Origin of the sequence: Mycobacterium sp. (assembly GCF_035633495.1) — a bacterium.
GTDB lineage: Bacteria > Actinomycetota > Actinomycetes > Mycobacteriales > Mycobacteriaceae > Mycobacterium.
In genome coordinates this window covers 1-40,963 of record NZ_DASQEU010000052.1, presented here as the reverse complement: position 1 = coordinate 40,963, position 40,963 = coordinate 1, and the positions used below count along the sequence as shown (strand labels likewise).

The 40,963-nt window shown below is 66.4% G+C and carries 41 protein-coding genes and 1 pseudogene; 19 read left to right on the top strand and 23 right to left on the bottom strand.

From position 1 onward, the window contains the following. From VET27_RS07940 to VET27_RS07915, 6 genes are all read right to left on the bottom strand, one after another. Positions 1–577 (bottom strand): anti-sigma factor (locus VET27_RS07940; RefSeq protein ID WP_526516799.1); only part of this gene is annotated, 577 nt, incomplete at its 3' end. Continuing rightward, positions 574–1,155: an RNA polymerase sigma factor gene (locus VET27_RS07935; protein ID WP_526516797.1), complete on the bottom strand. Its 582-nt coding sequence runs from the start codon at positions 1,153–1,155 to the stop codon at positions 574–576. The genes VET27_RS07940 and VET27_RS07935, both read right to left, overlap by 4 nt. After that, positions 1,152–1,937 carry a DUF1295 domain-containing protein gene (locus VET27_RS07930; protein ID WP_526516795.1) on the bottom strand — a complete coding sequence of 262 codons (786 nt, stop codon included), beginning with the start codon at positions 1,935–1,937 and terminating at the stop codon, positions 1,152–1,154. The genes VET27_RS07935 and VET27_RS07930 overlap by 4 nt, the downstream gene beginning before the upstream one ends. Beyond that, positions 1,934–3,217 carry an SAM-dependent methyltransferase gene (locus VET27_RS07925; protein WP_526516793.1) on the bottom strand — a complete coding sequence of 428 codons (1,284 nt, stop codon included), beginning with the start codon at positions 3,215–3,217 and terminating at the stop codon, positions 1,934–1,936. Before VET27_RS07925 ends, VET27_RS07930 begins: the two co-directional genes overlap by 4 nt. After that, positions 3,214–3,957 (bottom strand): DUF1365 domain-containing protein, encoded by a 744-nt coding sequence (locus VET27_RS07920; RefSeq protein ID WP_526516791.1) that lies wholly within the window; start codon positions 3,955–3,957, stop codon positions 3,214–3,216. The genes VET27_RS07925 and VET27_RS07920 overlap by 4 nt, the downstream gene beginning before the upstream one ends. After that, on the bottom strand, positions 3,951–5,270 hold the full coding sequence (locus VET27_RS07915; RefSeq protein WP_526516789.1) for an NAD(P)/FAD-dependent oxidoreductase: 1,320 nt from the start codon (positions 5,268–5,270) through the stop codon (positions 3,951–3,953). Before VET27_RS07915 ends, VET27_RS07920 begins: the two co-directional genes overlap by 7 nt. Positions 5,271–5,340: 70 nt before the next feature. On the opposite strand from VET27_RS07915, the gene VET27_RS07910 reads away from it, so the two are divergent. The 3 genes from VET27_RS07910 (at position 5,341) to VET27_RS07900 (ending at position 9,086) form a co-directional block, all read left to right on the top strand. Beyond that, positions 5,341–7,020 carry an amidohydrolase gene (locus tag VET27_RS07910; RefSeq protein ID WP_526516787.1) on the top strand — a complete coding sequence of 560 codons (1,680 nt, stop codon included), beginning with the start codon at positions 5,341–5,343 and terminating at the stop codon, positions 7,018–7,020. 19 nt (positions 7,021–7,039) lie between these two features. Next, positions 7,040–8,377: an amino acid permease gene (locus tag VET27_RS07905; RefSeq protein WP_526516785.1), complete on the top strand. Its 1,338-nt coding sequence runs from the start codon at positions 7,040–7,042 to the stop codon at positions 8,375–8,377. A 367-nt stretch (positions 8,378–8,744) separates the two neighbouring features. Further along, positions 8,745–9,086: an STAS domain-containing protein gene (locus tag VET27_RS07900; RefSeq protein WP_526516783.1), complete on the top strand. Its 342-nt coding sequence runs from the start codon at positions 8,745–8,747 to the stop codon at positions 9,084–9,086. Here VET27_RS07900 and VET27_RS07895 read toward each other — a convergent pair. The 5 genes from VET27_RS07895 to VET27_RS07875 all read right to left on the bottom strand — a co-directional run bounded on the left by VET27_RS07895 (position 9,072) and on the right by VET27_RS07875 (position 13,876). Then, entirely contained in the window at positions 9,072–10,133 is a 1,062-nt protein-coding gene (locus tag VET27_RS07895) for a poly-gamma-glutamate hydrolase family protein (RefSeq protein WP_526516781.1), read from the bottom strand. The two genes, VET27_RS07900 and VET27_RS07895, sit on opposite strands and share 15 nt — an antisense overlap. After that, positions 10,134–11,375, bottom strand: a complete 1,242-nt coding sequence (locus tag VET27_RS07890; protein WP_526516779.1) for an Nramp family divalent metal transporter — start codon at positions 11,373–11,375, stop codon at positions 10,134–10,136. It abuts the gene before it with no gap. Positions 11,376–11,685: 310 nt separating this feature from the next. After that, the gene (locus VET27_RS07885) at positions 11,686–11,967 is read right to left on the bottom strand and encodes a hypothetical protein (RefSeq protein WP_526516777.1); all 282 of its coding nucleotides are present in this window, start codon (positions 11,965–11,967) and stop codon (positions 11,686–11,688) included. A gap of 29 nt (positions 11,968–11,996) precedes the next feature. Next, positions 11,997–13,073, bottom strand: a complete 1,077-nt coding sequence (locus VET27_RS07880) for an NAD(P)H-dependent amine dehydrogenase family protein (protein WP_526516775.1) — start codon at positions 13,071–13,073, stop codon at positions 11,997–11,999. 11 nt (positions 13,074–13,084) lie between these two features. Then, positions 13,085–13,876, bottom strand: coding sequence for an SDR family oxidoreductase (locus tag VET27_RS07875; protein ID WP_526516773.1), 792 nt, complete (start codon positions 13,874–13,876; stop codon positions 13,085–13,087). 277 nt (positions 13,877–14,153) lie between these two features. Here VET27_RS07875 and VET27_RS07870 point away from each other — a divergent pair, with 277 nt between their 5' ends. Further along, on the top strand, positions 14,154–15,023 hold the full coding sequence (locus VET27_RS07870; RefSeq protein ID WP_526516771.1) for a type IV toxin-antitoxin system AbiEi family antitoxin: 870 nt from the start codon (positions 14,154–14,156) through the stop codon (positions 15,021–15,023). Between the two features lie 19 nt (positions 15,024–15,042). Here the strand turns inward: VET27_RS07870 and VET27_RS07865 are convergent, their stop codons facing one another. From VET27_RS07865 to VET27_RS07850, 4 genes are read right to left on the bottom strand one after another with little or no spacing between them, the layout of a single operon-like run. Next, the gene (locus tag VET27_RS07865; RefSeq protein ID WP_526516769.1) at positions 15,043–16,068 is read right to left on the bottom strand and encodes a DUF2330 domain-containing protein; all 1,026 of its coding nucleotides are present in this window, start codon (positions 16,066–16,068) and stop codon (positions 15,043–15,045) included. An 8-nt stretch (positions 16,069–16,076) separates the two neighbouring features. Next, positions 16,077–16,934: a non-homologous end joining protein Ku gene (gene ku / locus VET27_RS07860; RefSeq protein WP_526516767.1), complete on the bottom strand. Its 858-nt coding sequence runs from the start codon at positions 16,932–16,934 to the stop codon at positions 16,077–16,079. A 21-nt stretch (positions 16,935–16,955) separates the two neighbouring features. Continuing rightward, positions 16,956–17,873 carry a carbohydrate kinase family protein gene (locus tag VET27_RS07855; protein ID WP_526516765.1) on the bottom strand — a complete coding sequence of 306 codons (918 nt, stop codon included), beginning with the start codon at positions 17,871–17,873 and terminating at the stop codon, positions 16,956–16,958. Then, entirely contained in the window at positions 17,870–19,291 is a 1,422-nt protein-coding gene (locus VET27_RS07850) for a mannitol dehydrogenase family protein (protein ID WP_526516763.1), read from the bottom strand. Before VET27_RS07850 ends, VET27_RS07855 begins: the two co-directional genes overlap by 4 nt. 236 nt (positions 19,292–19,527) lie before the next feature. Here VET27_RS07850 and VET27_RS07845 point away from each other — a divergent pair, with 236 nt between their 5' ends. From VET27_RS07845 to VET27_RS07820, 6 genes are read left to right on the top strand one after another with little or no spacing between them, the layout of a single operon-like run. Continuing rightward, complete coding sequence (locus VET27_RS07845; RefSeq protein ID WP_526516761.1) at positions 19,528–20,484, top strand: sugar-binding transcriptional regulator; 957 nt, start codon at positions 19,528–19,530, stop codon at positions 20,482–20,484. Between the two features lie 28 nt (positions 20,485–20,512). Beyond that, the gene (locus tag VET27_RS07840) at positions 20,513–21,898 is read left to right on the top strand and encodes an ABC transporter substrate-binding protein (RefSeq protein WP_526516759.1); all 1,386 of its coding nucleotides are present in this window, start codon (positions 20,513–20,515) and stop codon (positions 21,896–21,898) included. Continuing rightward, positions 21,898–22,872 (top strand): carbohydrate ABC transporter permease, encoded by a 975-nt coding sequence (locus VET27_RS07835; protein ID WP_526516757.1) that lies wholly within the window; start codon positions 21,898–21,900, stop codon positions 22,870–22,872. Before VET27_RS07840 ends, VET27_RS07835 begins: the two co-directional genes overlap by 1 nt. A 1-nt stretch (position 22,873) precedes the next feature. After that, complete coding sequence (locus VET27_RS07830; RefSeq protein ID WP_526516755.1) at positions 22,874–23,746, top strand: carbohydrate ABC transporter permease; 873 nt, start codon at positions 22,874–22,876, stop codon at positions 23,744–23,746. A 49-nt stretch (positions 23,747–23,795) separates the two neighbouring features. Then, complete coding sequence (locus tag VET27_RS07825; RefSeq protein ID WP_526516753.1) at positions 23,796–24,884, top strand: ABC transporter ATP-binding protein; 1,089 nt, start codon at positions 23,796–23,798, stop codon at positions 24,882–24,884. Between the two features lies 1 nt (position 24,885). Next, positions 24,886–26,154, top strand: coding sequence for a DUF4032 domain-containing protein (locus VET27_RS07820; RefSeq protein WP_526516751.1), 1,269 nt, complete (start codon positions 24,886–24,888; stop codon positions 26,152–26,154). Between the two features lie 4 nt (positions 26,155–26,158). Here VET27_RS07820 and VET27_RS07815 read toward each other — a convergent pair whose 3' ends face one another. Beyond that, a complete protein-coding gene (locus VET27_RS07815) occupies positions 26,159–26,389 on the bottom strand; it encodes a hypothetical protein (RefSeq protein WP_526516749.1) in 231 nt (76 codons plus the stop codon). Positions 26,390–26,418: 29 nt separating this feature from the next. Here VET27_RS07815 and VET27_RS07810 point away from each other — a divergent pair, with 29 nt between their 5' ends. Then, the gene (locus VET27_RS07810; RefSeq protein ID WP_526516803.1) at positions 26,419–28,683 is read left to right on the top strand and encodes an ATP-dependent DNA ligase; all 2,265 of its coding nucleotides are present in this window, start codon (positions 26,419–26,421) and stop codon (positions 28,681–28,683) included. Between the two features lie 227 nt (positions 28,684–28,910). Here the strand turns inward: VET27_RS07810 and VET27_RS07805 are convergent, their stop codons facing one another. The 4 genes from VET27_RS07805 to VET27_RS07790 form a co-directional block, all read right to left on the bottom strand. Further along, complete coding sequence (locus tag VET27_RS07805) at positions 28,911–29,345, bottom strand: MarR family winged helix-turn-helix transcriptional regulator (RefSeq protein ID WP_526516747.1); 435 nt, start codon at positions 29,343–29,345, stop codon at positions 28,911–28,913. Beyond that, positions 29,342–29,797 carry a ribonuclease HI gene (gene rnhA, locus VET27_RS07800; protein WP_526516745.1) on the bottom strand — a complete coding sequence of 152 codons (456 nt, stop codon included), beginning with the start codon at positions 29,795–29,797 and terminating at the stop codon, positions 29,342–29,344. The genes VET27_RS07805 and rnhA overlap by 4 nt, the downstream gene beginning before the upstream one ends. A gap of 62 nt (positions 29,798–29,859) precedes the next feature. Further along, complete coding sequence (locus tag VET27_RS07795; RefSeq protein WP_526516743.1) at positions 29,860–30,501, bottom strand: glyoxalase; 642 nt, start codon at positions 30,499–30,501, stop codon at positions 29,860–29,862. Between the two features lie 45 nt (positions 30,502–30,546). Then, positions 30,547–31,221, bottom strand: coding sequence for a cutinase family protein (locus VET27_RS07790; RefSeq protein WP_526516741.1), 675 nt, complete (start codon positions 31,219–31,221; stop codon positions 30,547–30,549). Positions 31,222–31,273: 52 nt separating this feature from the next. Between VET27_RS07790 and VET27_RS07785 the strand changes: the two genes are divergently transcribed. Beyond that, the gene (locus VET27_RS07785) at positions 31,274–31,690 is read left to right on the top strand and encodes a DUF5709 domain-containing protein (RefSeq protein WP_526516739.1); all 417 of its coding nucleotides are present in this window, start codon (positions 31,274–31,276) and stop codon (positions 31,688–31,690) included. Positions 31,691–31,694: 4 nt separating this feature from the next. On the opposite strand, the gene VET27_RS07780 is transcribed toward VET27_RS07785, so the two are convergent. Further along, positions 31,695–33,059 (bottom strand): MFS transporter, encoded by a 1,365-nt coding sequence (locus tag VET27_RS07780; protein WP_526516737.1) that lies wholly within the window; start codon positions 33,057–33,059, stop codon positions 31,695–31,697. 100 nt (positions 33,060–33,159) lie between these two features. Between VET27_RS07780 and VET27_RS07775 the strand changes: the two genes are divergently transcribed. After that, positions 33,160–34,308, top strand: coding sequence for an ROK family protein (locus VET27_RS07775; protein ID WP_526516735.1), 1,149 nt, complete (start codon positions 33,160–33,162; stop codon positions 34,306–34,308). On the opposite strand, the gene VET27_RS07770 is transcribed toward VET27_RS07775, so the two are convergent. Further along, the gene (locus VET27_RS07770) at positions 34,305–35,183 is read right to left on the bottom strand and encodes an LLM class flavin-dependent oxidoreductase (protein ID WP_526516733.1); all 879 of its coding nucleotides are present in this window, start codon (positions 35,181–35,183) and stop codon (positions 34,305–34,307) included. The genes VET27_RS07775 and VET27_RS07770 overlap by 4 nt on opposite strands. Before the next feature lie 61 nt (positions 35,184–35,244). Here VET27_RS07770 and VET27_RS07765 point away from each other — a divergent pair, with 61 nt between their 5' ends. Further along, entirely contained in the window at positions 35,245–36,456 is a 1,212-nt protein-coding gene (locus tag VET27_RS07765) for an MFS transporter (RefSeq protein ID WP_526516731.1), read from the top strand. Here the strand turns inward: VET27_RS07765 and VET27_RS07760 are convergent. Beyond that, the gene (locus tag VET27_RS07760; RefSeq protein ID WP_526516729.1) at positions 36,417–37,652 is read right to left on the bottom strand and encodes a diiron oxygenase; all 1,236 of its coding nucleotides are present in this window, start codon (positions 37,650–37,652) and stop codon (positions 36,417–36,419) included. The genes VET27_RS07765 and VET27_RS07760 overlap by 40 nt on opposite strands. A 102-nt stretch (positions 37,653–37,754) precedes the next feature. Between VET27_RS07760 and cobF the strand changes: the two genes are divergently transcribed. The 5 genes and pseudogenes from cobF to VET27_RS07735 all read left to right on the top strand — a co-directional run bounded on the left by cobF (position 37,755) and on the right by VET27_RS07735 (position 40,659). Continuing rightward, positions 37,755–38,492 (top strand): precorrin-6A synthase (deacetylating), encoded by a 738-nt coding sequence (gene cobF, locus VET27_RS07755; protein WP_526516727.1) that lies wholly within the window; start codon positions 37,755–37,757, stop codon positions 38,490–38,492. 35 nt (positions 38,493–38,527) lie between these two features. After that, on the top strand, positions 38,528–38,911 hold the full coding sequence (locus tag VET27_RS07750) for a phage holin family protein (protein WP_526516725.1): 384 nt from the start codon (positions 38,528–38,530) through the stop codon (positions 38,909–38,911). Positions 38,912–38,936: 25 nt separating this feature from the next. Continuing rightward, positions 38,937–39,173: pseudogene (locus VET27_RS07745) on the top strand (DNA-formamidopyrimidine glycosylase family protein); the annotation flags it as partial. A 156-nt stretch (positions 39,174–39,329) separates the two neighbouring features. Beyond that, positions 39,330–39,803 carry a zinc finger domain-containing protein gene (locus tag VET27_RS07740; protein WP_526516801.1) on the top strand — a complete coding sequence of 158 codons (474 nt, stop codon included), beginning with the start codon at positions 39,330–39,332 and terminating at the stop codon, positions 39,801–39,803. 106 nt (positions 39,804–39,909) lie between these two features. Then, entirely contained in the window at positions 39,910–40,659 is a 750-nt protein-coding gene (locus tag VET27_RS07735) for an SDR family oxidoreductase (protein WP_526516723.1), read from the top strand. Positions 40,660–40,963 lie beyond the last annotated feature (304 nt).

Below are 40,963 nucleotides of genomic sequence, written 5' to 3'. Positions count from 1 at the left end.
CGTCCATGGTGCCCGCCGACTCCGTGCCGTTCGCTCCCATCAGCCACATCTGGTAGACGGTGCCGGCCTTGGGCGGCGCGACGTTGTTCATCACCAGCACGCCTTCGTTGCGTTCGCGGGAGAACACCACGGTGGCGGTGCCGCCGGTCGGGATGTCGCCCGACACCGTTCGGACGTCTGCTGCGGCGAAGATCCGCTCGGCCGCCGTCGGCTTCGGTTCCGGCCGCACCGCGATTCCGACGCCGACTGCGCCCAGGCCGATGGCCACCGCGGCTGCAGCGGCGAACGTGGCGGTACGCCAGCGGGTCGATTGCGGACGCATCTCGATCACCTTGCCGCCGTCGACGGCCGCCATCAGTCGCTCACGCAGATGGCCCGGCGGCTCGATTGCGGTCGAAGCGGACACCCGCGCCATCGTTTCGCGCACCGCCCGTACCTCGTCGGCGAAGGCGATGGCAACGGGGGTGGGCGCGTTGGCCAGCTGTCTGTCGATGTCGTCGAGATCGGACTGCGGCATCGCATGCAGCGCGTAGGGGGTAGCGAGAACCAGTAGGTCGTTGGCGTTTGGTTCGGTCACGAGACACCCAGACACTTGCGCAAGCACCGGATGCCGTCTCGCATCCGTGACTTGATGGTGGCAAGATTCGCCGACAAACGCTCCGATACCTGGACATATGTCAGGCCTTCGTAATACGCGAGTTGAATGCACTCGCGCTGCGGATCGGTCAACGAATCCAGGCACTGGGTGACTTGGCGCTGCTCATCGAGCTGGATGACGGTCTCGGCGACGCGGTCCGCGGGCAGATCGACGTTCGCGGCCCCGTAGCGCGACTCCCGCTGGCTACCCGACTGCTCGGACCGCACCCGGTCGACCGCCCTGCGGTGCGCCAAGGTCATGAGCCAGGCGAGAGGCGTACCGGCCGACGGGTTGTAGCTGGCCGCGTTCCGCCATACCTGCAGGTAGACGTCTTGCGTCGTCTCCTCGCTGTAACCGGGGTCGCGGAGGATGCGCAGAACCAAGCCGAACACTCTGGCGCGGGTCAGGTCGTAGAACGCGGCAAATGCCTCGACGTCCTGTTGCGCTACCCGGCGCAGCAATGCGTCGAGGTCGGCCGTCACGCCGCGAAGTGTACTGGGCCTGGCGACAGTAGTCACGATATTCGCGATCTGGGCGGGCGAGGCACGAAAAATGATGTGCGAGCACAGTATTCACCATAGCCGCGGCGGTCGGCCATTATTCGCTCAGTCAGCCGGGCTCCGGTGGCGTACACGAGGAAGTAAGTCATCAACACGGGGGACAGCACCGTCGCCAACGAAGGCCACCCCGCAATGCTGACGAGCCACAGACCCCACCACACTGCCGAATCGCCGAAGTAGTTGGGGTGCCGTGTCCAGGACCATAGGCCGCGGTCCATGATCGTTCCCGTGTTGGCCGGTTCGGCCTTGAACCGCCGAAGCTGATGGTCGCCCACGGCTTCGAACAGCACGCCGACCACCCACAGCGCCACGCCGGCGACCAAGAGCGGCACCAGTCCGCGCGGAGTCGCCCCGAGCGTGGCCGAAAGCTGCAGCGGAAGTGAGATGAACCACGCCATGGCCGCTTGGATCAGGAAGATCTTGCGGATCACGTTCATGGGCGAGAAGTCCCCGCGCAGCAGCTTGTCGTAGCGGGGGTCCTCACCCTTGCCTGCGGACTTGCCGACCATGTGCCACGCCAGTCGCAATCCCCACACCGCGACCAAGACCAGGAGCAGCAGCCGACGGAAGAGATCACCGCTGCCGACCGCCGCAGCGACCGCCGCGACGACGACGAAGCTCAAACCCCACGTGACGTCGACGACGTTGTAGCGACCGATGCGGCGCCCGACGACGAAGGTAGCGCCGTAGACCACCACCAGAATCGCCAGCGACGCAGCGGAAACGAAGACGAAGCTCATCGGACGTCCACCGGGGAGCCGGTCGGTGCGAACGTCCACTGGTAGACGTCGAGGTAACCGGACCGGAAGCCGGCCTCGGAGTACGCCAGGTACAGCTCCCACATCCGCTGGAACACCTCGTCGAATCCCAATGCCGACACCACGTCCCGGCGCTCGTCGAAGCGCTCGCGCCACAACCGCAGCGTCTCGGCGTAGTGGGGACGCAAGGACAGCATGCCGATGGTGCGCAACCGCGTCTCGCGCTCGGTGATCCCGACGACCGCTTCGACGGACGGGATCAGCCCGCCGGGGAAGATGTACTTCTGAATCCAGGTATACGTATTGCGAGACTTCGACATTCGGTCGTGAGGCATGGTGATGGCTTGGATCGCGACGCGTCCGCCGGGGGACACCAACCGATCGAGGGCATGGAAGTACGTGGGCCAGAACCGGTATCCCACGGCCTCGATCATCTCGACCGCTACGACGGCGTCGTAGCACCCCTCGACCTCGCGGTAGTCCTTGAGTTCGATGGTGACCCTGTCGGACAGCCCCGCGGCCGCCACGCGTTCCCGGGCTAGGCACTGCTGTTCGGCCGAGAGCGTGATCGAGTGGACCTGCGCACCGCGGGAGGCGGCACGAATGCATAATTCACCCCAGCCCGTGCCGATCTCGAGGACCCGACTGCCCGGGCCGACGCGCGCCGAGTCGAGCAGCCGGTCGATCTTGCGGTGCTGCCCGGCTTCCAGCGCCGACCACACTGGCTGCGAGTCTTCGAACAGCGCACTGGAGTAGGTCATGGTGCCGTCGAGGAATTCCGCGAAGAGTTCGTTCGACAGGTCGTAGTGGTCCGCGATGTTGTCCCGTGCCTGCTTGAGGCTGTTGATCATCGTGTGGGGATGCCGTACCACCGCGAGCGGGCGAAGCCATTGCAGTGCCGGGGGAACCAGGTCGGCGATCGAGTTGGCGAAGGCGGTGAGGACACCCGCGAGGTCGTCGGAACTCCACTCGCCTGCCATGTACGACTCGCCGAACCCGATGAGTCCCGAGCGGCCGACGCGGCGAAACAACGCGTCGGGGCGATGGATCTCCATGGTCGGCAAGGTGGGATCGGCTGCGCCGACGACGGTTCCGTCCGGGTATCGCAGGCGCAGCGGCAATCGCGCTGCGGCCCGCGTCAGGAACGACTCCGCCACCTGCGCGGCGGCCAAGTTGACGGGGCCCCTGGGGACGCGGCTGACCGATGGCCAACGATCGAGATGCGAAGTGGTACCGATGTTTCCGGTCGTGTCGATGGTCACAGCTGACCGACCTTCTCCCTCTCGACCACGGGAACGCGCGGAACCACCGGCACTTGTCGTGCCCACAGCGTGACGCCCTGGATGCGAATCCACATCGCGCCCATCAACGGTGCCACCGGTGCCACCATCTGGAGCCGCAGGACATTCGCGATCGATGCCTTGCGTCGCGTCCCCTGCAGGGTTGCGACGAAGGCGGGCTTGTTCTCGCGGTGCAGCGAGATCGTCACGTCCAGCTCGGCGTCGGGACGTGGCGCCCGCACCAGGTAGTAGCCGTCGACGTCGTTGAACGGTGATACGTAGAGCGCCTTCTTCACCGCGGCAGGCTGATCACCCGTAGGTGGCAACAGGTAGGCGTGACGGTCCCCGTAGGTGTTGTGCACCTCGGCGATCACGTGACGCAGCACGCCCTGGCTGTCATGGCACCAGAAGACGCTCAGCGGATTGAACACGTAGCCGAGCACCCTCGCCTGCATCAACGCTGTGACGGTGCCGCCGGGCAGCTCGATGCCCCGTTCGGCGAGGTAGCTGTCGACCCGGGCCCGCAGCGTGTCTTCGCCACCGCGTGTCGGCGGTGAAAGGTGGTCGGCGGCTTCGAATCTGGCGAAGGGCTGCAGCCACCCGGGCAGTTGCGGCAGGTTGTCGACGTCGACGTACCAGCAGTAGCCGCGCTGCTCGAAGTAGTGGTGCACGGGCGAACGACGGAGATGGGTGATCCGCGTCCGGTAGAGGGCGGTCAGCATGACGCCGACTCCAGGCTCGCCGCGGCGTGCCATTGCGCTCCGAGTCGCTCGGCGGCCCGCAGACCCGATGCGGCACCGTCCTCGTGGAATCCCCAGCCGTGATATGCACCGGCGAACGTCAGCCTGTCGTCGTCGATCGTCGGCAACAGTGCCTGTGCGCCAACGGATTCGGGGGTATAGAGCGGGTGGTAGTAGGTCATCTCCGCGATCACCGCGGCCGGGTCGACGTGCTCTTGGCCGCCCAGGGTGACGAGGAAGCGTTTGGGCCCCGTGAGACCCATCAGCCGAGTGATGTCATAGGTCACCAGAACGTGGTCCGTCTTGGGGGTTGCCAGGTAGTTCCAGGAGGCTCTGGCGCGGGGCCGCCGCGGAAGCACCGACTCGTCGGTGTGCAGCTGGGCGTGGTTGGTGGAGTAGCGGATGGCGCCGAGCACCGTGCGCTGGGCGGCGGTGGGCGTGGGGAGCATGCGCAGGGCCTGATCCGGATGTGTGGCGATCACGGCTGCGTCGAACTGTCGAGGCGCCGCATCACCGACCGAGATCTGCACGCCGTCGGGCACCCGTTTCACCGAACGGACCGGCGAGCCGGGAGACACCTCGTGAATCCTCCGAGCGATCGCCTCGACGTAGGTGGCAGACCCGCCGACGACGGTCCGCCACGTCGGCGACCCGAACACCGACAACATTCCGTGGTGCTGCAGGAACTCGAAGAGGTAGCGGGCGGGGTAGCGCATCGCGTCACCGGGCGCGCACGACCACACGGCCGCCACCAGCGGCGTCATGAAGTGTGCGACGAAGTACGGCGAGAAACCCTGGCGCGCGACGAACGACCCGAGCGTCTCGTCCGACTCTTCGCTGCCCAATTCCGTGTCCAGCAACCGGGTCGCCTCGCGGTGGAATCGCTTGACCTCGCCGAGCATTCGAAGGTAGCGGGGGCGGACCAGGTTCGACAGCGAAGGGAACAGTCCGCCGATGCCGCGCGCACCCGCGTACTCGAGGCCCGTTGCCCCGACGCGGTCGTCGCGCACGGACATCGACATGTCCGTGTCGTGCGTTTCGATGCCCAGTTCGGAGAACAAGCGGCACAACGTGGGATAGGTGCGGTCGTTGTGCACCAGGAAGGCGGAGTCGACGCCGACGACGTCACCGTCGCCGCGATCGACGAAGTGGGTGTGCGCATGTCCGCCCAGTCGGCTGTCGGCTTCGAACAGCGTCACCTGATTGCGGGCGGACAGCACGTGGGCCGCCACGAGCCCGGCAACGCCACTTCCGACGACTGCGATCGACCGCCCGTCGAGGTCATCTCTTTCCACGATCTGTATTCGTCACCAGGCACGGGACGGATGGGTGTCGTTCGCATTGCGCATCCCTTGACCCCGCGTAATGTGCCAAACCGTGGCGACGACGCTGTTTCGCAACGGAACCGTATGGACGGGGGCGTCCGGACCGACGGTTGACGCTCTTCTCATCGACGACGGCGTCATCACTGAGGTGGGTCAAGCCGCCCTATCGGCGGCTGCCGAGTCAGGGGCGACCGAGGTCGACCTCGCGGGCGGCTTTCTGATGCCGTCGTTCGGCGACGGGCATGCCCATCCACTGCTGGGTGGTCTGGAGTTCGTCGGGCCTGCGGTGCGACCGTGCACGTCGGTCGCGGAGATCGTCGAGGCGGTGCGGTCGTATGCCGAGGCGCATCCCGACGAGGAGTGGATCGTCGGCGCCTCCTATGACGGCAGCCTGGCGCCCGGCGGCCTGTTCGACGCACGCTGGCTGGACGAGGCCGTGCCCGACCGGCCGGTGGCGCTACGGGCGTGGGACTACCACACGATGTGGGTCAATTCCGTTGCGCTGCAGCGGGCGGGCATCACGTCGGACACGCCTGATCCGGTGCTCGGCGAGATTCCGCATCGCGAGGACGGGTCGGTGCTCGGCACCCTGCGCGAGTGGGGTGCGGTGGACCTGGTCGCCGCCGTCATGCCCGCGCGGGACGAGGACGTGCGCGTGGCCGCGCTCGGCACTGCCGCCGACTACTACCTAGCCAGGGGCGTCACCTGGGTGCAGGACGCGTGGGTGGAACCCGGCGACGTCGACACCTACGTCGCGGCCGCTCGCCGCGACGCCCTGCGCATCCGGTTCAACCTGGCTCTGTATGCGGATCCGCGCCACTTCGACGCGCAGTTGGCCGGCTTCGCGGAAGCGCGTCGTCGGGTGGAGGAGGTCGGCTCGCCGCTGCTGACCGCGCAGACGGTGAAGTTCTTCGCGGACGGCGTCGTGGAGAACGAGACCGGAGCGCTTCTGGCGCCGTACTGCTCCGGCCTGCACGACCACTCCGGAGGGCAGGAGCGCAGCGACTCGGGAGAGGTCGTGGGCATGCAGGTCTGGGAGGGCGACACCCTGGCCCAGGCCGCCCGCCGCGTCGACGAACTCGGCCTGCAGATCCACATCCACGCCATCGGTGACGCCGCGGTGCGCCAGGCGCTGGACGCCATCGAGTTCGCGATAAAGTCCAACCGCCCGCGTGATCGCCGCCCGGTGATCGCGCACGTGCAGCTTGTCGACGACGCCGACTTGGCACGCTTCGCCAAGCTCGGGGTGATCCCCTGCATGCAGCCGCTGTGGGCGCAGATGGATGCGCTGATGACCGTGCTGACCATTCCGCGCCTCGGCGTCGAGCGCGCCGACAAGCAGTACCGGATGCGCAGCCTCGACGAGTCGGGCGCGCCGCTGGCGCTCGGCTCGGACTGGCCGGTGTCGTCGGGGGCGCCACTCGACGGCATCGCCATCGGGGTCTCGCGGCGCACCCCGGAGGGGGATCCCGAGGGCGGCTGGATCCCCGAGGAGATCCTGACCGTCGAACGCGCCTTGAGTGCCTACACCGCGGGCGTCGCCGAGCAGGCGTTCGCCGAGGCAACCTGGGGCCGTCTAATTCCAGGCGCCTGCGCGGATCTGGTGTGGCTGGACCGCGACCCGCGCGAGACGCCTGCGCTGGAGCTGCCCGGCCTCGGCATTAGGGGCACGTACCTCCGCGGCGAGCTCGGTCGACCGTTCGTTCCGCCAGAGCAGTAGAGATCCGGAAGGAAGCGCCATGTCGTCGACGACGTCAGTCGAGATCGAGGGTCACCTCAAACGCGCGCTGAGCGTACCCGCCCTGGTGCTGTTCGGCATGGTCTACATGGTGCCGCTCACGGTGTTCACCACCTACGGCATCGTCACCCAGCTGACCGGAGGCCGACTGTCGGTCGCCTACCTGGTGACGCTCGCCGCGATGGTGTTCACCGCCAGGTCTTATGCCCGGATGTCGGCGGCCTTCCCGGTGGCCGGGTCGACCTACGCGTACACGCAGAGGACGTTCGGCGCGCCGATCGGCTTCCTGGCCGGCTGGTCGCTACTTCTCGACTATCTGTTCCTGCCGATGCTGAACTATCTGGTCATCGGCATCTACATGGAGGCGGCGATCCCGGCAGTACCCGCCTGGATGTGGATTCTAGCGTCGATCGTCGTGGTGACGGTGCTCAACGTCATCGGCATCGTCTCGGTGGCGCGCGCCAACTTCCTGCTGCTCGCGTTGCAGATCGTCTTCATCGTCGTTTTCGTGGTGATGGCCTTCATGACCATCACCAAGGCGGGCAACGTCAACCTCATGGCGCCGTTCACCGGTGACGGCTCGGTCAGCGGGGCGGGCCCGATCTTCGCGGGTGCGGCGATCCTGTGCCTGTCCTTCCTCGGGTTCGATGCGGTTTCGACGATGTCCGAGGAGGCGAAGGACCCTACGCGCAGCGTGCCCAAGGCGATCATGATCGCGACCGTGGTGTGCGGACTCATCTTCTTCGGTCTGTCCTACGTGTCCCAGTTGGTGTTCCCGTCGAACCAGTTCGCGGACGTCGACTCCGGTTCGTTGGACGTGATGACCTCGGCGGGCGGCCAGTTCCTGAACACGTTCTTCACCGCCGCCTACATCGCGGGCTGCATCGGTTCCGCGCTCACGTCGCAGGCATCGGTGGCCAGAATCCTCTACGCGATGGGGCGCGACGGCATCATGCCGCGCAAGGTATTCGGATACGTCTCCCTGCGCTTCGCGACGCCGACGTTCGCCATCGTGGTGGTGTCGGTGATCTCGCTCGTCGCGCTGTGGATCGACCTGGGCTTTCTGGCCTCCATCGTCAGTTTCGGCGCGCTGACCGCCTTCTCGGCGGTGAACCTCACCGTCATCAAGCACTACTTCGTCGATGAGGGGGAGAAGAACGTACTCAACAACCTGCTGCTGCCTCTGATCGGCTTCATCCTGACGGTGTGGCTGTGGACCAGCCTGTCCTGGCTCACGCTGCAGGTCGGGCTGATCTGGCTGGCGATCGGCTTCGTCTGGCTGCTGATCGTGACGCGTGGGTTCCAGCGTCCGACGCCGGTACTGGACATGGAGGAGTAGCGGGCGCACCGGTGATTAATGGCTACGGATTCCGTGGTCGCGCGCTCGATGCACGTCACGACGGTGCCCGTCGGGCCAGGATGCGGAAGCGAAAGTTAGCTACTAGAGGCTTCGGCAACGGAATGCGTCGTCATCGGTGGTTTCGAGCCCCGTATTGACGTTTAGGTACGACTTTTCCGCAGTGTGCAAATGTCGCCACACACGTGCGGATTCCGTTGTACTTTGCCCATACGTCGAGTACTCGGCGGCCCTTTCATCCGCGCTTCGAGCTCAGGGGGTCACGATGACACCCATCGGAACATGCCGTCTCTACCGTCCGGATCCGACGTCCATCGGTGTCCACGAGCGGTGGGGCGGAGCAAGCGTGATGGCGACTCGCACGCGCGATTCACTCGTCGTGTCGGTCCACGGAGAGGTCGACGCCGGCAATTCCGCGCGGCTGGCCGACTACGTGGAGCGCCACGCCGCGATCGCGGGAAGCCTCGTCGTCGACACCAGCGCAGTCGAATTCTTCGGCGCCTCCGCTCTGGCCGTCCTGCATCGGGTCGATCGCTGCTGCATCAGGGGCGGCGTGGGTTGGCGACTCGTCGCGGGCCCCGCGGTCAGGCGGGTCATGCGGGTCTGCGGTACGACGGATCTGCCGCAGGCCGAGAACGTCGAAACGGCGCTCCGCCACCTGGGTTCGCAGCACGCGTCAGTCAGCCACTGACCGCCAAGCCTTGGCCGCCGACGTCAGTCCGGCGACGAGCGCGGACGTCGGGGCGCACAATCCGTCGTCGCCCACGGGCCCACTGCGCGGACTGGTTCCCCGGACCCTCGGCGTCAGCTCGAGTTGCGCCCCGCCGCCACGGGCGCGGTTCACGGGGTTGTCGCGGTGCAGCCCACGCAGTTCGCGGGGAATCGCCTCGAGGTCGGTGATCACCTCGTACCCGGGCACGGACACGTGCTCGGCCAGGTGAGCGGCCAGCGCCCGGTTCCGGCCACCCGCCAACAGTTGCATGGTGCGGCCGATGCGGCCGTAGCCGTGCAGCGAGACGACGACGTCGACGTGGTCGAGGAACGCGTCAAGACGTTCGGACTCCCCGGCCCGGTACGCCGAGGACGACAGGTGGTGTGGGTAATGGTCGGGGTGACGGACGACGTACGCCGACGCGTCGGCGGCCAGCGCAACCCGTTCGGCGATCACGTCGGTCATCTTCTCCAGCCCCCCGCCGTGGATGGCGAGAAAGCCGAAGCGCGAGCGCAGCGTGCTGGACTCGACCACGTCGGGATCGGCGAGTAATTCCGAAAGAGATTGCGGCGCAGGCAGATCGGTTGGTTCGAGCCGACGAGGCCAATTGACCGGGTCCCATCGCGCGAGGTAGTCCAGCCAGCGCTGCGGCAGCCCGTGATGAACGGCGCCGTCGATGATCCGCTCCAGGTAGCCCGGACGAGGCGCCCCCGGCTCCACGCGGTGATCGACGTAGACCCACGCTTCGGCGGGACCGTCGCCGGTGTGCACCGTCATGCGACCGCGGCGGTATCGCACCGGAACGCCCTCGGCGCTGTCGAGTACCTCCAGGTCGTGGTCACTGACCTGCCACAGCACGCCGTGCACCTGCGCACCGTCGAGAGGCTCCACGGTCGCGACACCGCGTTCGTTGATGAGCCAGTCGTGATCGGCGAGCGTGGCCGGCTGTGGGTCCCTGGCGCCGGGGCAGCGTCGCGCCATCTGCGTCACGTCCAGGTTGGACCCGTACGCGAAGTATGGCTGCATTCAGCCGGTGACTGTCAGATAGATGAGGACCACGTTGAGAACACTAATGACCCCGGCGACCGTCCAACCGAGCGCCGTGGTGACGCGATGGTTGACGTCGCCGCCCATCAGCTGCCGGTTGCTGGTCAGGCGTACCAGCGGTATCAGCGCGAACGGGATGCCGAACGACAGCACCACCTGCGACAACACCAGTGCGCGGCTGGGATCGACACCGATGGCCAGCACGACGAGGGCGGGAATCAGGGTGACCAGTCGGCGCAGCAGCAGCGGGTAGGACTTCCGCAACAGGCCCTGCATGATCATCGCGCCCGCGTAGGCGCCGACCGATGTCGAGGCGAGCCCGGACGCCAGCAGTCCGATGGCGAACAACAGCGCGACGGTGTGGCCCAACGTGCTCTGTACCGCTACGTACGCGCCCTCGATGGAGTCGGTGTTCTCCATGCCCTGCAGGTTGGTGGCGGCGACGAGCAGCATCGCGAGGTTCACCGCGCCTGCGACGAGCATGGCGAGACCGACGTCGTAGCGGGTGGCCCGCAACAGCCGGCGTCTCCGCGGCCCGGCTTCCGGTTGGCCATGGCGATCGCGGGCCAGTCCCGAGTGCAGGTACACGGCGTGCGGCATGACGGTCGCACCGAGCATCGCCGTCGCGAGCAGGATGCTCTCCGCGCCGTCGAAACGCGGCATCAGGCCGCCGATCACGTCGCTCGGTGCGGGTGGCTCGACGAACAGGCTGGTGAGGAAGCCGACGGCGATGACGACGAGCAGGCCGGTGATGACCCGCTCGAACACCCGCTGGCCGCGGCGGTTCTGCACGGCCAACAGCAGCAGCGAGACGACGCCGGTGATGACGCCGCCGATCAGCAGTGGAAGGTCGAACAGTAGGAACAGCGCGATAGCGCCACCCACCACCTCCGCGAGATCGGTTGCCATGGCGACTAACTCGGCTTGCAGCCAGTAGGCGACCCGGGTGCTGGTGCGGGAGTTGTCCGCAACCCCTTCCGGGAGGGTTCGTCCTGTGACGAGCCCGAGTTTGGCCGACAGGTACTGCACCAGCCCGGCCATGACGTTGGCGACCAGGATGACCCACACGAGGAGGAAGCCGTACTGGGCGCCGGCGCTGACGTTGGCCGCGACGTTGCCGGGATCGACGTAGGCGATGGCCGCCACGAAGGCGGGACCGAGCATCGTCACGATGGCGCGTTGCGGCGCCTTGGCCGTGATCGACAACTCAGTCCTCTCCATCCGGTCGGGCGAATAGAAAAGTTAGGTTAGCCGAAACCTAGCATTCAGACCAATGGGAGCGCGCGTCGGCCGGTTACCAGGGGAACCCGACGGCGAAGCCGCCGTATGGCCACCAGGGATTGCCGTTCATCGCGGGAGGGGACGTCGTGATCTGCGAATGTCCGGGGGTCTCGCACTGCGTGGTCGTCGGACCGGTCTTGGTGCACTGAGGCGCTGCTGCCGCGGTAGGTGCCAGCAATACTGCGCTGGCGATTCCCGCTACTGCGAAAACCATTGTCAGGTAACGCATTTAAGCCTCCGTATGGACCCTCTATCGGCGGCCGCCGCCGCCGATGATCAAGGCGGGCCCGTAGAACTCGTCGTCCCAGGGGTAGAGGTACGTGGGGACGTCGGGTGCCGTGGCCGTGATCTGCACGTTTCCGGGCGTCTGGCACTGGGTGATGCCGGTGCCTGTGGTTCCGCCACCGCCAGCGGTCGTGCAAGCAGGAAGATTCGACACCTCGGTCGGATCAGCCGAGGCGGTCGGGGCGACGACGACCGCTGCCGCAGCGCCCGCCGATGCGATCAAACCGATGAGATAACGCGTCCGCATGGCAGGCCCTTCGTTACGCCAACTGACAGTCAATTGGCAGCGTACAGCCCTTTTCCGGTGACGAGTGGCAAGTTCAACGTCGTGCAGATGCCCGCTGGTGCGGCGACGACCTCGGAGATCGCGTTGACCACGCGCGCCGCCGTCGCCACCAACCCCGCATGATTGTGATCGCCGTGGGGGCTGCTCAAGCACAGGTCGAGGGCGTAGGTCGGCTCGCCGGTGATCTCGATGCGGTACGAGCCGCCTTCCTGCGCAGGTTGCGGCCAGTCCGGGCAGAGATCGTCTCGGGTCCGGGTGACGTGCTCGAGGACCACGGCGGGCTTCCCGACGAACATGCCGCGCACCTCGAAGCGAATTGCCGCAGTGGTGCCCTTCGCGATGTGTCCGGATGCGATGTCGAAGTCCTCCGGCGCCGCTTCGCGGACGTACGTCTCGGTGACCTCGTCGAGATCGATGGCCAGACCGGCGGCGAGCTGCCGAACGACCGACCCCCACGCCAGGCTGAGCACGCCCGGTTGCAGCAGCATCGGGACCTCGTCGAGTGGTTTGCCGAAGCCCATCACGTCGAACATCACGGTGGCGCTGTCGTAGGTGTCGTAGTTGATGATCTCCATGCAGCGGATCTGCTCGATGCTCTGGCATGTGCCCGCCAGCGCCATCGGCAGCAGGTCGTTGGCGAAGCCAGGGTCGATGCCGTTGACGAACAGGCTGGCCTTGCCCGCCTCTGCGGCATCCTGGATGGGCGCGATCATCTCGTCGGGCAGCGTGCCCCAGGGGTATTGAAGGAACACCGCAGCGCTGGCGACGACGTTGACGCCGGCCGCCAGGATGCGGCGGTAGTCCTCGAGCGCCTCGACGAGCCGGTTGTCGGCCATCGCGGTGTAGACCACGCATTCGGGTTCGGCGGCGAGAATGACCTCCAGGTCGGTGGTGGCCTTGATGCCCGTCGAATCGTCAAGTCCCGCAAGCTCGGCGGCGTCCTTGCCTGCCTTCGCCTCCGACGACACCCAGACTCCGGTCAGCTCGAATCGAGGATCTGTGATCAGCTGCGTCAGCGCGTGCTTGCCGACGTTGCCGGTACCGATCGCGGCGACTTTGATTGCCATGCCTGTGCTCCTCAGAGGTCGGGGATCGGAAGGTCGAGGTTCGGGAAGGTGATGCCACCGTCGACCTCGAGTGTCTTGCCGGTCAGGAAGCTACCCGCGGGCGACGCGAGATAGACGGCGGCCGCGGCGATGTCGAGCGGGTCGCCCAGTCGACGCATGGGGGTGACCTTCTCCATCGGCGTGCGCAGTTCGTCGTTGCTCGCCACGATCTCGAGTGCCGAGGTGAGGATCGAACCCGGGGCGATGGCGTTGACCCGGATTCGTGGTGCGAGGTCGAGGGCGGAGAGTCGGGTGTAGTGCGCCAGAGCCGCCTTGGCGGTGCCGTAGGCGGCGAACCCGCGACCGGCGACGCGGCCCATCGTCGAGGTGATGTTGATGATGCTGCCGCCGCCGGAGTGTTCCAACATCAACGGGACGGCGGCGGTCGTGAGCGCGTGGGCCGTCGCCACGTTGAACGTGAAGGCGTCGCGCAGATCCTTCGTTGACGTATTCAGTAACGGACTGGGCATGGTGCCGCCAACGTTGTTGACGACGATGTCTAGTTTGCCGAACGCCTCGACGGCGGCGTCGGCGAGCTTGGCGGTCTCGTCCGGATGCGCCAGGTCGGCGACCACGACGTGCGCGCTGCGTCCGGTGGCGCGAATCTGTTCGGCTACTTCGTCGAGTTGCGATTGCGTCCGCGCCGCAATCAGCACGTCAGCACCCGCTTCCGCGAATGCCAGCGCCATCGCGGCACCGAGTCCGCGGCCTGCACCGGTGACGACGGCTACCTGGTCGTCCAGCTTGAATCTGTCGAGAATCACGTGCGCCCACGCTACTAGAACACGTTCTAACTTTGTGCGAGTTCTGCACAGTGGCTGCATTTCGTCCGGTATCGCGACCCTGTTGCAGATGTCGCGGAGGCGAGCGCTGCGTCGTAGTGGTCGTGCCGTGGACCAGCCGCCGAGTTCTGCAAGAGGGCTGCGATGCGTCCGAGATCGCGACCCCGCTGCAGAAGTCGCGGAGGCGGGGTTGGGTCGCCTGTGCATAAGTCAATCGCGTGAGACGTTTTCGTCGGCTCCTGAGGTCAGCATCCTTCGCATGTGGCAGCCAATCGTCGGTAATGAATCGATCCGCGACGGTCTACTCACGCGCGGGCAATTGCGATGGAACTACACCGCCGTCCATCCTCGCGTTTACCTCCCCAGGGACGCCGAGCAGACGGTGCTGACGAATGCGCACGCGGCGTGGCTTTGGACGGGCCGCCGCGGTGTCATCGCAGGGCGCGCGGCGGCGGCGTTGCACGGCGCCAAGTGGGTCGATGCGTCGACACCCATCGAGGTGATCACTGAACACACGCGACGGCGTGCCGGAATCATCGTGCGCGAGGAGCGAATCGGGGCTGACGAGATCACCGAGGTCTGCGGTCTACCCGTGACCAGGCTGGCGCGCACGGCGTTGGACCTAGGCCGTCATCTCGATCGCAATGCGGCGGTGGCTCACCTCGACGCGTTGGCCGCCGCAACGGGCGTGTCGGCGGGCGCCGCGCTCGAGCTGGCCGAACGATATCGGGGGGCGCGGGGGGTCCGACGGGCTCGAACGGCCTTGGCGCTGATGGATGCCGGGGCACAGTCGCCCAGGGAGACCTGGCTGCGGCTCGTCCTCATCGACGATGGGCTGCCGCCGCCAAGAACCCAGATCAGAGTCTCCGACGGCGTTGCTCAAGCATTCATCGACATGGGGTACGACGAGCCCAAGGTGGGCCTGGACTACGAGGGCGCGCACCACAGCGCCGAGCGGAAACAGTATGTCCACGACATCGGGCGGGCCGACGTGATCGATGGCCAAAGCTGGATCGATCTGAGGGTGGTCGTCGAACACAGCCGACGGTTCACCCTTGATCGAGTGCGTGCGGCCTTCGCCCGTCGGGGGTGGACTCCACCCCCGACGAGTTCTGCGCGTTGGTCGTGATGCCGCGGAAGTGGCAGCCCTACCGCAGAAATCGGCGCGAAGTGCGAAGTCGCCACATGACGAACACCGCGACGATCAGGGCGGTGACGACGATCAGGGCGATACCCGCCAACAGGACGAAGCCGGAGACGTTTGTCGACTCGTAGACCACGTCCCGGTACTCGGTGTCCTGCGGCGCGCGCTCGAAGGTGAAGTCGGCCGTGATCTTCGACGGGTCGTAGATGGACACGAACATCTCGGTGAGAAAGGCGTTGTCCCCGACCATCTCGGCGAGATCGGCGTTGGTGGCAGTCTCCACCCAGCCGGCGAACGTGTAGTCGGTGTACTGCCCCGCGGCGTCGGGATCGGTGCGCTGCAGCCGGTGATCGGACACCGCGTAGATCCGCACCCGCTGGGCATCACGCGCGGCAGCCGACATCCGCATCGGGTACACCAGACGGTAGGCGTCGAACGTCAGCTTCACGGGGTCCAGTGGGCCGTCGAGCGGCTGCGGGCTGGTCAGCCGCATCGCGACGAACGACCAGCCTTCGCGCGAATACGGTTCCAGTGACGCGAGCATCTCGGGGCGCATCGCGTATCCGTGTTCGGTCAACCACGACGTCAGACCGTTCAGGTCGCCGCCGGTCAGCGTCGTGGCCTCGATCGGTCCGAGTTGAACCTGCGCCAGTGCGATCGGCGCCCCCGCGCCACCCGGAGCTCCGACAGAGCCCTCGCCCGCATCGATGTCCGGCCACCACTGCCAGGTGTGCTCGACGCGGGGCGCGGTCATGTCCCGAAGCTCGTCGAACAGCGCGGGACTCGCGCTGGACGCCACGGCCGGCGTCGGCGTCGGTACGACGAGTGCCGCGTCGTCGGCGTCCGACTGCAAACCCAGTTGCATGATCAGGGTTTCCTCGCGGCCGTCCCAGTGGATCAAGGCCAGCTCGTCACCCGTGGACGCGTTCGCATCGCTGCTGACGAAGCCACCGCATGCGCATGCCGATGCCGGCGCGACCGTCGAACCCAGGACGAGCGCCGCGGCCAGCAGTGCCGCAATGGATCGCATCGCGCCACCTACTTCTTGGCCGGAGCCTTCTTGGCGGGCTTGTCATCGTCGTCGGAGCCAGAACTCGAACTCGACTGTCGCGCCTTCACACTGGCCTCGAGTTTCGCCAGCAGGTCTGAGACGTCGTCGGTCTCGTCCAGATCCGCGGTGGGCTGCTCCTCGACCGCGAACGCCTCACCGCCGTCGATCTTGGCCAGGATCAGCTCCATCATCTCGACGCGGTAGTCGTCGGTGAACGCCTCGGGGTGGAAGTCGTCCGTCATCGATTCGACCACCTGGCCCGCCATCTTCAACTCGGCGGGCTTGATGTCGACCTTCTTGTCCAACTCTGGGAAGTCGGGGTCACGGATCTCGTCGGGCCACAGCAGGGTGTGCACGATCATGACTTCGCGCTTGCCGAACTCCTTGACGCGCAACGCCGCAAGCCGCGTCTTGCTGCGTAGCGCGAAGTGCACGATCGCGACCCGGTCGGTCTTGGCGAGGGTCTCCGCCAGCAGCACGTAGGACTTCGAGGACTTCGAGTCGGGCTCCAGGAAGTAGCTCTTGTCGTACATCAACGGGTCGATCTGCTCGGCGGGAACGAACTCGACCACCTCGATCTCGCGGCTGCGTTCCTCGGGCAGCGTGGCGATGTCCTCGTCGGTGATGATCACCGTTTGACCGTCTTCGGAGTCGTACGACTTTGCGATGTCCCGATATTCGACGACCTCGCCGCATACCTCGCACACCCGCTTGTAGCGGATGCGGCCGTTGTCCTTCGCATGCACCTGGTGGAACTTGATGTCATGGTCTTCGGTCGCGCTGTAGACCTTGACCGGCACGTTCACCAGGCCGAAGGCGACGGATCCCTTCCAGATGGAACGCATGCCCCAGTATGGCTCACAGGTTCACCCCAGTTGAAGAGCGGCGCGATCGGGCAGGTCTGCTCCCGCTCGCGCGACGGTCACCGCCGACGCGAGCGCCGCGGCGCCCAACACGCCCTTCAAGGTGTCGACGTCGATGCGGGCCAAGGCCGCACGCCGGTCGCCGCCCAGCAGGTCCAACGACCACAGGGCGTCGATGAGCCCGGTCATGAACGAGTCGCCCGCACCGACGGTATCGACCACCTCGACCGGACGCGCGTCCACGTGCACCGTGCCCGCGGCGCAGGTCGCGAACGCTCCCTGCCCGCCCATCGTCACGGCGACGATGGACGGGCCGAGTGCCTGCCAGGCCGTCGCGATCTGTTCGGGCGTGCGGGTCGGATCGATCCAGCGCAGATCCTCGTCGCTGGCCTTCACGACGTCGGCCTTCTCGACGAGCCGGTCGATCCGGCGCACGGCCTGCCCGCGGTCGGCGATCAGGGCAGGCCGTACGTTCGGGTCGAACGTGATGGTCGCGGCCAGTCGATAGGCGTCGAGCAGCGCGGCCGTCGCCAGGCAGCCGGGGTCCAGGAACCCGGCGATCGAACCGGTGTGGACGATCAGTGGCGGAGGCACTTCGGGAGTGCCCGTCAGCTGCCAGTCGATGTCGAATGTGTAGGTCGCAGCACCGTTTTCGTCGATCTTGGCCGCGGCCGTGGGCGTGCGGGCGGCACTGATGCTGCCAGGGACCAGCCGAACACCGGAGGCCTCCACGTAGTCGATGATGCGCCGTCCGCGCTCGTCGTCGGCGATGTGGGTCAGGAAGTCGACGCCGCGATCCAGCCTGCCCAGCCCGACCGCGACGTTCAGCGGGCTGCCGCCGACGTGTTCACCGAGGACGCGTCCTTCGCGCTCGACGATGTCGATCAACGCCTCACCGATGACCAGTGCCCGCTGCGTCATGGGGTGACGTCCGCGTGCATCAGCGCCTCCAACGTCGCGCGGGCGCCGTCGCGGTGCAACGAATCCAGCGCCCACAGGTAGGCCTCGACGAAGCGCTGCTGCTGGGCGAGATCTCCGAACACCGCGGTGTTCTCGATGAAGGCCCTCGGGTTGTCGAGTTGCGACTTGGCGATCGGCACCAGCGATTCCGCGAGCTGATCCTGTACGTCGATGGGTTCGCCCTGTTCGTCGACACCCTCGGCGTAACGGGCCCAGCTTGCGACGGTGGCCGCGGACAGCCGAATCGGCGCGCCCGTTTCGAGATTCTCCCTGACGACGGGCAGCAACCACTTCGGGATGCGATCCGATGAGCCGGAGCACAGCCGGACGATGGTGTCGCGCACGCCCGGGTTGGCGAAGCGCTCGATCGCGGTCTGCTTGAACTCCGGCAGGTCGATCCCCGGGACGGGCTTGAGCGTCGGCGTCGCCTCCGAATCCATGTACTCGCGCAGGAACTTGGCGAACAGCGGGTCTCCCGCGGCATCGTTCACCAGCCGGTAGCCGGCCAGATAGGCGAAGTAGCACAGGGCCTGGTGGCCGGCATTGAGCAGCCGTAGCTTCATCAGCTCATAGGGCGTGACGTCCTCGACCACCAGTACGCCGACGTCCTCGTACGGCGGCCTCCCGTCGGAGAAGTCGTCCTCCAGCACCCAGGCGGTGAACGGTTCGGCAGCCACGGGCCACTCGTCTTCGACGTCGAAGTCGGCCGCCAGCCTCTCGATCACCTCCGGTGTGGTGACCGGGGTGATGCGGTCGACCATCGAGTTGGGGAACCGGGTGTTGGCCTTCATCCATGCGGCCAGCACGGGGTCGGTCCTCTCCGCGTACGCGGTGAACGCCTCTCGGGCGACGCCGCCATTGACCTCGATGTTGTCGCACGACACGATGGTCGGTGACGGCACGCCGCGCTCCTTGCGACGCGCGAGGGCAACGGTCACCAGCCCGAAGACGCTGTCGGGCCCGGCGCCATCGATGAAGTAGCCGCCCTCGGTGATCGTCAGCGAGACGATGCGCGTGGTCGGTGCGGCGATCAGTTCGATGACGGCCTCAGGGTCGTCGGGCGCAAACCGGTAATCGACGATCGAGCCGATCACGCGCGCGTCGCGACTGCCGTCGGGGTTCATCGCAATCAACGTGTAGAGGCCGTCCTGATCGGACATGACCTTCGCCATCTTGCGATCGCCGGGCAGCACGCCGACGCCGCAGATACCCCAATCCTTGGCCAGGCCCATCTCGAGCAGACGATCGACGTACATCGCCTGATGTGCGCGGTGAAAGCCGCCGACTCCGAAATGCACTATGCCGACACTGATTTCACTTCGGTCGTAGCTCGGCTTGGCGATAGGGATCTCTGCCAGGGACGCGTTGTTGAGTTTCATGACATCACCACCACTTCCTTGACGCTACCCCGCAGTCGGTGGGCCTCAAGCCCCATTTGGGAGGTCTTGGATGGCGAATCGCCCCTATTCGGTTTGAAAACCGAAATGTTGTGTACGTCACATCTAGATGTTAGCGTGATGAGCATCTGCACGCACCCCTGAGCGTTTGCTCACACAAGATCGAGGAAGGTGGAGCGGAGATCGTGGCGACACCAACACCGACGTCGAATGGCAGGGTGGCCGAACCCCCTGCCGATGCGGCCCCGAACGGCGGGGCGACGCCGGAAGATCTCCGCCTCGCCCTCCGCGCGGCCACCCTCTACTACCTGGACGGACTTACCCAGGCGGAGATCGCCGCGAAGCTCGGTGTTTCGCGGCCGACGGCCGGCAGGCTGATCGCCAGGGCGAAGGCCAGGGGCCTGGTCCGAATCGAGGTCGTCGTCCCGCCGACCATGAAGGACGACCTGCACGCCGATGAAGAACGCCTCCTCGAGCAGCGGTACGGCTTGACCGAAGCGGTCGTGACCGGGCATCTGGGCCGGGCCGCGGGAGCGCTCCTCATGCGGCGCCTCTCCGAGAACGACGTCCTCGGCTTCACCTGGGGCCCGGAGCAGGTCGCCGCCGTCACCGCGTTGACGCCGGGCGTGGCCAGCTGCCGCGTAGTCGTGCAACTCGACGGTGCGATGTCCACCGCCGCGTATCAGACCGGGATGGAATTCATCCTCAGTCGCGGGGCGGACATGTTGCGCGCCAGCGCCATGCGGCTCCCGGCGCCGCTTTACGCCGACCCGTCGACGGTGGTCTCCATGCGCAGCGACTCGGTGATCTCGCGGACGTTGGAGACTGGCCGGCGCGCCGACACGATGCTGTTCGGCGTCGGGCCGACGAGCACGTCCACGACGTTGTTCGAGGGCAGCTTCCTCGACACCAGGATTCTCGACGAACTGGTGTCACTCGGTGCCGTCGGTGAGATCGGCGGTCGGTTCTTCGACTCGGACGGAGCGCCCGTCGTGACCGAGCTCGCACACCGTGCGGTGTCCGTGCCGTTGGAAGACATCCGCAAGTGCGGCAAGACCATCCTGGTGTGCAGCGGCCCGTCCAAACACGAGGCGACGCTCGCTGCGCTTCGCGGCGGGCTGGCGAAGTTACTGGTATGCGACATCGATTGTGCACGTTGGCTTTTGGATCAGTAGGAATCGCAAATCGAGAAAGTGTTACTCAATGAGGATTGGGGTGAAGACAAAAGTGACAAGAGCACTGCGAAAGCTGTCGGTGTGCGCCGTGGCCGTCGGCCTGACGCTGACCGCCGGTTGTGCTGGCGCGGGCAGCTTGGGGGGGTCGAAGGACGAGGTGACGATCGCCTTGGTATCCAACTCGCAGATGGCGGACGCCCAGAAGTTGTCGACCGAGTTCGAAAAGGACAATCCCGGCACCAAGCTGAAGTTCATTTCGCTGTCCGAGAACCAGGCGCGCGCCAAGATCACCATGTCTGCCGCGATGGGCGGCAGTGAGTTCGACGCCGTGATGATCAGCAATTTCGAGGCCCCAGAGTGGGCGAAAAACGGATGGCTGAAAAACCTGGAGCCCTTCATCGCGGACACACCCGGTTACGACAAGAACGACTTCATCTCGTCGCTGCGGGACTCGCTGTCGTACGAGGGCAACATGTACGCGGTCCCGTTCTACGGTGAGTCGTCCTTCCTGATGTACCGCAAGGACCTCTTCGAACAGGCCGGCATCAAGGTCAATGAGGATCCGAACTACCAGCCGACCTGGCAGGAAGTCTCTGGGTGGGCCGACAAGTTGAAGACCGATGACCGGGCGGGCATCTGCCTGCGCGGCAAGCCCGGCTGGGGCGAGGTGCTCGCGCCGCTCGACACGGTGATCAACACCTTCGGCGGGCGCTGGTTCGACGAACAGTGGAATGCGCAACTCGACAGTCCGGAAGTGAAGAAGGCAGTCAACTTCTACGTCGATACGATCAAGCGCTCGGGTGAAATCGGAGCCGCCTCAACCGGATTCCAGGAGTGCGCCAACCTGTTCGGTCAGGGGCAGACGGCGATGTGGTACGACGCGACGTCGGCGGTCTCGGTGCTAGAGGATCCCAAGACCTACCCGGATCTGGTCGGCAAGATCGGTTACCTGCCCGCTCCGATCGTCGAGAAGCCGAACTCGGGTTGGCTGTACACCTGGGCGCTGGGCATTCCGACGCACGCCAAGAACCCCGATGGCGCGTGGAAGTTCATCTCCTGGATGACTAGCAAGGACTACATGAAACTGGTCGGGGAGAAGCTGGGCTGGGCGCGCGTCCCACCGGGCAGCCGTACCTCGACCTACACGGACCTTCCGGAGTACGAGGCGATCTCGAAGTCGTACGGGCCGCTGACCCTGAAGTCGATTCAGAATGCGACCCCCAACAAGCCTACGGTGCAACCGGTTCCGTACACCGGAGTGCAGTTCGTCGGGATCCCCGAGTTCCAGGATCTCGGGACGCGGGTGAGCCAACAGATCAGCGCCGCGATCGCCGGACAGAAGTCCGTCGACGATGCGCTCGCCCAGGCACAGGAATACGCCGCAGTCGTCGGCCGGACATACCAGGAGAAGTGATGACCCTTATTGCTGATACCGAGGCCGGCGCCAGCCAAAAGGCGGTGGCGGAACGGGTCAAGAAGATCCGGGAAGCACAGGACACCGGCGTGAGCCGCGCCGAGGGTTGGCGCCGGCGTGGTCCGCTGCTCCCCGCGCTGATCTTCATGATATTGGTCACGCAGGTTCCCTTCGTGTTCACCTTGTACTACTCGACGTTGTCGTGGAACCTGGTGCGGCCGGGCTCGAGGCAGTTCGTCGGGTTCAACAACTACATCGCGGTGGTCAAGGACAGTCAGTTCTGGTCGGTGGCCTTCAATACCGTCGTTCTGATCGTCGGCGTCGTGTTGATTTCGGCGCTACTGGGCCTGCTGCTGGCGTTGCTGCTCGATCGCGCATTCCTCGGTAGGGGAGTCGTGCGGACGCTGCTCATCACGCCGTTTCTGGTCACACCCGTTGCGGGAGCACTGATCTGGAAGACGACGATCCTGGACCCGAACAACGGCATCCTGAACTGGCTGCTCTCGCTGGTAGGCATCGGCAAGGTCGACTGGATCGGTCAGTTCCCGTTGGCGATGGTGATGGTGGAGCTCATCTGGCAGTGGACGCCGTTCATGATGCTGCTGATCCTCGCCGGCCTGACGTCGATGCCGCGCGACCAACTGGAGGCGGGTCGAGTCGACGGCGCGGGAGCGCTTCAACTCTTCCGAGAGCTGACGCTGCCCCACCTTCGGCGCTTCATCGAGCTGGGGGTGGTGCTGGGAGCGATCTACCTGATCAACACCTTCGACGCGATCTTCATGATGACGCAGGGCGGGCCCGGTATCGCCAGTGCGAACCTGCCGTTCTACATCTATCAGCGCGCGTTCCTCGGTTTCGACATGGGCCAGGCCGCGGCCATGGGTGTGGTGGTGGTCATCTTCACGATCATCATCGCCAACTTCGCGCTCCGGTTGATCTTCAAATCATTCTCCGGCAAGGAAGAGGCAGCCTGACATGACTACCACTGCTACCGAAAGCGTCTCGGCCACAACGGCCCCGGCGCACGCACGCAAGAAGAAGTCCCGCAAGTTCAGCCCGTGGGGCGTGGTGGCATGGATCGCCGCGCTCGGGTTCGTCTTCCCGGTGGTCTGGATGGTCCTGACGTCCTTCAAGCAAGAAAGTGACGCCGCGACCAGCCCGCCGAAACTGTTCTTCACCCCGACGCTGGATCAGTACGGGGCAGTCTTCGATCAGGGCATCGGGCCGGCCATGCTCAACTCGGTGTTCGCCACCGGGCTTTCGACACTGCTCGTGCTCCTGCTCGGGGTGCCTGCCGCCTTCGCGCTGTCGCTGCGCCCGGTCCGCAAGACTCAGGATGCGTTGTTCTTCTTCATGAGCACCAAGATGTTGCCGATCGTGGCGGTGATCCTTCCGCTGTACGTGATCGTGTCGAATATCGGCCTGCTGGATAATATTTGGGCATTGGTGATTCTGTACACGGCGATGAATCTGCCGATCGCGGTCTGGATGATGCGGTCGTTCTTCATGGAGGTTCCCGGCGAACTGCTGGAGGCGGCCAGCCTAGACGGGGCGAGCCTGTGGCGCTCGGTACGCGAGGTGATCCTGCCATTGGTGTCACCAGGCATCGCGGCGACCGCGCTGATCTGTGTGATCTTCGCCTGGAACGAGTTCTTCTTCGCGGTGAACCTGACCGCGGTGAACGCTCAGACCATGCCGGTGTACCTCGTCGGCTTCATCGCCGGTGAGGGTCAGTACTGGGCCGTGCTGTCGGCGGCCGCAACCATGGCCGCACTGCCCGTGATGCTCTGCGGCTGGTTCGCCCAAAACAAGTTGGTGCGCGGACTTTCGTTCGGCGCGATCAAGTAGCCCCGGCCCCCTGCCACCCAATATCCCTTAGAGCGGAAAGAGAACAGACATGGCATCGATCACCTACAAGAACGCGTCCTGCATCTACGAGGGCTCCGACACGCTCGCGGTCGACAACCTCAACCTGGACATTCAGGACGGCGAATTCATCGTCCTGGTCGGCCCGTCCGGCTCCGGCAAGAGCACCGCGTTGCGCATGTTAGCCGGCCTCGAGGACATCGACGAAGGCGCCATCGAGATCGGCGGCAAGGACATGACGGGTGTGCCGTCCAAGGACCGCGACATCGCGATGGTGTTCCAGAACTACGCGCTGTACCCGAACAAGACCGTCGCCGAGAACATGGGCTTCGCGCTGAAACTGCGTGGGGTGTCGGCCGAAGAGCGGCGCAAGAAGGTCGAGAATGCCGCCAAGATCCTCGACCTCACCGAGCATCTGGATCGCAAGCCCGCCAAGCTGTCCGGCGGTCAGCGCCAGCGTGTCGCGATGGGCCGCGCCATCGTCCGCGAACCCCAGGTGTTCTGCATGGACGAGCCATTGAGCAACCTCGACGCCAAGCTGCGCGTGCAGACCCGCACTCAGATCGCCGCGCTGCAACGCCGCCTGGGCACCACCACCGTCTACGTCACCCACGACCAGGTGGAGGCGATGACGATGGGTGACCGGGTGGCCGTATTGCGCTTCGGGAAACTGCAGCAATTCGCTTCGCCCAACGAGCTCTACGACCGGCCGGCGAATGCCTTCGTCGCAGGTTTCATCGGATCGCCTGCGATGAACCTGTTCACGGCACCGATCGCCTCCGACGGTGTGCGGATCGGGGACTCGACGCTGGAACTCGAACGGGACCAACTGAACAAGCTGAGCGAGGCGGGCCTCAAGGAGGTCACCATCGGAATCCGGCCGGAGCAGTTCGAGATCACCGATTCCGGTGGCGTGGAGGTCGTCGTCGACCTCGTCGAAGACCTCGGCAGCGAGGCCTATGTCTACACGCATGCGGGCTCGGGCCCCGGCAGCGTCGAACTGGTGGCACGCTGCAACCCGCGCACGGCGCCCAGGTTGGCCGACACGGTGCGGTTGCGCAGGGATCCCGACGGAGCAGTCCACCTGTTCGATCCAAGCTCGGGCGAACGCCTCAACTGAGATGCGTGCACCGGAGTTGCGGCTCCGTGCACCAACTCCCGACCTCCTCGGGCTGCCTTGGGACAGGCCGCTTTCGGAGTGGGTGGTCCCAGACGTACCACTGCGCGACATCGCCGTGGGCATGAGCCGTCACCTGGTGAAGTTCGTCGATGCCGACGGCCATCTCTGGGCGGTCAAGGACATGCCTGCGCGGATCGCGGTCAAGGAGTACGACGTACTGCGCAGACTCGAGGACATGGGGCTGCCCGCGGTGCATCCGGCGGGGCTGGTACTGCAGCCAGAGTTCGACACCGCGATCCTGGTGACCCGTTATCTCGAGGGATCCTGGCAGTACCGCAGGCTGTTCATGCGGCTGCCGCCCGACCAGCCGAGGCACCGGGCCCGCCTGCTGGATGCGATGGCGGGCTTGCTGGTCGAACTGCACCGGCACGGAGTGTTCTGGGGTGACTGTTCGTTGGCGAACACGTTGTTCTCGCGTGACGGGCAGCTTCTGCAGGCCTGGCTGGTCGATGCCGAGACCTCCGAGATCCACCCGCAGCTGAGCAGGGGACAGCGCAGGCATGACCTCGAGATCCTGGTGGAGAACGTCGCGGAGGGGCTAGTCGATCTCGCCGAGCGTCTCGGCCTGCCGGAGGAGATGCACGGCACGCTGATCGCCGAAGCCGAACAGGTTCAGGCCCGTTACGACACGCTCTGGGAGTTGCTTCACACCGAGCCGGTCTTCGGCTTCTCCGACCGGTACCGCGTCGAGGGAACCATCCGCCGTCTCAACGATCTCGGCTTCGCCGTCGACGAGCTCTCGCTGCAGCCGGACGGGACGGACCCGAGCCGCATGCGGGTACGCGTGGCCGTCGGCGACCGTCGATATCACGCGCAGCATCTTCAGGAGCTGACCGGACTGGACGTCGGCGAGGGACAGGCGGCCATCCTGCTTGGCGACCTGCACGCCTACCAGGCGCAGTTGTGCGCGGAGGCAGGCCACGACGTGGATGAGTCGACGGCCGCGCGGCTGTGGGTCATCGAGATACTGACCCCGTATGAACAACTGGCGCACCAGGTTCTGCAGTACCGGGGCACCGCGATCCAGGCGTACTGCGACCTGCTCGAGGTGCGGTGGCTGCTCAGCGAGAAGGCAGGCCGCGACGTCGGCACCAACAAGGCTCTCGCGGCGCTGGCCGGTGATGTCATCCCGACCGATTCCGCCGCCAAGATGGCCGTCGCCGAAGTGCCGACGGCACCGTTCGCGGTGTTGCAGATGGATGACGACTGACGGGTCAGATCGCCGGATCGTTCCCTGGGTCAACGCCGTACGGCAGCTCGGGGCTCACCCCGGAGCTGTCGTGGGTGAAGACCTGCGACGAGGGCACCCGGCAGTTGGTGTCCATCGGCGTCTGGTCACCGGAGCAGTAGGGCACCAGATCCTCGGGGTCGGCGGCGGCTTGCGGCGCGGCGGCACCGAGCGCGGCGGCACCCGCCAATAGCGCTGCGGCGACGAATCTTCCCACGATGAGAACGGTACTCCGCGGATACTGGACTGGTGGAGCGTTACGAAAGGGTACGGCTGACCAACCCCGACAAGGTGCTCTACCCGGCGACCGGCACCACCAAGGCCGAGGTGTTCGAGTACTACGTCGCGATCGCCGACGCCATGGTGCCGCACATTGCGGGCCGGCCCGTCACCCGCAAGCGGTGGCCCAACGGCATCGGCGAACTCGACTTCTTCGAGAAGCAGCTCGCGTCGTCGGCCCCGGACTGGTTGGAGCGCGGCACCGTCGTGCACAGGTCCGGGAGCACGACCTACCCGGTCATCGACACCCGCGAGGGCCTTGCCTGGATTGCGCAGCAGGCCTCGCTCGAGGTGCACGTCCCGCAGTGGCGGTTCGTCGACGGGCAGCCGGGTCCCGCGACGCGCATCGTGTTCGATCTCGACCCTGGCGAAGGCGTTTCATTCCGCCAACTGTGCGAGGTCGCCCACGAGGTGCGCGGGCTCATCACCGACATCGGCCTGACCACCTTCCCGTTGACCACTGGCAGCAAGGGCCTGCACCTGTACGTGCCGCTGCAGGAACCGGTCGGCAGCCACGGTGCCTCGGTGTTGGCCAAGCGGATCGCCCAGCAACTCGAGAAGACCATGCCGAAGCAGGTCACGGCGACGATGACCAAGAGCCTGCGCACCGGCAAGGTGTTCCTCGACTGGAGTCAGAACAGCGCCGCGAAGACCACCATCGCGCCGTACTCGATGCGTGGCCGCGATCAGCCGACGGTGGCCGCTCCTCGCACGTGGGACGAGATCGGCGATCCCGACCTGAGGCACCTACGGTTCGACGAGGTTCTGATGCGCGTCGAGCGCGACGGCGACCTGCTCGCCGGACTCGACGAGAACGTGCCGCTGCCAGACAAACTCACGACCTACCGCAGCATGCGCGACCCGGCCAAGACGCGCGAACCGGTGCCGCAGCAGTCCCCGACCGTGGGCAACGACGACACCTTCGTGATCCAGGAGCACCACGCGCGACGCCTGCACTACGACTTCCGGCTCGAGCGCAACGGCGTGCTGGTGTCGTGGGCGGTGCCGAAGAACCTTCCGGAGACCACGTCCGTCAACCACCTCGCGGTGCACACCGAGGATCACCCACTCGAGTACGCGACGTTCGAAGGTGCGATCCCCAAGGGCGAGTACGGCGGCGGCAACGTGACCGTCTGGGACTCAGGCACATACGAGACCGAGAAGTTTCGAGACAATCAACCCGACGGGCCGGAGAAGGGCGGGGAGGTCATCGTCACCCTGCACGGCAGCAAGATCTCCGGGCGCTACGCGTTGATCCAGACCGGTGGGAAGAACTGGCTGGCCCACCGGATGAAGGAGCAACCGGTCCTCGCCGAGAGTGACCTCGCGCCCATGCTCGCCACACACGGGTCGGTGGCGAAGCTGTCGTCGATAGTCTGGGCCTTCGAGGGCAAGTGGGACGGTTATCGACTGCTGGTCGACGCCGACCACGGCGAACTGCGCGTGCGCACGCGCAGCGGCCGCGACGTCACACGGGAGTATCCGCAGCTGCAGGCACTGGCCGCCGACCTGGCCGAGCACCACGTGATCCTGGACGGCGAGGTCGTCGCGCTCGACGAGTCCGGCGTGCCGAGCTTCGGGCAGATGCAGAACCGGGCCCGTTCGACGCGAATCGAGTTCTGGGCCTTCGACATTCTGCAGCTCGACGGGCGATCCCTGCTCCGCGCCAAGTATTCCGACCGACGCAGGCTGCTGGAGGCGTTGGCGCAGGGCGGCGGGCTGATCGTGCCGGACCAACTGCCGGGTGACGGACCCGCGGCGCTGGAGTACGCGCGCGAACACCGTTGGGAGGGTGTGGTCGCCAAGAAGCGCGACTCCACCTACCAGCCGGGACGGCGTTCGCAGTCGTGGATCAAGGACAAGCTCTGGCGGACACAGGAAGTCGTCATCGGCGGATGGCGCGCGGGCGAGGGCGGACGCACCAGTGGCATCGGCGCGCTGCTCGTCGGCGTGCCGGAGGACGACGGCCTTCACTTCGCGGGCCGGGTCGGAACGGGCTTCACCGACAATGACCTCGCGAAGCTCAAGAAGACGCTCGCGCCACTGCACACCGATCAATCGCCGTTCAAGGCAAGGCTTTCCGGCCCCGATGCCAAGGGGGTGACGTTCGTCGAGCCGACGTTGGTCGGCGAGGTGCGCTACAGCGAGCGCACGTCGGACGGCAGGCTTCGGCAACCCAGTTGGCGCGGGATGCGACCGGACAAGGAACCGCGCGAGGTGGTGTGGGAGTAGAGGCGACGGGCGGCGGCCGCGATCGTCTTCGCGCTGGGGTGGCCGTCGTCCTGGCTGCCGAGTACCAGCATCGGTGCGTTCACCGCCGCACACTTCCAATATTGCACCTCCGCCAGTTGTCTGGGAGTGACGGTGTCGGCCAATCGGCCCAACATCGATGACTACCATTGACTACCAACATCGTTCGCAGTTGACTCGGGACCATTCCGACGTCCGTCGGTAACAAGCTATGTGGTTTTGGCGGCTGTCGCCGCACTGTTGTTGGCGTAGCGAAGCTTGGCAAGAGTTTCGCCGAATTGCTTCATTGTGCGGGCCGAGACCGCCGATCCGAGCCGGGCGGCCAGCTCGTCCTCGAAGGTGTCGGTGGCGGCATTCAGAATGCGTCGTCCCGCGGCCGTAAGTTCGATAATCGACGAGCGCCGGTCGTCAGGATTGGAACGGCGCCGACAGTGCCCGGACGCTTCTATCCGGTCGATGAGTTTGCTGGTGCCGCCGACGGTTATCGCCAACTCCTCGGCAATGTCGTTTACCCGGCAGGCGCCGTCGCGGCCGATCACCTGCATGGGCTCGAACCGGCTCAGTGGCAGGTCGTACTCAGAGCGAAGCCGGGCATCGAGGGCGTTCCAAAGCTCGGTCTCGAAGCGGCGCGCGCCGACCATCATCCGGAAGCGTTGATCGCTTCCTGCATCCCCTGGGTCGCAAGTACGTCGGCCAGCTCGTTGTCGGCGACACCCGAGTGCCCCTTCACCCAGAACCACTCGACGTGGTGCCGCGCGCAGGCCATCTGCAGCCGCTTCCAGAGGTCGACGTTCTTCACCGGCTGCCTGGCGGCGGTCTTCCAGCCGTTGCGTTCCCAGCCGAGGACCCACTTGGTGATGCCGTTTCTGACGTAGGTGCTGTCTGTGTAGAGGTGAACCACCACGGGTCTGGTTAGCGCCTCCAACGCCATGATTGGCGCGGTCAACTCCATCCGGTTGTTGCTGGTCTCGCCGGGCTCGCCACCGCACATCTCGCGGACGTGCTCACGCTGGCGCAGCACCGCCCCCCAGCCGCCGGGGCCGGGGTTGGGTCTGCACCCGCCGTCGGTGTGGATGAACACGACGTCCACGATCATGCGCCCGAGAATAGGCACTGCGTGGAGCGGCGGGGTGGAGCGACTCGCGAGGAGCGACCTCCTCAGTGATCGCGAACGTGCGCCGAGATCATCGCCGACCGGACCGACATCCCGAGCTCGTGGTGCCGGAGCGTGGTGATCCGGCGTCCGGGCTGCACCGCTGCCTTGACCGGTGCCGTGCGGTCACCGAAGAACGAGGCCGTCGCGTCGATGTCCCTGACCACGTAGGTGAGCCCCCAGAGCGTGGATGGACCATCGCTTGCCGTCTCCGGCGAGCCGACGACCTCGACGATGACCTCTCCGAACCGGAAGAAGACCTGGCGGATCGGTCGTCCGCCGAGTTCGCCGTCCCGTTCCCGGCGCGGGTCCACACCGACAGCGGCCAGCGACTCGACCGTCCGACCCAGGTCAGGTGACAGCAGCACGACGTGGTCGATCGCGGTGACGCCGTTCGAGTGCGTAGCCGGCGTCGCGGTGACCGCGCCCGACCTCGTCGTCGGCACGCCGTCGAGGTCGTGGAACGAGCCGTCCGACGGCAGGCCGCGCAGCGACCACCCGACGATGCCGGTGCCGCGGCCACGTCCGACCAGTCGGATGCCAACCCCGCCGATGCGGCACACGGCGTCGGGGTCGATGCTGAACCCGGCTCGCGTCCAGGCGTCCACCGGATCAGCGACCTCGAACTTGTCGACGGTGATTGTCATGGGCGCCATTGGACCGGCTGCAGGCGATCGAGTAGGCGCGCGACGTCAGACCTTGCTGGCGACGAACGAGGCGGCCTGGTCGGTCAATCCGATGGTCGTGTAGCTCGCGTGAGCCGCGTTATTGTCTCCGTCGGAGCAGATGGGGTCGCCGGGTGCGCACAGTTCAATGGCCTTGCTCGCGTAGAGCGGGCCGACCGTGACCGGCGGCTGCCTGATCATCTCCATGAACTGTGTGTCGGGCGTGCCGAGCAGGGCCACCGCGGCGACGTGGTCGGCGACGCCTGCGGGCATCGGCTTGGGCACCTCGGACGGGTCCACTCCGCCGGGCACCGCGTTGGCGGTGACGAAACCGATCACTGCGGCGCCCTGCGAGTAGCCGCCGAGTACGAGCTTCGTGTCGGGGCAGGTCGCTGCCATGTTCTCGATGTGGTTGGCGGCGTCCCGGATGCCGTCGACGGCTGTCGGGAAGTCGGTGCTCGCCGGATAGACGACGGCATACACGCCGACGGACTTGTCTCCGACCTTCGAGCGCACGGCGTTGACGAAGTCCTGTCCGATGCCGCCGAGACCCGGCGGGGCGAACGTGCCCCGCGCGAAGACGACTTCGACGTCCGAACACGGTGCGGCCCACGAGGTCGGAGCTCCCGCGGGGGAGACCAGGAGGGCGAAGGCGATCGCGACGGGGGCGCCGGCCAGCCGAGCGAAGTGGCGTGCGGTCATGCATCCAGACTGACACGAGCCGCGCGCGTCGTCGCTATGACATCGTTAAGTCATGAGCAGTGACTACAGCGATGCCGACGACGATCAGCTGACGCAGGAGGACACCCTGGTCGATAGGGGCGTCGACGACCTGCTCGACGAGGGCTACTCGCCACCGGACAGGTGGAAGGAGCCGAAGGAGGGCGAAACCCTGGACGAACTCCTAGCCGAGGAGGAGCCCGACCCGGCGATGCAGCTCGACGATCCCGACGATCTCGACGAGCAGGCCGGTGACGACGAGGTGGGCGATCGGCGTGCGGGCCGACTGGTCGCACCCGATGAGGGTTTCGGTACGGACACCGAAGCCGATCTGGTGGGTAGCGAGGTCGGCATCGACGGGGGTGCGGCCTCGGCCGAGGAGGCTGCGGTCCACGTCATCGACGAGGACTACGAGGACGACGAGGACGACGAGGACTCAGCCACCCTCTGACTCGTCAGCCGGCCGGTGCCAGCCGGCGTCGGCTGAGCCACCGCGACATGCTCCACGGCCGTAACGCGAAGTCCAGGCGAAGGCCGAGGACGTGCACGCTGACGCACCACTTCGCGTAGAGGTCGTCGGCTGCCCGGCGTTGATCACTTGGCTCGGAGCGCTCCGTCCAGCGTTGCAGCAGTACCGAGAGGGTCAGGACCAACAGGCCCACGACGGCCAACACCGCGCCAGAGGCGGCAGGAGCGGTGTAGCCGTATCCGGCCGCGATCACCAGGCCGCCGATCCACGCGCCTGCCGCGTTGGCGATGTTCAGTGCGGAGTGGTTGAGCGCCGCGGCGAGCGTCTTCGCGCCGTGTGCGACGTCCATCAGCCGCGTCTGCAGCGCCGGGCCGATCGCCGAACCCGAGACGCCGATGAGGAACAGGCCGAGCATCGCGGTCCACGGGTTGTGGACGGCCCAGACGAACAGTGCGAGCACCACGCCGAGGGCGGTGATGGAGGCGTAGAGGCCCTTGATCACCGAGATGTCGGCCATCTTGCCACCCACCAGGTTGCCGACCACCATGCCCAGGCCGAACATCATGAGCCCCAGCGGAACCAGTCCGCGGGACAGTCCGGACACGTCGGTCAGCGTCGTCGCCACGTAGGTGTAGACGGCGAACATGCCGCCGAAGCCGACCATGCCGATCAGCAGCGCCAACCACACCTGAGGGCGACGGAGTGCGCTGAGCTCGGTCAGCGGGCTGGTGACGTGCATCGATCGAAGGTCGGGCAGCCAGTACCAGATGGCCGTCAGGGTGGCGACGCCGATCACGACGACCAGTCCGAACGCGCTGCGCCAGCCGAAGTGCTGGCCGAGGAAGGACGCGATGGGAACGCCGAGGACGGTCGCCACGGTCAGGCCGCTCATGACGTGTGCGACGGCCTTCGCACGGTTCTTCGGTCCCATCAGGTGGGCGGCCACCAGGGCGGCGACGCCGAAGAAGGCGCCATGCGGGATGCCTGCGACGAAGCGCGCGGCGATCAGGGTCTCGTAGGTCGGCGCCAGCACGCTGGCCAGGTTGCCGAGGGTGAACAGCGTGATCAACCCGAACAGCAGCGTCTTGCGGGGCATGCGTGCCGTGAGGGAGGCGATGACGGGCGCGCCCACGACCACGCCGAGTGCATAGGCGGAGATGACGTGTCCGGCGATGGGCTCGGTGATGTTCAGGCTCGCGGCGATCTCGGGCAGGAGGCCCATGGCCACGAACTCGGTGGTGCCGATGCCGAACCCGCCGACGGCGAGCGCGAACACGGCCAGCCATCGCACCGAAGGAGGTGGCGCGACGACGGAGAGTGGGACCGAGGGTCGTTCCAGTGATCTTGTCACCGGGTCAACGGTAGACGCACTTACGCCTTCCATCAATTCGACTTTTGTCTTTTATAGCACAAAAGTGGCGTAGCTTACGTTTCTCGGGTTCAATCGGGGGATGGCCACCGTCGGCGACGTCTTCGCACTGATCAGGGATCGTCGAGACATCACGCGTACGGAGATCGGCCAAGTCACGGGACTCTCGCGAACGGCCGTGGCCTCGCGAATCGCCGCACTCGTGGCCCTCGGTCTGGTGACCGAACGGGAACAGGCCCCATCGACCGGCGGCCGCCCGCCGACGCTGCTGTCGTTCGATGCGGCTGCGGGCCTGGTGCTGTCGGTGGCCGTCGGGATCAGCCGAACCCGGCTGGCGGTGTGCAACCTGGCCGGCGAGGTGCGATCGGTCAACGACATCGATCAGGAGGTCGCGCTCGGGCCGGACGACCTGATGCCCGACGTCGTCAAGCGTCTCGACGTGATGTTGCAGGAGTACGCGGGCGTCCCAGTGTACGGCGTCGGGCTGAGCCTGCCGGGCACGGTGGACCGCGACCGCGGCTGCAGTCGAGACTCGCCAATCCTGCGCGGCTGGGATGGCGTCGAACTGCGCCCGTACTTCGATGAGCTGCAACGTCTTTCGGGCGTACCAGTGATTCTGGACAACGACTCCAACGCGATCGCCGTCGTCGAGAGCCACGGGTATCACGACGTGCTCGTCATCAAGGCATCGAGCGGTCTCGGCGCGGGCATCGTCGCGGGTGGGGTGTTGCAGCGTGGCGCCGCGCAGGCCGCAGGGGAATTCGGACACAACAAGATCGCTGCCGCGCATGGCCTTCGGTGCCGATGCGGTGACACCGGCTGCGTCGAGGCCATCGCGGGTGGCTGGGCGATCGTGCACGAGTTGCAGCAGCAGGGCCGATCGGTCAGGAACCTGCGCGACGTCGTCGAGATCGCCCATGGCGGCGACGCCGAGGCGCGTCGCATGATCCGCGACAGCGGCAGGTACGTCGGCGAGGTCCTCGCGGCCGCGGTGAACCTGTTGAACCCGGCGGTCGTCGTCGTGGCGGGCGACATGGCGGGGGCCTACGAGATCTTCGTCGCCGGGCTGCGGGAAACGTTGTACGGCAACGCCACTGCGCAAGCCACGCGCACCCTCGAGGTGGTGCCCGCGGCGCATGGTAGCCAGTCCGGCACCGTCGGTGGCGCCGTCATGGTGCTCGACGAGGTGCTCAGTGCCCGTGCCGTCGACGCGTTGGTGGCCCGAACCTAACCGGCCTTCGCGATGACGTTCTCCGCGAACCACTCCAGGTTGCGGATCTTGTCGTCGAGCGGCTCAGTGTCCGTGCCCATGATGTAGGGGATGCGGAACCCGACGATGACGTCGGTGACGCCCTTGTCCTCGAGTCGTTTGACGCCGTCGAGGGTGAACCCGTCGATCGAGATCACGTGGACCTCGAACTCGTCGGCCAGCCCGATCCGTTCCTCTTCGTCCCGGTACTTGTTCAGCTTGGCAAGTAGCGGGTCGAGTTCTGCGGGGTCGCCGCCGCCGTGCATCCAGCCGTCGTTGCGCGCGGCGCGCTTGAGGGCGGCGTCGGCGTGCCCACCCACGAGGATCGGCACGGGCTTCGTGGGTGAGGGCGTCATCTTCGTGTTGGGGATGTCGTAGAACTCGCCGTGGTGTTCGAAGTAGTCGCCGGACGTCAGACCCCTGATGACGTCGATGCACTCGTCCATCCGCTTGCCGCGCCGCGCGAACGGGACGCCCATGATGTCGTAGTCCTCGGGCCACGGGCTGGTGCCGACCCCCAGGCCGAGCCGGTTGTCGAACATCGCGGCCAGCGAACCGGCCTGCTTGGCCACCAGTGCTGGCGGTCGGATCGGCAGCTTCAGTACGAAGATGTTGAAGTGCAGCCGCGTCGTCACCGCGGACAGGGCGCCGATCAGGGCGAACGACTCGATGAACGGCTTGCCGTCCAGGAACTCGCGGTTGCCGTCCTCGGTGTACGGATACTTCGAGTCGGACTCCAACGGATACGCGATGCTGTCCGGGATGGTCATCGCGTGGTACCCGGCCTCGTCGGCCGCCTTGGCCAGCGGGATGTAGTACTTCGGATCGGTCATGGCTTCCGCATAGGTGAACCGCATGATCGAATACTAGAACACGTTCTAATTCTGCGACTTGGAATCGTCGGGCATCATTGGCGCGGTGCAAGGAGAGAGAAACCCCCGGACGTGGTTGACCCGCAACATCCGGGTGCTCTCGGCGGTGTCCTTTCTGCAGGACGCCGCGAGCGAGCTGCTGTACCCGCTGCTGCCCATCTACCTGACGGCCGTGCTGGGTGCACCGCCCTCGGTGGTGGGCGCGATCGAAGGTGCCGCCGAGGGTGCCGCGTCGCTGACGAAGCTGGCGTCCGGGCCGCTGGGTGACCGGTTCGCCCGACGTCCCTTGATCGCCACCGGATACGGGATGGCCGCGCTCGGCAAGGTGATGGTGGCGGCCTTCGCCGCGTGGCCGGGCGTGCTCGCCGGGCGGGTGGTGGACCGGCTCGGCAAAGGGGTGCGCGGTGCCCCGCGGGACGCCCTGCTCGTCACCGACGTCGACGTCGCCGACCGCGGCCGCGTGTTCGGGTTCCACCGGGCCATGGACACGCTCGGCGCGGTGGTCGGCCCGCTGCTCGGCCTGGCCGGCTACGAGCTGCTCGATCACCAGATCGCGCCGCTGCTGTGGGTGGCGGTGATCCCCGCCGTGCTCAGCGTCGCGCTGGTGTTCCTGGTCCGGGAGCCTCGGCGCGTCGTCACGGCGGTGCGGACCGGGACGTTCTCGCGGGTGCGGGATCTGCCCGGTGGCTACTGGCGGGTGACCGCGCTGCTGGTCGCCTTTGCGGTGGTGAACTTCCCCGACGCGCTGCTTCTGTTGCGGCTCAACGAGATCGGCTTCTCGGTGGCCGAGGTCATCCTGGCCTACGTCGGCTACAACGCGGTCTACGCGCTGTCGAGCTATCCGGCAGGTCTGCTCGCCGATCGGATCCCGCGGTCGGCGGTCTTCGGCATCGGGCTGGTGTTCTTCGCGATCGGTTACCTCGGGCTCGGACTGACCGACGATCCCGTTGCCGCCTGGCTGCTGATCGGGGCGTACGGCCTGTTCACCGGTTGCACCGACGGTGTCGGCAAGGCGTGGATCTCGTCGCTGGTGGGTTCGGACGTGCAGTCCAGCGCGCAGGGAGTGTTTCAGGGCGCGACCGGGTTCGCGGTGCTGGCGGCCGGGTTGTGGGCCGGTTTCGCCTGGGGCGCCGACGGCACGGTTCCGCTGCTGGTCTCCGGCGCCGTGGGAGCCGTGTTCGCGGTGGTGCTACTGGCGGTGGCCTTCGGAGGGCGCCGTCACTCGAACGGCGGGGTGCCCACGCCGACCACCCCGTAGACGCCCTGTGGCGTGCGTTCGGTGATGCGCGCCTGGCTGCGCCCGTCAATCGTGAGCGTCGCCCTGGGTTGCTTGAGTACGTCGTCGGGCAGCGCCCCGTAAACCGTTCCCTGCCAGTGGTATTGACCGTCGATCGGATCGAGGTGCCCGATGAGTCGCACTCGAGTCTCGTAGTCGGTATCGCCGACGCCGAGCACCGCGGGACCGTCGTACACGTCGTCGGTGCTCTCACGCGTGCCGGGCTTGGCGTCGGGTACGCGTCGACGCTCGACGGCCGGCCCCGGAAGGAAGTGCGTGCGGGTCCAGAGTCGGCGCGCGATCGGCCCCATCAACCCGACTTCGGAGAGGAACGCCGCCAGTGGTGCGAACCCGAGGACCTGGACGTCGTGGCGGTGCGGGCTGCGGCGCGCGATGCGGCGAGCCTCGGGGCCATCGAGTCCCGCGCGGTGGTACTGCGCGGCGTTGGTGAACAGGTGCCGGAAGAAGAGCCCGCCGACGCCGTTGAGGTTGGCCACCCACATCCGGTTGAGCCGCGGCATCTCGGCCACGCGCTTGCGCGCGCCATCGCGGGCGAACTGGATGTGCCGGGCCTCCTCGGTGACGTGAATTCGCATCAGCCGCTGCACGACCGGCTGCAACTCCGGGTCGTCCATCATGTTGCGCTGCAGGGAGTCGAAGATCTCCTCGCCGACCAGCGCGGCGACCCAGAGCAGGGATCCCCTGAAGGTGAGTGGCAAGGCGTTGATGAGCATGCGCTGGTACCGCCGCGGCCGCATCGGTTTGCCACCGACCTTCTCGATCGCCCGGCCGAACATGACCATGTGGCGGGTCTCGTCGCCCATCTCGGTCAGCGCGTAGTGCGTCGCGTTGGAGGTGGGGTCGGCGTGCATCAGGTCGCGCAGCAACGCCTGGTTGAGGATGTTCTCGAACCAGATGCCCGCCGACAGCGTGTTGACGAGTTCCTGGCGGGACAGTTCGATCTGCTGTGCGCGGGTCATGCCGTCCCACAGCGGCGTTCCGTACAGCGACACCGACTTCGGCGGCAGGAAGAACTTGTCGGGATCCAGCGGCGCGTCCCAGTCGATGTCGACGACCGGTTCGTAGGACTTTCTGACCGAACCCCGAAGCAGGCGTTCGGAGAACTCCTCCCGGCTCGGGGCAGAGGTGCGCCGGACGGCTTCAGGAGAGAGTGTCATCGTTGACATCCGATCAGCTGACCTTGTGCGTCGATATTGTTGGAACCTAATGAGGCTTTGCTCAACGTGTCAATACCCCCGGTACCGGATACTGGCGGTTCCGTGACGCGCCGCATCCACGTCATCGGCATCGGGGCGGGTGATCCCGACTACGTGACCGTCCAGGCCGTCGAGGCGCTCAACGACGTCGACGTCTTCTTCGCGATGGACAAGGGCGAGACCAAGGACGACCTGGTGGCTCTGCGCCGAGAAATCTGCCAGCGCTTCATCCGCGAACCCGGATACCGCTTCGTGGAACTGGCCGACCCCCAGCGGGCGCAAACGGGTGACTACCGGCGGCGCGTCGCCGACTGGCACGAGGCTCGGGCCGGCCTGTGGGCGGAGGCTTTGCGCGACGAACTGACCGACGACGGCGTCGGCGCGTTCCTCGCGTGGGGCGACCCGTCGCTGTACGACAGCACCCTGCGCATCCTCGACATGGTCGCTGAGCGTCTCGACTTCACCTACGACGTCATCCCCGGGATCACCGCAATTCAGGCGCTCACCGCCCGGCATCGGATACCGCTCAACGACGTCGGCGAGCCGGTGCTCATCACGACGGGCCGGCGGTTCCGCGAACGGGGACTGACGGGCGCGGCCGTGGTGATGCTCGACGGTGACTGCGCCTTCCTCGGTTGTCCGCCCGCGACGCGCATCTGGTGGGGCGCCTACCTCGGCACGGCCGACGAGATCCTCGTCGACGGGACGGTCGGCGAGGTGGGTGAGCGGATAGCGGCAGTCCGCGCCGACGCCAGACAGCGTCACGGCTGGATCATGGACACCTACCTGCTGCGTCCCTGAGTGCCATTCGGGCTGGTGGTGGCAGGATCACTCGCATGGGGCAGTTTCTGTTGCGCGCCGGGCTCACCGGCGTGGCGCTGTGGGTCGTCACCAAGATCGTCTCGGGCATCGAATTCGTCGGCGGTGACACCACCCTGCAGCGAGTCGGGATCATCTTCGTCGTGGCCGTCATCTTCGGTGTGGTCAACGCGTTCATCAAGCCGATCGTGCAGCTCATCTCGATACCGCTGTACATCCTCACCCTCGGCCTGATCCACGTCGTCATCAATGCCTTGATGCTGTGGATTACCTCCTGGATCACCGAGAACACGACGCACTGGGGTCTTTACATCGACGACTTCTGGTGGACGGCCATCTGGGCGGCCATCGTGCTGTCGGTCGTCAGTTGGCTGCTGTCGCTGGTACTGCCCGATTCCTAGCGATTCAGTCGCTAGCCTGGAAGTCGTGCCGGAACTCCCCGAGGTCGAAGCCCTTGCCGACCACCTCCGCCGGCACGCGCTGGGGCTGACGGTCGGGCGCGTCGACGTCGCTGCGCTGTCCGTGCTCAAGACCTTCGATCCGCCCATCACCGCGCTGCACGGCCAGACGGTCACCGGTGCCAACAGGTGGGGGAAGTACCTCGGACTGCAGGCGGGGAATATGCATCTGATCACCCATCTGTCCAGAGCGGGTTGGCTGCGGTGGTCGGACAAACTGTCGGCCGTCCCGCTGCGGCCAGGAGGCAAGAGCCCCATCGCATTACGCGTCCATCTCGGCACGCCCGGGGAGGCGCCCGGCTTCGATCTGACCGAGGCCGGCACCCAGAAGCGGCTCGCCGTGTGGCTCGTCGACGATCCGATGAAGGTGCCCCAGATTGCGAGCCTCGGACCCGACGCACTGTCGCTGGGACCCGAGGAACTGGCGGCAGTGCTGAAGGGCAACGGAGGGCGCATCAAGACCGTCATCACCGATCAGCGAACGATGTCGGGCATCGGCAACGCCTACAGCGACGAGATCCTGCACGTCGCCAGAATGTCGCCGTTCGCGACTGCGGGCAAGCTCACCGACGCGCAACTCGGCGTCCTGCACGACGCGATGATCTCCGTGCTCGCCGACGCGGTGTCGCGATCCGTCGGCCAGGGCGCCGCGACGCTCAAGGGCGAGAAGCGTTCGGGGCTGCGGGTGCACGCGCGCACCGGGATGCCGTGCCCGGTCTGCGGCGACACCGTGCGCGAGGTGTCCTTCACCGACAAGTCGTTCCAGTACTGCCCGACCTGTCAGACCGGCGGAAAGATCCTGGCGGATCGGCGAATGTCGAAGCTGCTCAAGTAGATTCGTCGTTCGCGACTTCTGCGTCAGAGTCGTGACTTCTTGGCCGGCGCGACCGTGGCGCAGAACTCGGCGATGGGCCGCCCGACCGGTTGGCTACGCTGCCCGGATGACTCGCCAGAAGATCCTCATCACCGGCGCCAGCTCGGGACTCGGCGCGGGCATGGCACGCCAGTTCGCCGACAAGGGCCGCGACCTCGCGCTGTGCGCACGCCGCACCGACAACCTCGAGGAGCTCAAGGCCGAGCTGACGACGCGGTATCCCGGCATCACGGTGGCCCTCGCTGCGCTCGACGTGAACGACCACGAGGCCGTGCCCAAGGTGTTCGCCGAGCTCGGTGACGAACTCGGCGGCATCGACTGCGTGATCGTCAACGCCGGAATCGGCAAGGGCTACCCACTGGGCGCCGGCAAGCCGTGGGCCAACAAGGCCACCATCGAGACGAATCTCGTTGCGGCGCTGGTGCAGATCGAGACGGCGCTGGAGATCTTCAAGAAGGCGGGCGCGGGACACCTCGTGCTGGTGTCCTCGGTGCTCGGCAACAAGGGCGTGCCTGGCGTCAAGGCCGCCTATGCCGCGAGCAAGGCCGGTGTGACGTCGCTCGGCGAATCGCTGCGGGCGGAATACGCGTCCGGACCCATCAAGATCACGGTGCTCGAACCCGGCTACATCGAGTCGGAGATGACGGCGAAGTCCAACTCGACGATGCTCATGGTCGACAACGAGACCGGCGTGAAGGCCATGGTCGACGCGATCGAGAAGGAGAAGGGTCGCGCCGTCGTACCCGGTTGGCCGTGGTGGCCGCTGGTCGAGTTGATGAAGGTGCTGCCCCCGCGGTTCACCAAGCGCTTCGCCTAGTCCCCCCGCCCCCCGCCCCTGCCCCTGCCCCGATTTCGGCGCGCAAACGTTCGCTGAGCGACGGTTTGCGCGCCCGAATCACTCGAGACGGGGTTGATGTGGGCGGTACCGATACGACACGATTGAGAAACGGCGCCACGCTTGTCTTGAGCCATGTTTCAAATGGGATGGTTTCTCAACTTCGTCGCCGACGAGTGGAACGGCAACTGGGGTGACGGCGGCCGTGACTTCACCCGCGACTTCTACGTCGAGGTGGCGCGCGATCTCGAGCGCGCCAAGTTCGACTACGTCCTCCTCGAGGACA

Coding starts and splice junctions, on each gene's coding strand:
- VET27_RS07930 (WP_526516795.1), bottom strand. CDS start 1,937: ATGAGCTTCGTCTTCGTTTCCGCTGCGTCGCTGGCGATTCTGGTGGTG.
- VET27_RS07920 (WP_526516791.1), bottom strand. CDS start 3,957: ATGCTGACCGCCCTCTACCGGACGCGGATCACCCATCTCCGTCGTTCG.
- VET27_RS07910 (WP_526516787.1), top strand. CDS start 5,341: ATGTGCCAAACCGTGGCGACGACGCTGTTTCGCAACGGAACCGTATGG.
- VET27_RS07905 (WP_526516785.1), top strand. CDS start 7,040: ATGTCGTCGACGACGTCAGTCGAGATCGAGGGTCACCTCAAACGCGCG.
- VET27_RS07900 (WP_526516783.1), top strand. CDS start 8,745: ATGGCGACTCGCACGCGCGATTCACTCGTCGTGTCGGTCCACGGAGAG.
- VET27_RS07895 (WP_526516781.1), bottom strand. CDS start 10,133: ATGCAGCCATACTTCGCGTACGGGTCCAACCTGGACGTGACGCAGATG.
- VET27_RS07890 (WP_526516779.1), bottom strand. CDS start 11,375: ATGGAGAGGACTGAGTTGTCGATCACGGCCAAGGCGCCGCAACGCGCC.
- VET27_RS07885 (WP_526516777.1), bottom strand. CDS start 11,967: ATGCGGACGCGTTATCTCATCGGTTTGATCGCATCGGCGGGCGCTGCG.
- VET27_RS07880 (WP_526516775.1), bottom strand. CDS start 13,073: ATGGCAATCAAAGTCGCCGCGATCGGTACCGGCAACGTCGGCAAGCAC.
- VET27_RS07870 (WP_526516771.1), top strand. CDS start 14,154: ATGTGGCAGCCAATCGTCGGTAATGAATCGATCCGCGACGGTCTACTC.
- VET27_RS07865 (WP_526516769.1), bottom strand. CDS start 16,068: ATGCGATCCATTGCGGCACTGCTGGCCGCGGCGCTCGTCCTGGGTTCG.
- ku (WP_526516767.1), bottom strand. CDS start 16,934: ATGCGTTCCATCTGGAAGGGATCCGTCGCCTTCGGCCTGGTGAACGTG.
- VET27_RS07855 (WP_526516765.1), bottom strand. CDS start 17,873: ATGACGCAGCGGGCACTGGTCATCGGTGAGGCGTTGATCGACATCGTC.
- VET27_RS07850 (WP_526516763.1), bottom strand. CDS start 19,291: ATGAAACTCAACAACGCGTCCCTGGCAGAGATCCCTATCGCCAAGCCG.
- VET27_RS07840 (WP_526516759.1), top strand. CDS start 20,513: ATGAGGATTGGGGTGAAGACAAAAGTGACAAGAGCACTGCGAAAGCTG.
- VET27_RS07835 (WP_526516757.1), top strand. CDS start 21,898: ATGACCCTTATTGCTGATACCGAGGCCGGCGCCAGCCAAAAGGCGGTG.
- VET27_RS07830 (WP_526516755.1), top strand. CDS start 22,874: ATGACTACCACTGCTACCGAAAGCGTCTCGGCCACAACGGCCCCGGCG.
- VET27_RS07825 (WP_526516753.1), top strand. CDS start 23,796: ATGGCATCGATCACCTACAAGAACGCGTCCTGCATCTACGAGGGCTCC.
- VET27_RS07820 (WP_526516751.1), top strand. CDS start 24,886: ATGCGTGCACCGGAGTTGCGGCTCCGTGCACCAACTCCCGACCTCCTC.
- VET27_RS07805 (WP_526516747.1), bottom strand. CDS start 29,345: ATGATGGTCGGCGCGCGCCGCTTCGAGACCGAGCTTTGGAACGCCCTC.
- rnhA (WP_526516745.1), bottom strand. CDS start 29,797: ATGATCGTGGACGTCGTGTTCATCCACACCGACGGCGGGTGCAGACCC.
- VET27_RS07795 (WP_526516743.1), bottom strand. CDS start 30,501: ATGACAATCACCGTCGACAAGTTCGAGGTCGCTGATCCGGTGGACGCC.
- VET27_RS07790 (WP_526516741.1), bottom strand. CDS start 31,221: ATGACCGCACGCCACTTCGCTCGGCTGGCCGGCGCCCCCGTCGCGATC.
- VET27_RS07785 (WP_526516739.1), top strand. CDS start 31,274: ATGAGCAGTGACTACAGCGATGCCGACGACGATCAGCTGACGCAGGAG.
- VET27_RS07775 (WP_526516735.1), top strand. CDS start 33,160: ATGGCCACCGTCGGCGACGTCTTCGCACTGATCAGGGATCGTCGAGAC.
- VET27_RS07770 (WP_526516733.1), bottom strand. CDS start 35,183: ATGCGGTTCACCTATGCGGAAGCCATGACCGATCCGAAGTACTACATC.
- VET27_RS07760 (WP_526516729.1), bottom strand. CDS start 37,652: ATGACACTCTCTCCTGAAGCCGTCCGGCGCACCTCTGCCCCGAGCCGG.
- VET27_RS07750 (WP_526516725.1), top strand. CDS start 38,528: ATGGGGCAGTTTCTGTTGCGCGCCGGGCTCACCGGCGTGGCGCTGTGG.
- VET27_RS07740 (WP_526516801.1), top strand. CDS start 39,330: ATGAAGGTGCCCCAGATTGCGAGCCTCGGACCCGACGCACTGTCGCTG.
- VET27_RS07735 (WP_526516723.1), top strand. CDS start 39,910: ATGACTCGCCAGAAGATCCTCATCACCGGCGCCAGCTCGGGACTCGGC.